We start from the raw sequence: 57,671 nt of genomic DNA on the forward strand, positions 1-57,671 counted from the left end.
AGAGCGTCTACACCGCGCAGTGGGGCTACCTGATGGCCGCATCCGCGGCGGTGATCGCACCCATCATCGCCCTGTTCTTCTTCCTCCAACGCTACTTCATCGAAGGCGTCACGCTGACCGGTATCAAAGGCTGACACTCTCTCGATGACGACGGCATTCGCGGGCGCACGGGAGCGGTCACCCCCGGCGGTTGAGAACAGTGCAGATCAGCAACTTGGCGTGGTAGCGGGCCGGAGTGAGGAGAGACGATGGTTGTGATGACGCCGCATGAACGGCGGCGAGACCGCGCCACGGGGGTCCTTGAACGCCCCTCGTTCGCGGACGTGACGCTGGGCGAGGGCGTGCTGCACGAGCGTTGTGCTCTCAATCTGACTTACCTGGAGAGCCTCCGGCCGGAGAACCTGCTGCGTCCGTACCTTTTCGAGGCGGGCCTCTGGAGTTGGTCTGGAGCACTTGAGCCGACGGCCGGATCGGCCGCCCCTGCGGGTCCCCAGACATGGCATTGGGGTTGGGAGGCGCCGACGTCGGAGCTGCGCGGCCACATCCTGGGCCATTGGCTGTCGGCGGCTGCCCAGCTCCGCCGTCAGCGCCCGCGCCTCGATGCCACCGCCGACCTGATCGTGGCGGAGCTGGCAAGGTGCCAGCACTCCAACGGTGGTGGGTGGATCGCGCCGTTCCCCGAGAAGTACCTGGAGCGGATCGCTGCCGGCCATCGGGTGTGGGCGGCGCAGTACGTCATCCACAAGCTGCTTGCCGGGTTGTTGGACATGGCCACCCTTGGCGGCAACGAAACTGCGTTCGAGATTGTCCGTGCCGCGGCGAACTGGTTCGACAGCTGGACCGGTGGTTTCAGTCGTGAGCAGCTCGACGACATTCTGGACTGGGAGACCGGCGGGATGCTGGAGGTCTGGGCGGGCCTTTACGGGCTGACCGGCGAAAGCACGCATCTGGCGTTGATCGAGCGCTATCGGCGCGGACGATTCTTCGAACCCCTCCTGGCTGGCGAAGACGTGCTCACCAACAAGCATGCCAACACCCAGATCGCGGAGATCCTCGGCTGCGCGAGGGCGTACGAGGTCACCGGCGATGTCGAGTGGCGACGCATCGTGGAGGCATTCTGGGATCAGGCGATCATCAGCCGCGGGACGTACATCACTGGCGGTAGCAGTAGCGCCGAGATCTGGCAGCCACCCTTTCAGCAAGCGGCACGGCTCCACGACGTACAGGAGCACTGCACGGTATTCAACATGATGCGGGTCGCCGACTACCTGTATCGCTGGACCGGCGAGTCCGAGTACGCCGCATACTGGGAGCGGAACCTGATCAACGGAGTCCTGGCACAGCAGAACAGGCAGACCGGAATGGTCGCCTACTTCCTCCCTCTCGAGGCCGGAAGCCACAAGCGATGGGGCCATCCCACGCGTGACTTCTGGTGCTGCCACGGCACGTTGATGCAAGCGCACGCCAGCTATCTCGGCGCCGGGATCCACCTCGACGGTGCTGACCTACGTCTTGGACAGTACGTGCCGGCAACGTCGACCTTGACCACCCCGGCAGGGCGTGTGGAGATCACGATCTCCCCCGACCCACGGAGTGGTCTGGTCTTCGGTCAACGGCGCACTGACGAGGGTTACCAAGGCATCCAACACCTGCACGTCCCCCCGGCACCCGCAGAGCGTCCGTCAACGTCGCTGATCCGGATCAGGGTGCGCACCGAGCGGCCCGCCACCTTCGCTGTAAAGCTGAGAGTGCCGGACTGGGCCGTCTCGACGCCAACCCTCACGATCGACGGGCAAGGTGTCGCCGGCAACCAGGACGGCGACTTCCTCATACTCCGCCGCCGATGGTCCGACGAGATGATCGAGGTCGGCTTTACCTCCGAGCTCAAGGCACACCCATTACCCGGCCAGCCCGGTAGTGTCGCCTTCACCGACGGGCCAGTCGTTCTGGCTGGCCTGGTGGAGGAGGACCGAGCCCTCGTCGCGGATGTGCGCAACCCTCAAGCTGTGCTGCGGCCTGACCGCGAACGGGGGCACAGCTGGTGGAGCGCCCACACCTACCGGACGCAAGGGCAGGATCGAGGTTTCCGGTTCATCCCCCTTCATGAGGTCACCGACCAGACCTATTCGATCTACTTTCCCATTCGTCCTGCTTGACGGTGCGTTCGGCTCACCGCAGGCTCCTCGCGCTCGGTGTCGGCTCCTTACGCCCACAGCCACCGTAGCGACTCGGGCAGGATCGCCCCGCCGTGCTTGCCGTCGTGGGCGCCCGTGCCACCAACGAACGTGTAGTCGTATCCCCGGAACTTCAGCGCGGCCGCCATCTGCTGGTTGGCGAGCCACCAGTTCCCGGATGGTGTGTCGAGATCGTTCTCGCCGTCCTGCAGGAATACTTTGATGTCGCGCTTGGCCCATTTCCGGATGTAGGTGGGATATTCGTGGCCGCCGCGGATGTCGGTGAAGCTGCCGATGTGGCTGAGCACCCGGTGGAAAGCGTCCGGCCGCTGCCAGGCCACGGTGAACGAGCAGATGCCGCCGGAGGACAGCCCGCAAATGGCGCGCTGTTTGGGATCCGGCGAGATCCGGCAGGTCTTCTCGATTTCGGGAATCATCTCCTCGATCAGGAAGCGCGCGTAGGTCTCCGACATCGAGTCGTACTCGAGGCTTCGATTGGTGCTCTGCCACGGTGTCGCGGGCGGTGCCTCGCCGGCGTGGCCGGGGTTGATGAAGAGGCCGATCGTGACCGGCATGTCCCCCTGGTGGATGAGGTTGTCGAACACGACGGGGACGCGGAACTGGCCGTCCTCGGCCAGATAGGCATGACCGTCCTGGAACACCATGAGAGCGGCCGGAGTGTCCGCACGATACTGCGCGGGCACGTAGAGCCAGTAGTCACGGACGGTTCCGGCGAAAATTTCGCTCTGCCACTCATGGTGGGTCACTTCGCCCCGCGGCACGTCCGCCTGAGGCTCAGAATCCTTCGTGTACGCGTACTCCATCAGCGCGACTTCCTTTTCCAACCTGTCGGAACGACACTCGACGTCTCCGCCGACGCCAGCCTGACCTCAGGCGCGGAGTCTATCCAGGGCGCCACGTGAAGTCCGCGTCCGAAGCTGGGCCGACGTCAGCCGGCGCCAATGACACCATCGGATTCGAATGTTTCGGTCGCGTCCGCGGACGGAAGATTCCTTGACACGTTCAGATTGCGGATCTCATACTCCAAGCCGACCTCCGACGTCATGGGGCTCTGGGCGCGTGACACACATCGGTGTCCTCGTCCAGATGGGGAGAGCCGGTCGTCGCGACGATCCGCGAGGTCGAGTCGCCCAGCAACCCGCTGCCGAACGACGTCGTCAAGCCCGCCTTGCCCCAGAGGAGGTCGCGGTGCTCAGGTCGCCCGCTCGAATGACAAAGACCCTCGTCACCGTCGTCAGTGTTTCGGCCCTGGCTCTCGCACCAGCGGTCGTCGCCACGATCGGGACATCCGCCCAGGCCTCCGTCACCGCAGCGACCAGCGGCGACCGGGCAGCAAAACGCGACGGGTTACGCGATGTGGGTCCGCGACGCGTACGCATCGGTAGTGCTGTCGCGGTCGATGCTTTGCGTGATGACTCGTCCTACCGGGAGACGCTGGCGCGGGAGTTCAACTCCGTCACCGCCGAGAATGCCATGAAGTGGCAGAGCCTCGAGCCACAGCAAGGCGTCTTCAACTTCGGACCCGCCGACGAGATCGTCGACTTCGCCGAAGACCACGACCAGGCCGTCTACGGCCACACCCTCCTGTGGCACAACCAACTCCCCACCTGGCTCACCGACGGAGTCGCCTCCGGCGACATCACCGACGACGAACTCCGCGCCATCGTCAAAGACCACATCCAGACCGTGGTCAGCCACTACAAGGGACGCGTCGAAGCCTGGGACGTCGTCAACGAACCCATGGCCGACGACGGCAGCCTGCGCCAATCGATCTTCTACCAACACCTCGGCCCCAACTACATCGCCGACGCCTTCCGCTGGGCACACCAGGCCGACCCCGACGCAAAGCTGTACCTGAACGACTACAACGTCGAATGGTCCGACCCCGCCGACGGTGACTTCGGCCATTACCAACGCCACAGCGGCTACTACCAACTCGTCAAGAACCTCGTCGATGCCGGCGTCCCCATCGACGGCGTAGGAGTCCAGGGCCACTTCTCCATCAACGGCTACATGAGCCGAGTCACCGAGCCGTACGACCTGCCCCACCTGGTCGAGAACCTGCGCCAATTCTCCGACCTCGGACTCAAAACAACGATCACCGAAGCCGACCTCGGCATGCCCATGCCACCAGACTCGGTCAAACTCCACGCCCAGGCCTACGGCTACACCGCCCTGATGCAGATGTGCCTACAAACACCAGGCTGCGAGCGCTACACCGTCTGGGGCTTCACCGACAACTACTCCTGGATCCCCGGCCACCGCGCCGGATGGGGAGCAGCCACCCTCTTCGACACCACCTACCAACCCAAACCCGCCTACCAAGCACTCCACGCCACCCTCACCCTCGCGAGGTACGGCCGTCTCGGGCCGCCGCCGACCGGAGGACTGCGGGATGTCATGCCGCGCGACATGCGGATCGGTAGTGCTGTCGCGGTCGATGCTTTGCGTGATGACTCGTCCTACCGGGAGACGCTGGCGCGGGAGTTCAACTCCGTCACCGCCGAGAATGCCATGAAGTGGCAGAGCCTCGAGCCACAGCAAGGCGTCTTCAACTTCGGACCCGCCGACGAGATCGTCGACTTCGCCGAAGACCACGACCAGGCCGTCTACGGCCACACCCTCCTGTGGCACAACCAACTCCCCACCTGGCTCACCGACGGAGTCGCCTCCGGCGACATCACCGACGACGAACTCCGCGCCATCGTCAAAGACCACATCCAGACCGTGGTCAGCCACTACAAGGGACGCGTCGAAGCCTGGGACGTCGTCAACGAACCCATGGCCGACGACGGCAGCCTGCGCCAATCGATCTTCTACCAACACCTCGGCCCCAACTACATCGCCGACGCCTTCCGCTGGGCACACCAGGCCGACCCCGACGCAAAGCTGTACCTGAACGACTACAACGTCGAATGGTCCGACCCCGCCGACGGTGACTTCGGCCATTACCAACGCCACAGCGGCTACTACCAACTCGTCAAGAACCTCGTCGATGCCGGCGTCCCCATCGACGGCGTAGGAGTCCAGGGCCACTTCTCCATCAACGGCTACATGAGCCGAGTCACCGAGCCGTACGACCTGCCCCACCTGGTCGAGAACCTGCGCCAATTCTCCGACCTCGGACTCAAAACAACGATCACCGAAGCCGACCTCGGCATGCCCATGCCACCAGACTCGGTCAAACTCCACGCCCAGGCCTACGGCTACACCGCCCTGATGCAGATGTGCCTACAAACACCAGGCTGCGAGCGCTACACCGTCTGGGGCTTCACCGACAACTACTCCTGGATCCCCGGCCACCGCGCCGGATGGGGAGCAGCCACCCTCTTCGACACCACCTACCAACCCAAACCCGCCTACCAAGCACTCCACGCCACCCTCACCCTCGCCGGTCCCTGCGTTCACGACGACCTGCGAGAGACAGTGGTGGTCGGCAAGGTCGACAGCCGGGTGCGGAACCGGATGAACGCAGAGGGCTGCACGATCAACGACCTCATCCGCGACGACCGCGACTGGGAGAGCCACGACGCGTTCCTGCAGCACGTTCAGGACGTGACCAGCGCACTGGTCGCGTCGAAGCTCATCAGCCTCGGAGAGCGGGAACTCATCATGGACGCGGCCGGCCGGTCGGACGTGGGGCTCTAGGAAAGGCGGCCCAGTTGACGGTGCGAAAGCGTGCTATCGGACCAGTCGTCTGACTGCGAGTTCGGCGAGCAGCGCGGCTGCGTCAGGGAGCACGGTGTCGTCGAACGCGGCTCGTGGTGAGTGGTTGGCGGGCGCGGTGTCGGGATCGTCGCTGCAGCAGGCGCCGAGGAAGACGTACGCGCCGGGTACGCGTTCCAACACCCTGGAGAAGTCCTCGGCTCCGGTGAGCGGGTTGGCCAGCTCGTCGAACCGCTCCTCTCCAAAGACCTTGCGGATGGTTTCGGCTGCGAACTGGTGCTCGGTGTTGTGGTTGACGGTGGCCGGGTACTCGCGGGTGAAGCGCACGTCGGCGCGCAGTCCGTGTGCGGTCGCGATCTCCTCGCACAGCCTCACGGAGTGTTCGGCTACCTGGTCCAGTGCCTTTGCGGAGAAGGTACGGATGGTGGCCTCGAACGAAGCGTCGTCGGGAATGATGTTGCGGCGCGTACCGGCGTGGAACGACCCGATGGTGACGACTACCGGGTCGAAGACGTCGAACCTGCGGGTGACCATCGTTTGCAGCGCGGTCACCATCTCGCACGCGGCCGGCACCGGGTCGAGCGCGGTGTGCGGGGCGGATCCGTGGCCACCGGATCCGACGACGCGAACGAAGAGACCGTTGGACGCCGCCAGCAAGGTCCCGGGCCGAGACGCGAAGACACCTCGGGGGACGAGCCCCGACAACACGTGCAGGCCGTACGCCGCCTCGACAGGTCTGCCGGCCGCCTCGAGCACGCCTTCCTCGATCATCAGGCCGGCTCCGTCGAAGCCCTCCTCGCCGGGCTGGAACATGAAGACCACATCGCCGGCGAGCTCCTCCCGACGGGCGCAGAGAAGATGGGCGGCGCCGACCAGCCCTGCGGTGTGGAGGTCGTGACCACAGGCGTGCATGACGCCCTCGTGGCGGGACGTGAACTCCTCGCCGGAGAGTTCAGTCACCGGCAGCGCATCCATGTCGCCGCGGAGCAGAACGACCGGTCCGGGCCGGCCGCCACGCAGGACCGCGGTGATCGACGACAGGCCGGTGCCTGTGCTGATCTCGAGCGGCAGGTCCTCCAGTGCGGCCAGCACGTGCGCCTGGGTCTTGGGCAGGTCCAGGCCGATCTCGGGGATCTGGTGCAGCTCGCGGCGCAGCGCGGTCAGCTGGTCGGCAAGCTCGAATGCGTCGTCTCGAAGGCTCATCGGGTCTCCCTGTCGCCGGAGTCGAGCGGTCATCCACGCAGACGGGAACGATCCTACGGCGAACGATGTCGCGATCGTCGGTCCGAGAGAGATGAGCATGCAGAGCACATGAACTGATCGTTCTCGAATGACTCGTGGCGACATCTGTATGGTTTCCACGACCGATGGTCACACCGAGGACCAGACCAGCACGGCATCCCTGCTTGGCGGAGGAGACGAGCCACGTCAGGGCACCGGCCAGGATCGGACGGTGTACAGGGCTTCTGTGGATGCTTGTCCCAGTCGTCCGGCCGCGCGGATCGGTGCTGGTTGCCGGGTCCTCCGGCGCGGGAGGAGGCGAGTGCTAGCTCGAGAATCTCGACCACGTCGCGTCCCTGCTGCGCGGTGACCGGGAGCGGAGGGACGTAGCGTATCGCGGGATGCAGCTGCTCGTAGAAGTCGTCGCAGCCCCGCAGGTTTCCGTTGCCGGTCACGATGCGACCCGGACACCAATGAGACCGTGCATTCCTCAAGGCGGTCGGTACAGCTGCGTTTCTCAGCGGTTGCCAATTCTCAGAAGGGGCGGCTCTCCCGATGAAGATTACTGAAGTGGTTCCTTGGCTCGTCAGTTCGACGGCTTCGTCCTGGGGCGAGTTCTTGTTCGTCGAGGTGCGGACGGACGAGGGTACCAGTGGGTGGGGCGAGATTACGACCACCACGCGCACGGCGAACCGCGGGATCGCTGCAATGGTCCGGCAGACAAACGACCTGCTCGTAGGGGACGATCCTGCCAGGATAGAAGGCGTCTGGAACAAGCTGTTCCGAGCATTCACCTATATGGGTAGCCGCGGCGCTGGCACGAACGTCGTCAGCGCGATCGACATCGCCCTATGGGACATCCGGGGCAAAACACTCGGCCAGCCGGTCTGCGACCTGCTGGGAGGCCCGGTCCGCGACGACCTACTGATCTACACTCACCCAGACCAGAGGCGCTTCGCGACTCGCGACGGCGTGGTCGACGAGATCCGCAGGATCGTCGACTCCGGGCACACCGGCATCAAGGTGGACCCGTTCCCCCACGCACCGGGCGTCCCTCGGGCCAACGACCAATACCTCGACGGCAGTCTCAGCCGCGCCGACGAGCGGCAGGCCATGGAGTTGGTCACATTGATCCAAGAGACCGCCGGTCCCGATGTCGAGATCCTGATCGACGCCCACGGCCGGTTCGACGTTCCCACGGCAATCAGGCTCGGCCAGGCACTCGACCGGATCGGCGGCATCCATTGGTACGAGGAACCGGTGCCGCCGGAGAGCTATCACGCGCTCAAGCAGGTCCGCGAGCGGGTGGGCACACCGATCTCAGTGGGGGAGCGGCTGCACACACGCTGGGACTTCGTACCAGTTCTCGAGAACCAGCTCGCCGACTTTGTGATGCCCGACGTTACCTGGACCGGCGGTATCTCTGAGCTGAAGAAGATTGCGACGCTGGCGGAGGCCTATTACGTGCCGATCTCACCGCACGACGCCGCCGGCCCGGTCAACCTCATTGCAGGTGGCCACGTGATGGCTACAGTGCCAAACTTCTACCGCATAGAGTCCAGTAGGTACGACCTTTCAGGTTACAGCGAATTTCTCGAGACGCCGCTGGACAATGCCAACGGCAGGTTGAAATTGCCCTCCAGCCCAGGGCTGGGAGTGGAGTTCAACCGGGAGTACCTTCGGGCACGCGCTCAGGACGGCTTCCATGGCTGACCTCACGCCCATCTCTAGCCGACTGGGGAGCAGATGAAGATTACCGGCATCACGCCGTACGTCCTCGGAACAAACGGTGGCCGACCGCAGCTGCTCGTGAAAGTGGCTACCGACGAGGGTATCCACGGATGGGGTGAGTCCGGGCTGACCAGCCGTGAGCGGGCAGTGTCCGGCGCCATCGAGCACTACGCGGGTTTCCTTGTCGGTCGCGACCCCATGCAGGCCGGTGCGTTGTGGCAGGAGATGTACCGAAGCCAGTACTTCGAAGGCGGACGGGTGCTTGCGTGTGCGATGTCGGCGATCGACATCGCCCTCTACGACATCAAAGGAAAGGCGCTCGGTGTGCCCGTCTACGAGCTCCTCGGCGGTCGCCAGCGAGATCGAGTCGAAACGTTCGCGTCAGTTGGAGCCAGGGAGCTTCCCGAACTCCTCGAGCGCGCGCAGGCGCTGATCGAACAGGGATGGCGATGCTTGCGGCTGCCGATGAGCGGAGGTGACAGCGACGACCGTAGCGTCTACGACCCGCGCGCTTGCATACCACGCACGGCAGCCCGGCTTACGACAGCACGGGAGGCACTTGGCCCCGAGCCGGTGCTGGGAATCGACTACCACCACCGGCTGAGCGTGGCCGAGGCAGCATCCTTCTGCCAGCGAATGCCCGAAGGCACCCTGGACTTCCTCGAGGAGCCGATCCGAGATGAGTCGCCAGAGGCTTACGAGAGCTTGCGGACCCTCACGAATGTCCCCTTCGCCATCGGCGAGGAGTTCGCATCGAAGTGGCAGTTCCTGCCTTACGTCGAGCGCGGCATCGCACAGTACGCACGGCTCGACATCTGCAACGTGGGTGGATTCACCGAGGCGGTGAAGGTTGCCGGATGGTGCGAAGCGCACTATGTGGATCTCATGCCCCACAACCCTCTGGGCCCGATATGCACAGCCGCGATCGTCCAGTTGTGCGCAGCGATACCCAACCACTCCTGGCTAGAGTGCAGAGAGACTTCCGGCGAACGAAATACCTCTCAAGAATCTCCCGTTTTCATCGACCGGCTGCACCTTGACGGAGCTGCATACCCCGTACCCGACCGGCCGGGCCTCGGGATCGACGTCGATGAGGCTCAGCTCAAGCTGGCCGTCACGGATCCGACCTATGAGGTACCCCACCTTCGAAGGCCCGACGGCTCTCACACCAACTGGTGAGGCGGCACTCCGCAACAGTGAACTGTGACCCGCGGCATGTTGGCTCGTTCGATCGGCGTCTCTCCAGACGAGTACGGTGCCCAGAGCGATGCTGCCGGTGGTCTCAACTTCCAGGACTGATGGTCTCAGTTACTCGACCCCGACGGGCACCTGCTCCTCCCGCTCATCTGACGGCAGCAGTGTCGACATCAGCTGAGGTTGGACCAAACGCGACCAGTCAGGCCTGTCCGCGGTAGCGGGTGTGCGTTGTCAGGGCAGCAGGCCAGCGTGCGCGAGCCGGTGGGCGACCGCGTCCCATGTCGGCTCGACGGCCTGCAGTTGGGTGTGGCAGGCGTCGTGGTTCTTGAATCCGCTGGATGTCGAGACACACACGATCGGCCCGTAGTGCTCTGGCATGCTGTGCGCAATCTGGCGTAGACCGGCAAGGCCGGCTGCCGCGGATGTCTCGGGCCACACGCCGGTCTTCGCCATGGCTCGGGCCGCCTGCGCGATCTCGGATTCGGTGACAAGGAGCACCTCACCGCCGCTTCCTGTCACGGCGAGGACTCCGCGGTAACCGCTGGTTGTGCAGCCGATGGAGTACGCCGTTGTCGGTCGGGCCTCGACGTGGGCGGCAGGGACGCCGGAACGCAGTGCGGCAGCGAGCGGGCCTCGCTGTTCGGGTTCGCAGGCGTACATCCGGGGCACGTTGCCCGAGAGGCCCAGGTCGCTAAGCTCGACAAAGCCCTTCCACACGCCGTAGAGCAGTTCGCCGTACCCAGTCGGAACGAACACCGCGCCCGGCGCTCGGCGGCCCAGCTGGAGAAAGACTTCGTAGGCGATGGTCTTGTAGCCTTCGGGTCCGAACGGGTGACCGGTGTGCGTGACGGTGCGGTTGCTGACCGGGTGGTAGCCGAGCCGTTCGACGATCATGCGTACGACGTCCCAACGTGCTTCTCGTGGGACGGGGAGTACGGTCGCGCCGTACGCGGACACGAAGGTCTGCACGGCGGGCGGGCCGTTGGCGGTGGTGACGAGGACGCACGGCAGACCGGCCGCAGCGGCGTAGGCCGACGCTGATGCACCATGGTTGCCGGCCGAGGCCACGACGACACCGGGAGAGTCGGAGAGGGCGGCGGCGCTGACCGCACACAGGTTGAGCCGGTCCTTGTGGCTCCAGGTGGGATTACGGCTCTCGTCCTTGACCATGACCTCGGCGTCGGTGCCGGCGTACGCGGCGAGCGACGGCAGGGACAGCAGCGGTGTGCCGCCTTCACCGAGGTCGAGCCCGGGCGCTAGTGGTGGTAGCAGCGGTGCCCAGCGGACGAGGCCTGGCGCCACCGGCTGTGTGAACAGGTCGGCTGGCACCCGTTCGTAGGCATAGGTGACCTCGAGGGGGTAGGCGACATCCGTGGAGCTGGTCTTCGGACAGCCGGCCGTCTGTGGCGGCCAGAGCGGATAGCTGACAGCTGTGTCGCCAAGGGAGCGTTGACCGGTCGCAAGCGAGTCGGTGTGGTGCATCGGTCACCGACCCCGGAGCCCGACGTAGAAGGTGGTGACGGGTTCGGTGGAGGTGGACCAGATGCTGTGTGCGGTGCCGGCTTCGATGATGAACGCATCGCCGGCCCGGATCGGCGATATCGTGCCGGTTGAGGCGACGACTCCTTCTCCGCTTATGACGTAGTAGAACTCGGCGAAGTCGTGTGTGCCACCGAGTTGGGCGTCTGGGGGCCGTTGTTGGTACGAGATGACGCTGGCTGACGCGGTGTCAAGGCCGGGCACCGTCGAGGAGTTGAGGAGTCGCCAGATGCTCCGCCTATCGTTGGTGTCGGCCGCGATGTTGTCAGTGCGGGTCACGTGGACGGTCATGCGGTGGATCCCTTCTGTGTCTGGCCGTTGCCCTGCGTCTGGCCGTGCTGTGGCTGTCCGTTGGGTTGGGTCGCGCCGTCGTTGGGGTGCCAGCAGGCGACCTGGTGGTCGGTGCCGTGCAGTTGCGGCACCGCTGTTCGGCAGGGTCCCGCGTCGGCGCGTTTGCAGCGTGGGTGGAACGCGCATCCGTCCGGTCGGCTGAGGGCTGATGGCAGCTCGCCGGGCAGCAGGAGGTGTGGCCGGGTGGTTGTGGGGTCCTGTGACGGTACGGCTTGGACGAGGGCGCGGGTGTAGGGGTGGCGGGGCTGCTGGAGGACCTCGTGGGTCGGCCCGACCTCGACCAGGCGGCCGAGGTACATCACGCCGAGCCGGTCGCAGGCGCGCGCGAGTACGGACAGGTCGTGAGAGATCAGCAGGATGGCGACCCCGAGGTCGGTGGCGAGCCGGCGGAGCAGGTCGATGACGCCTCGCCCGATCGAGCGGTCGAGCATCGACACCGGCTCGTCGGCGAGCAGCACCTGTGGGCGTACGACGAGGGCACGTGCGATCGCGACCCGCTGCCGTTCACCGCCGCTGAGTTGGTGGGGCCGGCGGGTCAGGTAGCGCTCGACCGGTTTGAGCTCGGCGGACTCCAGCGCCCAGAGGACGCGTTCGTGTAACTCGGTGGTATCGAGGCGGGTTTGGGCTAGCAGCGGCTCGGCGACGGCCCGCTCCACTGTGAAGCGGGGGTTCAACGACTGGAACGGGTCCTGGAAGATCATCTGGATCTTGCTCCGGACGGTCCGCCATTCGCGCGAGGACAATGCGGTGAGGTCGGTTTCCGCCAACCTTGCTCCACCCGCCGCAAGGGGTGCCAGGCCGACCAGCGCCGATGCGAGAGAACTCTTGCCGCAGCCGCTTTCCCCTGCCAGGCCGAAGACCTCGCCCGTGCCGATGCTCAGGTTGACGTCTTCGACTGCCGCCACCTCGTGCCGGCGGGCCAGGGCCGCGACTCCTCGCCCGGTCGCGTACCGGATCGCTGCGCTGTCGACGACAACTGCCGGCTCCGGCCTGGCTTCTCCAGCCGGCCGTTCCGAGGCCGGCAGTGCGGTGTCGAGCAGCTCTCGCGTGTACGGGTGTTCCGGCCGACCGAAGACCTTCCGTACCGCGCCGGCTTCGACCGTCTGGCCTTCGCGCAGCACGTACACCCGATCACACAGTTCGGCGGCGACACCCAGGTCATGGGTGATCAGCAGCAGGCCCAGCCCGAGTTCGCGTTTGGTGGTCTCCAGCACCTGCAGGATCCGGTCCTGTACGACGACGTCGAGTCCGGTGGTGGGTTCGTCCGCGATCAAGAGTGCGGGCTTGAGCATCGTCGCCATTGCGATCAGTGCCCGCTGACGCATGCCACCGGAGAACTGGTGCGGATAGTCGGAGGCGCGGTCGGCGTTGATCCCCACGCCTTCCAGCGCCTCGCGGGCCGCGGTGGCCGCTTGTCGCCGGGACATCGACGTGTGTGTACGCAGCACCTCCATCAACTGCCGGTCGACGCGGTGCACCGGGTCGAGGGAGTTCATCGCCGCCTGCGGGACGAAGGCGAGCTCGTGCCAGCGCAGCCGTCGCAGGTCCGCCGGCCGCGCGGTCGCGAGGTCCTGTCCCTGGAACCGGACGCTACCGGTCGTCTGCGCACTCGACGGCAGCAGCTGCAGGATCGCCTTACCGGCGGTGGTCTTTCCCGACCCGGACTCGCCGATGAGTCCGACGGTCTCGCCGCGTTCGAGTGTCAAGGAGAGCGTGTCGAGCGCGCGCACCGAGCCGTCAGTGGTCACGAAGTCGACCGTGAGGTCGCGGACGTCCAACAGTGGTGCGTTCATCCGAGCCTCATCTCTCTCCGGCCGCTCTGGACGGCGTCGTAGGCCCGACCGAGCAGGGATACGGCAAGGACAAACAGCATGATGGCGAGCCCGGGAAACAGCGCCCACCACCAGGCGGTCCGCATCTGCTGGGAGGTGAAGGCGTCGAACATCACGGTGCCCCACGACACCGAATCGGTGGGAGCGAGCCCGAGGAAGCTCAGACTGGCCTCGGCGAGCACTGCTTCGGCGACCAGCAGCATGCCGTAGAGCAATGCGAGAGACACGACATTCGGCGCGAGGTGGGTGTAGACGACGCGCCGGCCGGTCGCGCCGCCGACGACCGCCGCCTTGACGAATGGTCGTTCCTTCAAGGTGAGTACCTGCGAGCGCACCACTCGCGCCGTCGTACGCCAGAACAGCGAGGCGACAGCAAGGACCAGCACGACGTCGGAGCGTCCGAGAACCCCCACCAATACGATCGCGAACGGGAGAAAGGGGATCGCGTAGGCGCTGTCGGTCAGCCGCATGAGAAAGGCATCGACCTTGCCGCCGAAGTAGCCGGCGATCAAGCCCACGTTGACACCGATGACCACCGTGACAAGGGCGGCAACACCACCGACCGACAGAGTTCGCCGCGTCCCCCAGATCACCTGGCTGAAGATGTCCCGCCCGAAGTTCGTGGTGCCGAACGGATGCTCCAGACTCGGCGCGAGCAGCCGATCCAGTCGTCCGTCGACACCGCGGATCCGGTCGAGCGGGCCGTACGGCGCAAGCACGGGGGCGAGCGCCGCGACCACGACGAAACCCACCAGCAAGACGATGGCCGCCTTGCCCCCCGGCGCCCGCCACAGATCACCAAGAACAGTGAGCGCCGCACTGCCGAGCCGCCCCGGTCGCAGCCGGCCTCTTCGCACCGGTGCCGGCGGTGCGGCTGGCGGCGTCGGCACGGTCTGCGTGGTCATGCCAGCCTCACTCTCGGATCCAGGTAGGCGTAGAGAATGTCGACTGTCGTGTTGACAGTGACCGCCAACAGGCCGGTGAGCAGGAAGACGCCCTGCATCATCGGATAGTCGTAGGTGTTGACGGCATTGACGATCTCTCGACCCATCCCGGGCCAGGAGAAGACCGTCTCCACGATCACCTGCCCGCCGATGAGCACACCCGTCAACGCCGGCATCAACGTCACCACCGGCAGGAGCGCGTTCCGCGCCGCGTGCCGGTAGATGATGCTCCGCTTCGAGAGTCCTTGTGCTCGAGCGAGTTCGATGAAGTCCTCGTGAAGGTTCTCCTTCATCGCCGTACGCATCGTCAATAGCGGCTCCGGCATGAAGAACAGCGTCATCACTGCCAGCGGAAGCGCCAGGTGCCACAGGAAGTCTGTGGACATGACGGCGGCTAAACCGGTGGCGCCTCCCTGTCCGGGCGTCCGCATTCCCACCGATGGCAGCCAGCCAAGGTGTAGGGAGAACAGCAGCACCGCAAGCGAGGCGGTCCAGAAGATCGGCGCCGCCTTCACAGAGAAGGCAAAGTTACGCACCAGCCGGTCGATCCAACCGTGCCGCGACGCCGCGATCAGCGCACCGATCGCGGTGCCAAGCAGCAGGGCGAACACGATCGCCGGCACCACCAGCACCGCGGTGTTGAAGAGCTTGCCTGTCAGGATTTCGGCGACCGGTTGTTTGTACTGGAACGAAACCCCCAGGTCGGCCCGCGCCAGCCGGCCGACGTACTTGACGAGCTGCGCGGCAACCGGCTCGTCGACGCCATACCGCTCCCGGAGCACATCCTGCACCGACGGGTCGAGATTCGGCCCGATGACGGCGGCGCTCGGATCACCCGGAACCGCCCGGAAGAGCAGGAACGTCGCCGGTACGAGCACCGCGATCGTCACGGCCATCAAAGCCAGTCTGGACAACGCGTATCGAGCCAGTGCCATTCAGCACTCCTCGCTCTTAGGAGCCGGCCTGCTTGGAGTCGTAGATCCGCCGGTCGGTCGAAGACGACGGGAAGTAGAGGCGGTCGTCTTCCCCGAAGGCGTATCCGCCTTTGCGCAGTTCAGCCATGGCCGTCTTCTGGCTTGTCGGGAAGGCCTTGAGAGGCTTGTCGTACCACTTAGTACTGGGTGCGATCACCGAGCCGGCCGAATTGCCTTCACCTTCGAACACGACGTCGATGATGTCCTGCGACGGCACCAGGAACGACAGAGCACGCCGGAAGTGCCGGTCGTCGAACGGTTTGCGGCTCACGTTGTAGTGAAGGCCCACCCAGCCATGGCTCTCGACAGACATGACCTCAACGCCGTCTGTTGCCGCCAGTTTCTTGAGCAGGGTTGCACTCATGAAGTCACCCAGCATGTCGATCTCGCCGCTTTCCAGCGCGCCGATCTCCGCTTCGAGGCTTCCCAGTACCGCGAAGGTCACGCTGTCGACCTTGGGGGCAGCGAAGTGCTGGCGGTTGGCGGTGTACACCAACTGGTCACCGAGCCGCCGGGAGCCGAAGCTGAGCGGACCCGATCCCACCGGCTCATCGTTGGCGTACCGCGCCGCATCGCTCACCTTCTCCCACACGTGACGGGGAAGGATCGGCAGCTGAGTCAGCACGACGGGGACGAACGACGCTGACGGTGCGGTCAGCGTGATCACGACCGCGTCCCCGTCCACCTCGACCGAAGAGACGATCTCCAGCTTGCTCGCGAAGAGCGGAGACTCCTGCTTTTTCAGGTAGTCGATGGTGAACGCGACATCACCAGGCATCACCGGGTTGCCGTCACTGAATCGCATGCCGGTCCGGATCTTTGCCGTGATCCGTGCGCCGTCCACGGCCACCTTGGTCGCCGCCCACGGCTCGACTGCGCCGGTCCGCCCGATCCTGACCAGGCTGTCATAGATGTACGACAGCGGAATCTGAGCCTCGCTAACCTCGACGCTGACTGGGTTCAACGAGGGTGGTTCGAACGTCGTACCGAGGACCAACCCGCGGCGGGGGGTCTTCGGTGTAGCGGACAGCAGGTTCCAGATGTTCGCGACCGGGCTGCCGGCGGCTTTGGTCACGCGGTCCCAGCGGTCTGAGCGGTAGGCACCGCCGATGAGCATGTGGACGATGGGTCGGGCAGGCTGTTGCTGATAGAGCATCTGTTGTGCCTGTGCGACCAGACGCATCCGCTCCGACTCGTCGATCGCCCCACGCTGAGCCTCGTAGAGCTTGTCGTAATCCTCGTTCGCGTACTGGCTGAGGTTCGAGCCCTCAGCGGTCGCGTTCGCAGAGTAGAAGCGGCTCAAGAAGTTGTCGGGGTCAAGCCGCTCCGCCGTCGGGTCGTATGTGGTCACCGAGACGTCGAAGTCCTTGCCGGTGAAGGTTCTCGCGGTCAGCTCCGCACCGCGTATCGCCGTCAGCTCGACCGGGATGCCCGCGTCCTGCCAGGCTTCGACGATCAATCGGCTCTGTTCGTACCGGCTCGGATCCTCAGAGGCGACCTTGGTCAACAGCTGGAACGAAGGGACGGGCCTTCGACCGGCGAGGTCTTCGGCGATCGGTCGCGCCACATTAGCGGCGGATCCCGTGGTCTCCTTAGGCGTCGCACAACCGGTGAGCAACGCACCGGCAGAAAGCACTCCCGCTCGAAGTGCCACTCGTCGCGTTAGTGTCATCACGCCTTCCTTCCATCACGTGATCACAGAAGTGGATTTGGAGTCCGCGACGTCGGATGTCGCCATCTCCTTCTTGCGCGCCAGGTAGCGTGCCCGCGCCTCCTGGCTCGCATGGTGCGCACTGAGCTCGTGGAGCTCGGGTGGTTCATGGCCGTCCACAACCGGATTCACGTGTACGGTCACATGCTCCAGGTGGCGGATGCTGTGCAGGAGTTCATGCTGTACCTCCTCCGCGACCCGGTGTCCGTCGAGAATGCTGAGCGTTGCGTCGACGGAAATCTCGACGTCACCCTCCAACCGGTGACCGCTCCAGCGGGCCCGAGCCCGACCGACCCGCACAACCTTGGTCACCGAGGCCGCGGTGTTGCGGATGGCGGAGACGATGCCCGGCTCGACGCCATCCATCAGGCGGCGAACGATACTGCGCAGCGAGTTGACGAGGATCCACAGAATCGCGCCGGCAATCAGGAGCCCGATCAGCGCATCGGCCTGGGGGAACCCGAGCCATACCCCGATGACGCCGACCACCACCGCGATCGAGGTAAGGCCATCCGCCCGAGCATGCTGACCCTCGGCAATCAGCGCAGCCGAACCGATGCGCCGTCCCGACCGGATCCGGTAGATCGCCACGATCTCATTACCCGCGGCACCCACCAACCCGGCAGCGAACACCCAGCCCAGGTTGGACAACGGACGCGGCTCCATCAACCCTCGTACTGATTCCCAGATGATCAGCGCGGCGGATGCGGCGATCACGAGGGAGATGAAGACCCCGGCGAGATCCTCCGCTCGCCGATAGCCGTAGCTATATCTCTCGGTTGGCTTCCGGCGACCGAGCCTGAACGCCAGGACCAACGGAATCGTGGTCACGGCGTGCCCGAGGTTGTGCAGGGTGTCGGCAAGGAGGGCCAGTGACCCGGAGGCAGCGAAGATCACGATCTGCAAGATCGCGGTCGCCATCATCCCTGCCAGACCGATCCACGCGGTGCGGATGCCCTCCCCTCTCGCCTCCTCCGCGGACTGGATCGACTCGTTGGCGTCGTGGGAGTGCGGGATCAGCGCATCCTTCAGCCGTGCCTTCCAACCAGTCCCGTGATCGTGCCCATGCCCGTGGCCGTCCCCGTGCCCATCCCCGTGGCCGTGTCCATGCCCGTGGCCGTGCCCATGCCCGTGGCCGTGCCCATGCCCATCCGCGTGGCCGTGCCCGCCTCCATGCCCGTGACGGTGATGTGGCGCTGATGCGGCCGGGATATCACTGACCGACGTTCCTCCGGCACTCTCTGCCGCTGGATCTGGGTGCTCATGGCTCACGTCGCGCTCCGCCATCTGTGTGAACTCTCCTGATGTGGTTTGTAATGTATCAGCGCGTACATTACGCTGATGTAGTGGCAAGTCAAGACTTGGTTAAGCCGCGCGACGGGCGCACCGTGACCGATCAGGCGTACGCGCACCTCAGGCACCAGATCCTGATCTGCGATCTCGCGCCCGGAGCCGAACTCCGCGAGGCGAACCTCGCAGAGTCGACCGGCTTCGGACGAACCCCCATTCGTGAGGCCCTCAGGCGGCTGGTGCACGACGGACTCGTCGAGGTGCGGCCGCGGCAGGGATACCGCGTCGCGCCCATCACGCTCGACGACGTGCACCACGTGTTCGAGCTTCGGCTGATACTGGAGCCGGCCGCTGTCGAGCTAGCCATCGCGCGCGCCTCAGATGAAGCCCTTCAGGAGCTCCATCCCCTCGCCCATGCGGCACGGAGGCCGGATGATGCCGCGACCTACGAGCAGTACCTCCTAGACCACCTGGGGTTCCACGCGGCGATCGCCGAGTGCTCCGGCAATCCGCGGCTGGCGCGCTCCGTGCGCGATCTCCTTGCCCAGATGCAGCGGCTGATCTTCCTCAGCGTCAGCGCGCGGGACGCCAACTCACCGCCTGACGAGGAGCATCACGACCTGTTCGACGCGATCGTCAAGCGGGACTCCGCCCGGGCGAGGGAGATCATGATCGCGCAGATCGAGGAGAGCCGCCGACGCGTCGCTGATGCGCTCGTTTCCCGGCTGATGGATCCCCGACACGCCGCGCTCGGAAGCGTCAACATCGCTCAACCGCGATAAGGCCGGGGTAATCCTGAGCCTGACCCGTCTTGAGAGCCGGGGCTACCGATTGGCGTCTTGCCACGGTGACATGCGTAAGCGCGTCGATGAGCTCGGCGCAAGAGCGGAAGCGTGAGCGGATGGTGCCGATCGGGCATCCGCAAACCGTTGCGTCCGCGAGATCCTCCGGGACCACCACGGCATCGCACACGTAACCCTCCAGGTCGAGCCCGCGAGCCACACCGGATGAAGCTCGGCTGGTAATCAACACCCAGAACGGACGACCAACATGGTGGCCTGGCTTGCGCTGACGCTCTACCAGCTCGGGATCCTGACCGCATGGGTGACGCGGACCGGGGTGTGAGGGAGGGGTAGGTCGTTGGCGGCAGGATGGAAGCGCGACCTGTCCGTTCTGCTCGACGCGCTCTGATGCTGTCCGGCTCGTGAGATAGTTTCAAAAACTATTGAAACTTCTGAGTAGCACTGGCTTTGCTTGCTCGCATGGGCGAGTTGCAGGAGTACGTCGAGGAGATCGGGCTCTACTTCGCCGGGGTCGGGCTGCCGCGCATGCCGGGCCGGGTGCTCGGCTGGCTGCTGGTCTGCGATCCACCGCATCAGTCGGCCGATGAGCTGGCGGCCGCGCTGCAGGTCAGCAGCGGGTCGATCAGCATGGCCGTGCAGATGCTGGTCCGGGCCGGTGCGGTCGAGCGGTACGCGAAGCCCGGCTCGCGTCGCACCTACTACCGGCTTCGGCCCGGTTTCTGGTTGCACGAGGCCGAGGAGAAGGCCAAGCAGGCCGCCGAATGGCACAAGCTGGCCGACCGTGGCCTGGAGATGCTCGGCCAACTCGACGAAGACGGTGGCGACGACCGTTCACAACGGCTTCGCCAGATGCGCGACATGTACGCGTTCCTCGAGGTCGAGTACGCCCGGATCGCTGCCAGGTGGCGATCCGGGAAGACAACTTCCAGTTCTGAGGAGTCGGGGTCATGAGCGCTGCCAACCCTGTCGTGGCAGTCGACGGTCTCACGTTCACCTACCCGAAGTCGGCCGAGCCGGCCGTACGCGGGATGAGCTTCTGCGTCGAGGAGGCCGAGGTGTTCGGGTTCCTCGGCCCCAGTGGCGCCGGGAAGTCCACGACACAGAAGATCCTGATCGGCCTGCTGTCCGGCCACGGCGGAGCGGTGAGCGTGTGGGGCAAGCCGCCAGCGGCGTGGAAGTCCGAGTACTACCGGCGCATCGGCGTCTCGTTCGAGCTGCCCAACCACTATCAAAAGCTGACCGGGCTGGAGAATCTGGAGTTCTTCGCCTCGCTGTACCCCGGCGAGAAGGAGGACCCGATGGCGCTGCTGGACCGGGTCGGGCTCGCCGAGCACGCGAACCTCCGGGTCGGCAAGTACTCCAAGGGCATGCAGATGCGCCTGGTGTTCGTCCGCGCCCTGCTGCACAAGCCGCGGCTGCTGTTTCTCGACGAGCCGACCTCGGGCATGGATCCGGCCAACGCCCGCATCGTCAAGGAGATCATCAGGGAGCTGCGCGCCGAGGGCCGCACTGTGTTCCTGACCACGCACGACATGACCACCGCCGACCAGCTGTGTGACCGGGTGGCGTTCGTCGTCGACGGGCAGATCGCCGCGCTCGACACTCCAGAGGAGCACAAGGTACGCCGTAGCCAGCGCACAGTCCGCGTCAGCTACCGCACATCGACCGTCGAAGAGCTGCAGTACAAGGACTTTCCGATCGACACACTCGCCGATGACGACACGTTCGCGACGTTGGTACGCAACCGGCAGGTCCAGGCCATACACAGCCAGGAGGCCAGCCTGGAAGACGTCTTCATCGACCTCACCGGACGGACACTGCAATGATCACCTCGGTTGTCCGGCCTCTCCGCGCTGTGGTCAAGCTGGACCTGCGGCTGCAGTGGCGTTACGGATTCTTCTACGCCACGGCGTTCTCGATCGTGCTGTGGGAGGTCGTCGTCGTTCTCATCCCGGACGGGCTCAAGCTCACGGCCATGCCGTACATCGTGTTCGGCGACTCGGTGCTGATCGGGTTCTTCTTCATCGCCGGCGCGGTGTTCTTCGAGAAGGGTGAACGCACCCTGTTCGCCCTGCTGTCCACGCCGGTGCGGTTCGGGCACTATCTGACCGGCAAGCTTGCCACGTTGAGTCTGCTCAGCCTGGTAGCGGCCGGTGTGGTGAGCGTCAGCGGAGCGGGCGCCGCGTTCGACCCGGGCATGCTGTTCCTGGCCGTCGTGCTGTGCACGTTGCTGTTCCTGCTCTGCGGACTCATCTCCGCGGCACCGTTCCCGTCGATGACCGACTGGCTGATCCCGTCCACGGGTGTGATCGCTGTGCTGAACGTCCCCCTTCTGGCCTACACCGGCATCTGGGACCATCCCGTGTTCTACCTGCTCCCGACCCAGGGATCCCTGCTGATGTTGGGATCCGCGTTCGGCCAGCTCGATCTGAGCGGCTGGCAGGTGGCATACGCGCTCGCGTACCAGCTGCTGTGGATCGTGGGACTGGCCTGGCTCGCGCGGAAAGTCTTCGACCGTTACGTCGTGGCGAAGGAGGGAGGCGCGTGAGCGCAACGCAAGCGGTCCTGGCGTTCGGCCGCAACGACCTGAAGAGCGTTCGGCGTGACACCATCATGATCGGTGTCGGGTTGGGACCGTTCATCTACGCCCTCGCCATGTGGTTCCTGCCGCCGCTGACCAACTTCCTGCAACGGCAGTACGCCTTCGACCTGACGCCGTACCACGTGCTGATCGTGAGCGGGTTCGTCATCGTCGGCCCGATCGCCGTGCTTGGCGCCCTGTGCGGGTTGATGCTGCTCGACGACAAGGATCAGCACACTCTCGCGGCACTGCGGGTCGCGCCCATCCCACCGCTCACCTACCCGCTCTACCGCGCTGCCGTGACCACGCTCGTCTCCGCGGTCTCGATCGTCGCCGCGCTCGCGCTCACCATGCAGGTACCGGCAGACCTCGTGCTGAAGTCGGTCCCGATCGGGCTGGTCTGCGGCACCGGCGCCGCCGTCGTCGGACTGCTCATGCCAGCCGTCGCCAGCAACAAGGTCGAAGGCCTGGCCGTCATGCGCGCGATCGGCATGCTGCTGTTCGGACTGCCGATGATCCCCTGGTGGCTGGACTCGCCCGCGCACCTCCTGTTCGGGCTGCTGCCGACGTACTGGCCCGCCAAGGCTTACTGGCTCGCCGCCGAGGGCGCGACCTACTGGCCGTACATCGTCGGCGGGATCGCCTACAACTCCTTGCTGGCTTACGTTCTGCTCCGCCGGCTCGGCAGATCCGCGCAAGCCTGATGAGCGACGCGTCTCCGAGGCGAACGAGATGATACGAATTACATATCGATACCGTCTCGTAAATGAAAAGAGCGGAGATGGACACCACCCAGGTTCTGGTGGTCGGTGCTGGCCCGACCGGGTTGACGCTGGCCTGCGGTCTACGTCTGCACGGCGTGCGCGTCCGGCTGATCGATCGCGCGCCCGGGCCGGCCGTCACGTCGCGGGCGAACTTCCTGCACGCGCGCGGGTCCGAGGTGCTCGGCCGGCTCGGTGCGCTCGGCCGACTGCCGGAGGAGTCGCTGCGGGCGATGCGCATCACGACGTACCTCGGCGATCGCCCGATCGCGAGGCTGGAGTTCGGGGATCCGGGCCTGCGGACCGCCGCTCCGCCGATGGTCGTGTCCCAGTCCAGGGTCGAGGCCGCACTTCGCGACCGACTCGAACAGCTCGGCGGCGCGCCGGAATGGGGCACCGCGCTCGTCGACGCCCGGCAGGAGCCCGACGGCGTGGTCGCGACCCTGAGCGACGGGCGCACCGTACGGGCCTCCTGGCTGGTCGGCTGCGACGGCACCGGGAGCACGACGCGCAAGCTGGCCGGCATCGGCTTCCCCGGCGTCAAGCTCAGCGAACGGTTCCTGCTGGCCGACCTGCGGCTCGACTGGGATCTCGACCGCAGCGGTACGACCGGCTGGATCCATCCCACCGGCATGCTCGGCGCGATGCCGATGCCCGACCCGGACGGTCGCAACGACCTGTGGCGGCTGATCGCCTACGACCCTGGGTACGACGACAAGCCCAGCGAGCATGAGATTCTCGAGCGATTCCGGAAGATCCTGCCCGAACGTTCCGAACGAGCCGTCCACATCGGCGACGCGGAATGGCTCTCGCTGTTCACCGTGCACCGCCGGCTGGCAGAGCGCTACCGGCAGGGCCGGATCCTGCTCGCGGGCGACGCGGCCCACGCGCACGCTCCGTTCGGTGGGCAGGGCATGCTCACCGGCGTCGGCGACGGGGAGAACCTCGCCTGGAAGCTCGCGCTGATCGTGCGCGAGTTGGCGGACGAGCGACTGCTCGACACCTACGAGGCCGAGCGCCGGCCGCTCGCGACCGACGTGTTGCGCGGCACGAGCACCGTGACCAGGATCAACGTCGCGAGCAACCCGTTCGGCCGGTTCCTGCGCGATCGGGTGGTGGTGAAGTTGTTCAACCTCTCGCTGGTCCAGCGCTGGACCACCTACACCACGTCCCAGCTCTGGGTGAGCTACCGGAAGGGCCCACTCGGTAACCGGGGCGGGCCCAAGCCGCGGCCAGGCGACCGCGTGCCGGATCTGCCGGTCGTACGTCCGGACGGCACCGCGTCCCGGCTACACGCCGAGCTCGGCCGGCGGTGGGCCCTGCTGATGCCACCCGCCGGCGGGGGCGACGACCTCGACGCGATCGCCGGACAGCGGCTCGGCGATCATGTCGGGATGCTTCGCTACGACCGTGACCAGGCCATGCTCGTACGGCCGGACGCCCACCTGGCCTGGCGCGGCAGCGACGCGGCCGGGCTGGACCGCTGGCTGGAGAACGCGTTGCTCCACGGGCGGGCAACCCGATGACGCAGCCGCGTGGCCGCGGCCGCCCGCGCGACCCCGAGGTGGACACCGCCATCCTGCGCGCCGCGCTCGATCTGTTCGTCGAGCGCGGCATCGAGGGCATGAGCATCGAGCAGGTCGCCAAGCGCGCCGGCGTCGGCAAGCTGACCGTGTACCGCCGGTGGTCGTCGAAGGAAACGCTGGCCGCACACGCGATCGAGCAGATGATCGAGGAGCACCGCGACTGGCCCTCGAACGCGGAGCTGGAGCGGGCCGATCCTCAGCAACTCCTGGAGAGCACGTTGGACGCCTCGGCCGAGTTGGCGGCGAGCCACGAGTTCCGTGCGTTGGTGGCGCGCATCCTCGGGTCCAGTGTGAGCCACCCATCGCTGATGGCGACGTACTGGAAGCACTACATCCTGCCCCGGCGCAAGGCCGCGGGCGCAATGCTCGAACAAGGTCAACGGGCGGGTACGGTCCCACCCGACGCCGACCTGGACGTGCTGATCGACATGATGGCCGGCGCCGTGGTCTACCGCGTGCTCCAACCGGACCCGCCCGACGCCACGGAGATGCGACGCTACCTCGAGGAGATCTACCGGCGGATCGGACTGCTCCCCGGCAGCTGAAGCTCCCCTTTCGCACCGTGCCCCGACGGAGCTCCAGGGGTTGGGCCGCCGCTGACACGCAGGCGCCGCTTGGTGCGCGGTCGACTCGCTAACGCAGGTGGTGGGCTCCCACCTGCACGTCGCAACGGTCAGCAGTGTCGGGGATGAGCTGTGACGAGTCCGGACTCGTAGCCGAAGATGACGAGTTGGGCTCGGTCGAGTGCGCGCAGCTATTCCGATCTCCTGAGAGATCACAGGCGCCCCCGGCAGTGTGCCCCGGCAGGATTCGAACCTGCGACACACGGTTGAGGAACCGATCGTCACTTGTCCAGATCAGTCCACGGCTTGCTCGTTCAGGGCTCGGGATCGACCTTTCCGGCCCTCGGTTGTCCAGGCCAGTCCAGGTCCGTCCAGCTGCTTGTTGCACACAGGTTGCGCGCTGGGCCTTGCCCTACGCCCACCTTGCAAAGGACCTTCGGTGCCTCCCGCTGCGCTGAGCGTGGATCGTAGCCGCGCTCGAGTCGGCGCCTTGTGACCGTCATTGACCGCTGCGGACCATGATCGACCCTGGCTTGGGCACGCGGAGGGCAGGCCGACCACGAACCTGTCGGCGTCGCGTGTGCCTCGACGTGGCACCTACATCCGTTGCCGACCGATGAGTTTTGCGCTGGAAGGTGGTCTGTCTCTCAGAGGCCGTTGCGATGGGTGTCCGGGCGCGGTTTCGTACCAGCCGATGAACCAGAAGGTGCGGAATGCGGATCAAGGTCAACGGCGTCGAGTTGTGCGTGGAGACCTTCGGAAACCCGGCGGATCCGCGGGCGCTACTGGTGGGCGTGTCGGAACGAGGCAGGTCGTAGCAGGGGAACGGCCGTCCACGAGGAGCCCAACTCGCCCGAGTCGTGTTCAACACCCTGAAGAACAAGCCCCCACAACCGCAGCCGAGCCACACTTCGCGACCCCCGGCTCGACAGAGGAGGAACCCATGGAGTCCACCGTCCGCCGCCTGAAGCGGCTCGTGGATCCGATCCATCTGGTCGCCTACCAGGCCGACGAGCCCACCGCTGCACTGATGGCGCTCGGTCACCGGAACTACTGGGACGGCTACTTCGCGGGACGGGCGGCACCGCTGGGCCGGGTCTCGGCCGAGGTGGTCCATGCGGTCTTCTACAACTTCGCCGACGGCGAGGTCGCCCGCCACATCCCCCGGGTCTGGGACATCGCCAGTCCCGAGGCGGCGCTCGCCGCTCGCGAGCAGGGCAGCGTCGCGGCGCTGCGGCGGATCCTCGGCGGCCTCGCCGATGGCCCCGGTCTGGTGCGCGCCGCCGACCTCGCGACCAAGGCGGCTACCAGCGCCCCGACCGAGGGCAGGATCCTCTACTCCGGGCTCCGAACGCTCCCGGTACCCGAGGAGCCGGTGGCCCGGCTCTGGCACGCGGCCACCCTGCTCCGCGAATCCCGCGGCGACGGTCACAACGCCGCCCTGGTCATCGCGGGCGTTGGCGGCACCGAGTCTCACGTGTTGCGCGCGCTCTCCGAGGGAATCCCCGCAGCGAAGGACGGCAGGCTGCAGCACCTCCCCGCGGCCCAGCTGGCGGCGGTGATGGACGGGATGCGGGCCCGCGGCCTGATCGACGCCGCCAGCCGGCTCACCGACGCCGGCCGGGAGATCAGGGAGTGGATCGAGTCACTCACCGACGTCGCCGACGCACCGGCGTACGACAGCCTGGAGCCGTGCGAACTCGACCAGCTCCTCGCGGACCTCGAGCCCATCTCCGCAGCGCTCGACGCTGCCGGCTCCCGGTAGGTCCCGCCACGCGGACCACTCTTCCCCGTCGTCCTCGCAACCAGATTGAAGGGCGGAGCGGAGCGGGTCAAGTGTCGAAGATCAACCCCGTCGCGCACAGCGGCGGCAGCCCCCTGGTCACCGAGTTCACGAAGCTGAAGCTGTACGAGAGCCTGGAGCCGAGTGACCTCGACCAAACTGATCGCGGACGTGGAACCCATCTCCGCAGCTCTCGATGCCATTTCCCGCTGGTGACGGCCTCGACAAACCATGGAAGGCGGCCGCCCGCAAGGTGGCCCCCGGATCGGGAACAGGAGAAAATGACGTGACCAATGAGCGCCTCGAACTGCCCGTTTACACCTTCCCCGGGGATCGCCCGGTGCTGCTGATTCACGGCTTCACCCGGAGCGCCGAACTCGACTGGGTTGAGCCCGGCTGGCCGGAAGCGCTGGCCGCGGCGGGACGCGGGGCGATCGCGGTCGACCTGCCCGGTCACGGCTCCGGCCCTATCGTGGCCCGGGGCGCCGTGTCGGTCGGCGCCATTGTCGCGGCCATGGTCGCGACGATCGACGCCATCGGCGAGGAGGTCGATGTGGTCGGCTACTCGCTCGGCGCACGGCTCGCCTGGACCTTGGCTGCCACCGGCCACGTGCGCCGCCTCGTCCTCGGCGGGATGAGCCCGACCAATCCCCACGCCGGCGTCGATGTCGATCTCCTCGCCGCGGTCGCCCGCGGCGAGAACGCGCCACCCGATCCGATGTACGCCCGGCTCGCCGAGTGGGTCTCCATACCCCGACTCGACCGCGACACGTTGCTGTGGCTCATCGAGGCACTCGCCGCCGACTCGTTCGACCCAGCCGTCGACCCACCCAACATCCCGACCCTGATCGTCGCCGGCGCCGAGGACACCCAGGTCGATCACATCGCAGCAACACTCCCCGCAGCAACGTACGTTGTCGTGCCCGGTGATCACTACAGGGCACTCATCTCGGCCGAATTCCGCGCGGCCGCGATCGAGTTCCTCACCTCGCCGTGACCGAATGCACGAGCCGATGGCTGCGTATGCCAAGAATTCCGAAGTCGCCGCCAACCAGATGGCCCAGGCTATCCAGACCGCAACCACCGCCGTGCTCGGACGTGTCATCGCCGAGCACTTCTTCGAGGCCTGGCCCCCAGTGATCGGCATCGAGGGCGCTGACCCAGGCCGCGAGGCCTACGCAAGATGGCTGGACTGCGGTCGAGAAAGTCGTGCTGTCCAGCACGCTCCCGAAGTTCCCATGGCAGGGCAGTCGGATCGTCAACGCCCCAGCGGCCGAAGGGGATCACGGCACCTTCCGCTCTCGCCTGGGTGACCGTTCACCTGGCAGTTTGCATCACGCTGGTGTTGATCGTTTGGCGTCTTCTGGCGGTGCAGTGCGGCCAATTTGTGGCCGCCTAGCCCGACGAGCCGGCCTCGCCGCGTCACGAGACACTAGACACCGGCTGATCCCCGCGATCACGGCTCACCTGATCGATCGCGCTCGCCTTCCCCGTCGTAGAGGTAGCACTTTACGAGCCGGTGCCCGACCGCGAAATCGGGCGGGTTGGCCAGCCGACACCTCTCCATCACGGAAGGGCAGCGGCTGGCAAACCTGCAGCCGGCCTGATTGAACTCGCCGATCTCGGTTGCGCCGAGGGTGATGTGTCGGGTCCAGGACTCCTTGTCCTCCGGCACTGGTTCCGGGATCGACTCCTTGAGCAGCTGGGTGTAGGGGTGTGCGGGCTGATCAAGGACCTCCTCCACCGGACCGGATTCGACCACGAACCCCCGCAGCATGATGGCGATCCGGTCCGAGACGTAATACGCGGTCGCGAGGTCATGGGTGATGTAGATGACCGTGACACCCTCCTCGTCTCGCAGCCGCCTGAAGACGTTGACGATCTCCATTCGCAAGGACGCGTCGACCATCGAGACGGGCTCGTCGGCGACGATGACCTTCGGTTTGGGGATCAACGCCCGAGCTACCGAGACGCGCTGCAACTGCCCACCCGACAGCTCGTGCGGGTAGCGCTGCTGAATCTCGGCAAGACTCAGGCCGACCGTACGCAGCGCTTCATCCACCGCTTCAGCGGCCTGTTTGCGGTCTTTCGCAACCCGGAAGTTCACAGCGGTGTCGATCAGATATTCCTGGACGTGACGCAGCGGGTTGAAGGTCTCGAACGGATTCTGGAAGACCGGCTGCACCTCCTGCATGAAGGCCATGTGACCGCCTGCTTTGATCACCTCCTGCACCCGCCTGCCCTGGAACCTCACCTCACCACTCGACGCCTCCTGATCCCCCAGCAGGACACGGGCCAGCGTCGTCTTCCCGCTACCACTTTCCCCTGCCAGCGTGAAGATCTCGGGCTTCTCGGCCGCAAGACTCAACGACACGTCATTGACCGCGACGAGTCGGCTACTGGTCAGCAGCGAGCCGAGACGGAAGGTGACGACGGCACGGTCCACCTCGTACAGCGGGGACGGCGACTCGGTGGCGGTCACTGGTCGGCCCTCGTCCGGGTCGAATCGAAGACGTCCGTGGCACGTCCAGCGGCTGTCGCTAACTCGGGGTGGGGCAACGGGAGGCCCTCCTCTTGTGCAACGGCGTGACAGGCGACCCGGTGCCGATCGGCGAGTTGGAGCACCTCGGGAACGACCTCCCGGCACACGTCCATGGCCACCGGACAGCGCGGATGGAAACGACACCCGGACGGCGGGTCGGAGAGATTCGGCGGCCTGCCCGGCAGAGATACCCGGTGGGTACGCTCCCCGATCTTCGGCAGAGACCCGATCAGGTGCTTGGTGTAGGGGTGCCGCGGGGCCTGGAAGATGGTTTCGGTGACGCCCTCCTCCATGATGCGACCGGCGTACATGATCATGACGCGGTCGGCCACATTGGCGTGAACCGCCATGTCGTGGGTCACCAGCAGGACCGTGTTGCGACTCTCCGACTGGATCTGCTTGAGCAACTGCAGCACACCGCGCTGCACCACAACATCGAGGGCCGTGGTCGGCTCGTCGGCGATGATCAAGTTCGGCTGGAAGAGCGTCGCCAGCGCGATCGCCACCCGTTGTCGCATGCCACCGGAGAGCTGGTGCGGGAAGGATTGCAGGACCTCAGGCGGCAGGCCGAGCCGCGCCACGTGGGCGCTGATCTCCTCCACGAAGTCCCGACGACTACCGATGCCCCGATGAGTAGCGACGATGTCGGCAAATGTGCGGAGGATCCTGCGTACCGGGTTCAGCACGCTCATCGATCCCTGCATCACATACGAGATCCGCTTCCACCGCATCGTCGTGCGCAGTTCGTCTGGCGTCATCGTCCCGATGTCGCGATCGATGCCGTCGGCGGTGAACTGCACCTGTCCACTGACCACGCGCAGCGGATTCTTGACGTTGCCCGAGATCACCTTGATCAGCGTGGTCTTACCGCAACTCGATTCGCCGGCCAGACCGTAGATCTCGTTGGGATACATATCGAAGGAGACCCCGTCGACAGCCTTCACCGTTCGGGAGACGCCGTAGGCCTCGGTCTTGTAGTACGCCTTGAGGTCTTTGACCCTCAGCAAGGGCTCCATATCAGGCTCCGATGAGACGAAGGCGGGTGCGGGGATCGATGTACTCGTTGACGCTCGACATCAGCATGTACAGACCGACGAAGAGCACCATGGTCACCAGAACGGGGGCTCCGATCCACCACCAGGTCCCGGCAACGAGCGCCCCGTGTTGGTTCGCCCAGTACAACGAGGTGCCGATCGTCGGCCGACTCAGATCCGACAGGCCGAGGACACTCAAGGTGACCTCCATTCCCATGGACCACAACATGTTGTTGATCGAGGTGGCGAAAACGATTGGCAGGACAAAGGGGAGGTGCTCGGTGAGCGTGATCCGCCACGTCTTCGCGCCGGTGTACACCGCGGTCTGGGTGAAGGCGCGTTGTTTCAGACTCAACGTCTGGGCACGGATCAGCCGGGCGTCCCAAGGCCAGCCGAATATCCCCAGTAACAGCGCCAGGAAGTAGACGTTGAGCTGCCCCCGAAACAAGAAACTCAACAAGATCAGGATCGGCAGCAACGGCATCACGACAAAGGAGTCGTTGACCGACATCAGCACTCGGTCGGCCCAGCCACCGCGGTAGCCGGCAGCCAGTCCGACCGCGATGGCGATCACGCGGCTGATCGCGGCGGTCAGGATGCCGAGTAACAACGAGTTTCGTACGGCGAGGGTCATCCACCAGAACAGATCCTGGCCGCGAGAGGTGGTCCCGAACAGGTGTTCCAACGATGGCGGAGCATCCAGCGTCACTACGAAAGTCTGATTGGGCTTGTACGGCGACACGAAGGACAGCAGCACCATGATCGCAGTCAAGCTGAGGAATACGGCGGCCACACGGAACCGGCGGTCGTATTTGACGAGGTCTTTGACGACTTTGATCATGATCGCCTCACTGGTACCGAACGCGCGGGTCGAGGAGCGGATACAGGAGGTCGATGATCAACACCGCCGTGGCGACGCCGATGATCGAGTAGAGCGTGACCCCCATCATCAACGAGTAGTCGTTCCGCTGTACCGCCTGCAGACTCAACGTGCCGATCCCCGGATACCCGAAGACGACCTCCATGATCAAGGCACCAGAGAACACCGACCCCAACTCCATTGCCAGGCCAGTGACCTGCGGCAACATCGCATTCCGGGTGACGTAGTGCGAGAGCACCCGTCGGGGCCGGATTCCCGCCGTCTCGGCGTAGACGACGTGGTCCTCGGAGATGACGTTGCTGGTCAACGCCCTCATCCCGAGGAACCAGCCGCCGAACCCCACCATGATCAACGTCAGCGCTGGGAGTGTGGCGTGATAGAGGTAGTCGGCGATGAAGGCTGGCGTCAACGACGGGGAGACGCCACGGCTATAGGCACCGGCGAAGGGAAAGAACGGCAGCACATGGGCAAAGGCGACCAGTAAGACAATGGCGACCACGTAGTACGGGATCGGGCGGACGGCCTGACTGGTGACGTCGACCACGCCGAGCGCCCGGCTGTTGGGATAGTAGCTCGCCAGCACTCCGAGCATGTTGCCCAGGATCCAGGTGATCAGCGCAGCGGCCACCACGATCCCCAGCGTCCAGGGCATGGCCTGCCCGACGAGCTCACTCACCGGCGTCGGGAAGCTCGACAGCGACGGCCCCAGATCGCCGCTGAACAGTCTGCCCCAGAAGGCGAAGTACTGTTCGATCGGACTGCCCGACAGGCCGTACATCTCGGTGAGCGATTCCCGCAGATGTTCGATCGCCGTTGGATCGACCGACTGGCCACTGCTGGTCATCAATCCGATTTGCGATTCCACCGGATTGGTTGGCGCCAGCCGCGGAATGATAAATGTCACCGTGACGCCGATGAAGATCACGGCGACATACTGCACAAGCCGCGGAACCAAATAGCGCAACAAAAATGACCGCATCCGCCCTCCTTATGGCGTAGTCGCCCCCCTGGTGCGACGATTCTTGCTGCCGCACCAGGAGGACGGTGGTTCAACCATCAGCCCTTGGGCTTCACCCGGGTGAACATGTACTTCGTATTCGCCCAGTTCGGCACAGGGTTCGTGTAAGGATCCTCCGAGGTTGGGAAGCCCTCAAAGAATGTCGTATCGCAGACGGTGAACACGTTGTAACTCATCAAGGGGATGATCGGCATCTCTTCGGCAGCCAGCTTGAGGAACTCAATTCCTAGCTCGACACCTACCTCGTCATCGAAGTCGGAGTTCTGGATTTCGATGATGATCCGATCAAGTTCAGGATTCTTCCAGCGCATCGAGTTCTTGCCGACGACCCGTTTCCCGGATTCGATGTAGAACTGCGAATGCCACGATTGGAGGAAGTAGAACAGATCGGGGTGACCGCCCCAGGTTTCGATCGTCCAGCCGATCGCTGCTGAGAAGTCGCCCAACGCGACCAGATCACCCGAGTCGTCGGTGGCGACGTGGCGGGTCTTGATGCCGAATTCATTCCAGCATTCCACCACCATGGATGCCGCCCGGTTCATCGTCGGATTACTCTCGGCGGCGCTCAGTACCGGAACCTCGAACGGCGAACCGTCCGGCAGCGCCCAGGTGTCCCCGTCGCGCTGCATCCCGGCCGCCAGCATGAGTTGTTCGGCTGTCTCCAGGTCGTGCTTCCACCACCCGCTGCCAAGTGCGGTCTTGATCTCTCCCGGATCGGTCGGCACAAGGTCACCAAGTGTCTTGCGCGCCTCTTCGGCGATCCGGTTGCCTGCCTCAGCATCGAAGGGCCTGTAGGCGCTCCCACCGACATCGATCGAGAACTCGTTGAGCCAACTCTCCAACGGATCGAAGTAGTACTTCGGGTACAGCCCGGTCGGCGGGACGTGAATGGCCGAGATGGTCGCCGCGCCACGATAGGAGGCCATGGAGACGCGGACAATATCGATCGCCAGTGTGAGCGCCCACCGGACTTCCTTCTTGTCCAAGCCCGGTTTCTCGTTGTTGAGGAGCACCGCAGGCAGGGTGGGGTCGGGATGTGCCCACGGGAAGTCGCTGAACCAGCCCACCGATGTCGGATTGTCCTCGGCCAGCTGGATCCGGCCCTCGGGGGTGATGTCGTGGATCACGTCGAGGTTCTTCTGCATCTGCGAGATGACGCGCTTGTCGCTGGGTCCGGGCGCGATGTACATCGCGTACGGCGGGCCCGGTTCGCCGATGAGGCCCATCGACGTCTTGTCCCAGTCCTCGCGCTTCTCCCACAGGTACCAGTCCCCGTTGGGATCGAAATCCTTGAGCGTGTACGCGCTCAGGCTGACCGGCGGATTGAACCGGAACTCCAACGGATTTGATTCGGCTTCAAAGATGTGCTTGGGCATCATGAAGCAGGCGGCCCAGCGCACCGTGAAGTAGGTATGAAACCGCGAGTTCGGGGCCTTGAGATTGAAGACCACCGTGTACTTGTCGGGCATGTCCATGCTCTCGACATTTTCCTTGAACTGCCCGGTGTAGGACCACCCGTCGTTCTTCATCTGCACGTCGACGGTGTAATGCAGGTCCTCGGCGGTGAATTCGACGCCGTCGCTCCACATCAACCCTTCCCGCAGCTTGACGGTCATCTGGGTGAAGTCGCTGTTGTAGATCGGCTTGTCGGCAGCGCAGGCGTTGTCCCAGACGCCGTTCACACCAGCGTCGGGATCGATGTACCACAGGGCGTCGAGGCCGATCTGCTGGAGCCCGGTCGATGCCCCGGTCATTCCGGGCCGCCACCGGTTGAAGTCGTCCGCGGGTGCAATCCGGCCGCCGGGGTTCTCCAAGATCAGGCAGTCTTTGCGTTGCACGCCGGGGGCGACTTCCTTCGAGCCGTTGGCCGCTGGAGCATTGTCCGCCGGCGCCTCGCCGGGACCCTTCGTCGGGTCGCCGCGGTCGATTCCACAGGCGGCTAGTCCGGAGGCCGCTGCTGCGGCGGATGCCGCTGCCAGGAAGCCGCGTCGGGTAATCGGATACGTCATTGTTGTTCCTCCGATTCGGATGGGTTGCTGCGTCCGGTCGCCAACCGGACCGTCACAAATGAATGTGCCGGGATGGTGACTGTCAGCGTGTTCTGCGAGAGGTTTGCGCCGTCAAATGTGGTGGGTGCCACGGCATCGGGGCGTTCCGGCGTGTTGTGGCTCTGCAGGGAGTCGGCGTGAAGGATCCGCGCGGAGACGCCGGACGGGTCACCGCCGCGCAGGTTGTAGGTGATGGTGTGGTCAGCCTCGGCATCGAGGTTGGTCAGCGAGATCAGTGCGTGGTCCTCCTTCGCTGTCGCCGTCGTGGTGACCAACGGCACCGTCCTGTCGTTGTACTGCTCGGTCGGCGTGGCATCGAGCAGGTGGACGTCGAGCCGGGCGGCGTCGTGATGTCCCTTGTTCATCTCGAAGACGTGGTAGGTCGGGGTCTTGACCAGCACGTCGTCGAAGGTCAACAACATGGCCTGCAGCACGTTCACGGTCTGGGCGATGTTCGCCATGATCAACCGCTGCGCGTTGCGGTGGAAGGCATCGAAGTGCAGGCCGGCGATCAGCGCGTCGCGAAGGGCGTTCTGTTGGTAGAGGAAACGCGGGTTGGTGCCCGGTTCGACCGCCCACCACGTTCCCCACTCGTCGAGCACAAGGCCGATCCGGCCATCGGGGTCGTAGACATCCATGACGTTGCTATGCCGCTCGATCATGGTCTCGACACGCCAGGCGTTGGCCAACGACTCAAGGTACTCGTCGGTGGTGAAGTCGGTAGCGCTTCCGTGCTTGCGGTTCGTGAGGCCCGTGTAGTAGTGGAACGAGACGGCGTCGAAGTAGTGCTTGGGGTTGCAGCCGCAGCCATAGTCCCCCATGGTCTGCATCAGGGACTGCGTCCACGAGTAATCGTCGCTCCGCGCACCGGAGGCGATCTTGTACAAGACGTTGCCGTCGTGGTTGCGGCAGTAGGTGGAGTACTGACGGGCGAGATCAGCGAAGTAGTCACCTCGCATGTTGCCGCCGCAGCCCCACGTCTCGTTGCCGATGCCCCAGAACTTCACGCGCCATGGATCGGGCCGACCGTTCTCGCGGCGCAGTTTCGACATCGGGGCCTCGCCGCTGCGGGTCAGATACTCGACCCACTCGGCCATCTCCCGAACGGTCCCGGACCCGACGTTGCCGCTGATGTAGGGTTCGGTGCCGAGTTGCGCGCACAAATCCATGAACTCGTGAGTTCCGAAGTGGTTGTTCTCGACCACATTTCCCCAATGGGTGTTCACCATCGACGGACGGCTCTCGCGTGGCCCGACGCCATCGTGCCAGTGATATTCGTCGGCGAAACATCCGCCGGGCCACCGCAGGTTCGGAGTCGCAATTCCCCGCAGTGCTTCGACGATGTCGGTGCGGATTCCCCGAACGTTCGGGATGCCCGAGCCTTCCCCGACCCAGATGCCGCCGTAGATGCACCGCCCGAGGTGCTCAGCGAAGTGGCCGTACAGGTGCCGGCTCACGGTGGGGCCGGCCACATCGAGATTGATGACGGCGCGTAGGTGCGACACAGGCTCTCCTGGGGGTGGACGTGACGAACTGGACTGGGGCTGGGCTTCGTATACTCGTGTGGTGGCAGGGATGGCGGACGTGGCTCGCCTTGCCGGCGTGTCGCCGATGACGGTCTCGCACGTCGTCAACGGGCATCGGTACGTGCGCGACGAGACGAAGGCGCGCGTGTTGGCCGCGATGGCCGAGCTCGACTACCAGCCGAACCTGGCCGCTCGGGCGCTCCGTCGCGGACGCGTGGGGGCGATCGGGCTCGCCGTCGGCCACATCCACTACGCATACAACGCCAACCTTGCCCGCACGGTCACGGCCCAGGCGGCGGCGCTCGGTTACCACGTGGCGATCGAAGCGACGGGCGGCGACCGGAACGGCGAGGCCGCGACCTGGCAGCGGTCGCCACTGTTCTACGACGGCTTGCTGATCAACGCCAACCAACTCGAGCGGCTGCCGGATGGCGTGCGCGCCGATTTTCCCGTTGTGTTTCTCGGCGAGAGCATGTCCGACCCCGCCGTCGATCACGTGGCGATGGCGAACGTCGAGGGCACGCGCCTCGCCACCCAACACCTGCTCGACAGCGGTTGCCGAAGGATCGCGATGGCGGGTGGGAGCCTGACGACCGCGAAGCGCATGGTCACGCTGCGCACCCAGGGGTATGTCGACGCCCTGACCCGGGCCGGACGGCCCATCGACCCGGCGCTCGTCGTCGGGGCGTCCGACGCCCCTCCGCTGCGCACGGGGGCGGTCGCAATCGCCACGATGGTGGCGGCCGGTACCTCGTTCGACGGTGTCGTCTGCACAACCGACAGCGTCGCGTACGGTGTGCTTCGGGGCCTTGCCGAGGCAGGTCTCAACTGCCCGCGCGACGTGCGGGTGGTCGGTTTCGACAACCTCCCCGACTCCTGCTACACCGTACCCAGCCTGACGTCCATCGATCCCCACGACGAGGACCTCGTGGCAGCGGCGCTCGGCATGCTGGTCGAGCGCATGAAGGGATTCACCGGGCCCGGCAGAAGCATCGTGGGGGCGTGCTCTGTCGTTGAGCGAGAGTCCACGCGCTAACTCCGTCCGCTGCGGCATCGTTGCCACCGGCATCCTTCTTGTATCGATATACACGGGAGGTGCATAGAGTACGCGTTGACTCATCCAAAGTGCGCGTGTAGAGGGTTAGTTGCCTCATCTGGACATGCGCGGAAGGCTCTGACGCCACAGGTGCGTGCGCCCGCGCCCCGCGGCCTCGGCGGGAGCCTGTCGACGGCGAGGAGGTGATCGAGGCGCTGCGGAAGGTGTGGGGCCGTGATGGATGCGGCCACTCTGGCTGCCGCACGGGTGGGGGCGTCACGTCGCGGCGTTCGTCGATTCGAATTCATCGCGCCGCATGAGGCGAGCGAACTTCGGGCAACTCTCTGCGGTTACGACCGGCACGAGGCCGGCCAGGCACTCACCGCCAGCGCCAAGATCTACAGCCGATGGCTCGACGACACCGGAGCGGCGATCGAGCGCCACCACGAGGCCCAAAACTCGCCCTGCAGTACCTTCGCGACATCATCGATCAGGCCAGCTACCCTTGGCCTGCACATCGTCGGCCAGGCCGTTGGTGAGCCGAACGACCGCTACCCCGACACATGCAACAGTGGATCAACCGCTGACTCGCTGAGGCGCGAGCCTGCACGACACACACCGCTCACCCTGGCAGTGCCTGGCGGTTCCGAGGCGTACGTGTCGTTCCAGAACTTCACCTCCACCTCCGGGTTCGTCACGTGGCGACTGGCTCGGCGAGTCGTCTTCGTCTACACCCGACCCGGCGAGAAGGTCATCGACTTCGACGCCGACCTACAACTTCGTGACGCCGCGTCAGTTGGACGCGGCTACCTGCCGATCACTGAACCGGCTGAAGGGGGTCAGCTCGTTCTTTCCACCTGCGCGGATGCCGGTTGAACTGGGTGTTTGCCTGGCCTGCGGAAATTCAAGCGCCCCCGGCAGGATTCGAACCTGCGACACACGGTTGAGGAAGATCCTGGATGACGTATCCCAGGCGTTCTACCAGCGACGTTGCGACCACTCCTGCGTTCAGGAGTGCACTGAAGGTGCCTGGTCGGACGCCAGTTCGCACCACAAGTGATTCCACGAGCGCCGGTGGGTCGACGAGGCGGAGGCTGATTCTTTGGAGCGGGATCGCTGGGTAAACCAAGGTCCTGACTCCGGTTGGCCGAGCGTCGACAGTCACGTAGTTCCACCCGGCTATGGCGGTGGTCGCCCACACGGACGACGTCGCCCCCGATCGCGGTCGCCGTGTGGAAGAGCGTTACCGTGATCATGGCCTCGGCGCTGTCCGGATACCCCCCAGGTTGAGATTTTCACCGGACTACCTATCTGAGACGATGCTGGTCGCGGTCGCAGGCGCACCGCGCCTCTCCGCCCGTCGTGTCCGGGCCCCCTTCGGATCCCACTGCTCGAGGCTAGCGTCTTCCAGCCGCTGGCTCGGTGGCTCGGCTGCAGTGGACCTGGCGTCGTACCACGAAGGCTGCATGGGAGAGCTGCCGTCAGGCGCGCGGCAGCCGGATAGGCTGCCCATCCGGATCGCAGCGGGAACGACGAGGCGGGCCGTGTCGGCGCGTGATCGGTATCCGGCGCTGCCGCTGGGCTCGAGTTCGAGGCGGAGCTCCCCGTCAGGCGCTGCGTCTGATCGTGAGGGTGTGGGGGATCACGACCTGACGCGGACCTCGCGTCCTGTCGGCGATCCGATCGAGGAGCAGCTCAAGGGCGGTCCGGGCGATGGCCGCCTTGTCCGGCGCAATCGTGGTTAGTGTTGGCGTGCTGTACCGGCCGTCGTCGATGTCGTCGATGCCGATGACGGCCACGTCCTCGGGTACGCGAAGGCCGCGCTCGTGCAGGGTGTGGATCGCGCCGAGTGCGAGCAGGTCGTTGTAGCAGAAGATCGCGTCGGGCTGGACTCCGCGGTCAAGTATCTCGGCCATGGCCTGTGCCCCGTCGTGTCGGTGGTACTTGGTTGTGTGAATGACGAGGGCGGGGTCGTACGGCATCCCGGCGGCCTCGAGGGCCTGACGGTATCCCTCGGTCCGTTGTGGTGCCGTGCCGCCTCCGCGTGGGTCCTGGTGCCCGATCGCAGCGATGCGTCGGCAGCCACGTTCAATCAGGTATCCGGTGGCATCGGCGGCGGCGGTCACGTTGTCGATGGCGACGTGGTCGATGCCGCTCCCGGTGATGCGCTCGCCCAGAAGCACCAGTGGGGTGGTGTCGCGACGGCTCTCGTACTCGGAGCGTTCGATGCCGAGGGGGCTGAAGAGGATGCCGTCCACCATGCCCGGGTTCATGCCGCTGAGCACAAAGCGCTCGGCCTCGAGACGCCCCTCGGTCTGGTCGATCAGCACGGTGTACCCGCGTTCGCGGGCGGCCTGGACGACGTTCCGGATCAGCTCTGCGAAGTAGGGCACGTCGATCTCGGGCACGGCGACAGCGATCAATGCGGCGCGGCGCAGACGCAGATTGCGGGCGGACAGGTTGGGGCGGTACCCCAGCGTTTCGATCGCCCAGCGGACCCGTTCGCGGGTCGCCTCCCTGACCGGACGATTGCCCGACAGCACGTTCGACACCGTGGTGGGTGACACCTGCGCCAGCGCCGCAACCTCACGGACGCCGATGTCAGGTCGCTGCGTCGATGGTCCGGGATTCGGCATGCAGGCATCCTCCCAGAAGCCTTCAACGGTTCCGGTGGCTGGCCTTGTAACGTTGTACGCACTAGAGCAGCCCCAGCGCTATATCCTAGGAGCTGCATGGCTCTAGCCATGGTCCATCATGGTTACAACGTCAAAATTGCCTCTTGTACGTCGGTGTTGACGTCGCTACTGTCCGGGGCATGTTGACCCCTCTCGCAACGAAGCGTCGGAAGTTCGCCATCGCGTTGATCGGCGTTTGGGCTTTGCTGTCCGCCACGGCCCCGGCCGCCGCCGAGCCTGCAGGCGGGACGGGGATCGATACCTCGGCCGCGACCCCGCCCTTGAGTGCAGACCCTCCCGGGAAGACGCTTGAAGTTCGAGGCCTGGTGGTGGACGCCGACAGCGGCGCACCGATCGAAGGGGCCAGCGTGCACGCCTCGAGGAGCGAGGTCTTCGCCACGACGGCGAAGAACGGAACCTTCGTCCTGACCGGTGTGCCGGACAGCAGCGCCCTCGTGATCGCGGGCAGAGAGGGGTACGCCTTCGCGGCGACGACGGTAGGAGGTTCGGTCACGCTCAAGCTGCACCGTGACACCGATCCGGCCCGGGCGGAGTATCCGCGTCCGGATGCCGATCGACGCCCCTTCACGGACGACACCTGGATGTCCCTGAATGGCACCTGGTCGTTCGACTTCGATCCCGACAACGTCGGAGAGGACGAGCGGTGGTTCGATCCCGACCACGAGTTCGGCAAGGCGATCCGGGTCCCGTTCGGCTACCAGTCGCTAGCCGCCTGGGGGGAAGAGGAGCTGGCGACCAAGGAGATCTTCCGCAGTGCCTTCTCCAGCTACCGCGGAACCGTCTGGTACCGGCGCTCCTTCACCGTCCCCGAAGACTTCTCCGGCCAGAAGGTGAGGCTCCGGATCGGGGCCGCCGACTGGGGCGCGGCGGTCTGGCTCGACGGAGAGCCGGTGCTGCCGTACTCCGGGGACGGCTACACCGAGATCAGCGCCGGACTGGGATCACTGACTCCGGGCTCGACCCACACGGTGACAATCAGGGCTGTTGCGCCACCGACGACGCCCGATTCCCCGTACCCAATGGGCAAGCAAACGGGACTTCCCGACGGGGAGAACACCGGCTGGTTCAGCGACATTGGCGGCATCTGGCAGTCGGTGTGGATCGAGCCCTATGCCGACGCACGACTGACGCAGACGCAGGTGACCCCCGAGTTGACCTTCGAGGGGAACGCGCGGAACCCGTCCGCAGCGGCCGCGAAGATTGACGTCACCGCTGTCGGCGGGACTACCGCCACGGTGAAGGTGAAGGACCCCGACGGAGAGGTTGTCGATACCGTCAACATGCCGCTGAGCGAGGGTCAAGGTACGGCGCGGATCCCGATCAAGAACCCGCACCTGTGGGAGCCGGACGACCCAGCTCTGTATACCGCCGACATCCGACTGGATGACGACGACGGTATCCGGACCACCTTTGGGATGCGCAAGGTCGAACGCAAGTGGGCACCTGGCCACACCGACGAATACCAGTACGTCTATCTCAACAACCGCCCGATCTATGTGCGTGGCGTTCTCGACCAGGGCTACAACCCGTGGGGCATCTACACCTATACCGGGGTTACCGCCGGTCCCGATCTGCAGACCGGGACCGAGGCCGATCCGGGCCGCGGATCGATCCTGCGCGACTTGAAGAGCGCCAAGGAACTCGGGTTCAACGTGGTCCGGCACCACCTCAAGGTCAACGAACCGGCCTACTACCACTGGGCAGACAAGCTCGGTCTGATGATCTGGTACGACCTTCCCAACGCGGGCTGGCACTCCCTGGGCGAGGAGGCGGAGCAACTGTTCGAGGAATTGCTGCGTAACACGCTCCAGCGTGATCACAATCATCCATCCATCGTGATCTGGAACATATTCAACGAATCCTGGGGGATCAACGAGATGCCGTTCCAGGAGCCGATTCCAGCAGAAGCGTTCCCGTACGTCCGCCGCATGGTCGACATCACGCGCAGCCTCGATCCGTCCCGGCTGGTCGTCGACAACTCCGCCTGCTGCCAGAACGGCCACCTGGACACTGATCTCAACGACTTCCACTACTACCTGAACACCTACGACCAGTGGAAGAACCTCCTGGACGGGTTCAACGCTCAGGTCAAACCGGGCTCCACCTGGAACTTCAACGATGGCGCTCAGAGCGGGCAGCCCTGGCTCAACTCCGAGTTCTCCACCAGGGGCGGCCAGTTTCCCCACCAGGTGAGCCTCTTCCGCGCCTATCCCAAACTCAACGGCTATGTCGGCGTGCAGCTGGCCGAGACCGAGCAGGAGATCCACAGCCCGTTCCGCTTCGACCGGCAGCCGAATGAGCCAGAGTTCGTGGACCACCGCGGCAGAACCCGCACTATCGACATGTTCCAGGGCGACGACGCCGTCTCCCTGATGAGCAAGTCGACGCGCACCGTCGACCGAGGAGACTCGATCGACGTCCCGGTCAAGATCAGCCACTTCAGCGATGACGACCTCTCCGGGGCCGAGCTGCGGTGGAAGATCGGCGGATACGATGACGAGGGTCGCTGGGTCGCCGACGCCGGCGGCGGCTCGCGGTCGATCGACCCAGCGCTGTACACCGTCTCCGACGCCGGCACCGTGTCGGTCACCGCCCCCGACGAGCTGCGGGTCGGATACCTCTGGGTCTGGCTCGAAGTCGACGGCAAGACCGTCGCCGAGAACTACCTCACCTTCGACACCCCGGGCCCGGACGGCGAGTCCGACTTCTCACCCAGCCACGTGACCGCCCAGGCGTGGACCGGCGGCGCCCAAGCCCAGACCACCGGTGGGTCGGACTGGGTCACCGGCTACGGTCGTGGCTACTTCGAGTACAAGGTTCAGGTGCCGGAGGAAGTCCGCACGGGTCGGGCCTACACAGCGACCCTGATCGCGGAGGTCGCGTCCGCCCAAGCACCGGGCTGGTACGACCCCAATAACGTGACCAGCGCGCGCCGCTACCCCACCCGCCTCACCGTGTCCGTCAACGGCAGGTCGCTGCCAGCGATCACGCTGCCCGACGATCCCCACGGTCCAATGGCGCTGGCCGGACGATCGCGCGGCTCCGTCGGGGGTGACTTCGGCAACCGCTACGGCTACCGCATCGCCATCCCAATCACCTCGAAACAACTCGGCGACGCCGACACCATGACGCTACGCCTCACCTCCGACGGCGGCGGCCTGTCAATCCTCGGGGCCAGCTCGGGCCGCCATGGCATACCGCCCACGCTGGTCAGCGGTCGTGTCTCGGTACCCGAGGAACGTCCACAAGTCCGACCTGTGGACTCCCGGCTGTCGGTGTACCAAGCCCCCGCGGCGGTCTCACTGACGACTGGCTCCGGGACGGCGATCGTCTCGGTCGTCAACGACACAGCCAAGACTGTGCGGAACATCGGGGTGCGACTGGCGGCTCCGGACGGATGGACCGCCACTGGCACCGAGTTGACCACGATCCGCTCCCTGGAGCCTGGCGAGGCCCGGCACATCGCGTTCACTGTGCAGGCGGAGTCGGAGGTGTCGGCCGGCCAGACCGCAGACTTCACCGCCACCGCGAGCTGGGGCGACCACGCGATCCAGGCCATCAGCACCTCTACGGTGGACTTCGACCCCGAGGCATATTCCGAGGTCGGGGTGGACGACACCTTCGACACCGACTCCAGCGCCGACTACACGGTCTACAAGCCGTCGGCGGGCGAGGCGTTGCCGCAGTTGACCTTCGGCGCGGGAAGCCTGCAGGCGGAAGGGCCGGGCGCCTACTACGCACTGGTCGCCCATGGCTCCGGACCGAAGAGCTCCCGGGCAGCGGTGATCGTCGACCATGGCAAGTGGGCTGGCACTGGACAGGGGCAGGATGCGCTGTTCAACGGGCTGGTCAAGGACGAGCGCAACTACGTCATGGCCTGGACCGGTATCAGGGGAAATCATGGCATCGACTTCAGGATCGACGGCCAGCTCACCAGCGCCTGCTGCTCCCCGGCACCCCTCGACTCCGGTGATCGCTGGGCTTTCGTGCTCGACGGCAACTCGATCACCATTTGGATCGACCGTGGGCTGGGATGGTCCCGGATCATGACGAGCACGACCCAGGGCCGGATCGACTTCACCCAGCCGGGCGCGTTGGACGGCTGGCACTACGCGGCAGGCCTGCGCAGCAACGCTGGAACCCAGGCAATCGGCCGCCTCGAAGGACGCAGCGACTCCGACTGAGGCCGAGCTCCGGTTGATGGACCTCCACCGAGGAGGCAGCGGAAGTCCATCGGGACCGCAGGCGCCGCTCACCGACGACCTATCCATGCACCTGTGAAAGGAGACGGTCATGGATACGACGGTCCAGCGGATCCGTGCGGCGGTTGTCGCTGAGCTGCGCGCGGCCGACTACATGAGGTCGACGATCGGCCAGTACCAGAAGACGATCAGAGCGCTCACAACTTTCGTCGAGGAGCGTGGAGGTGTCTACACGCCGACGTTGGGGGCTGTGTTCGCGTCGATGACGGTCAGCCCTCGTACTGGCCGGGTCAGTGCACAGCGACGGTTCGACAACGGGCGGATGGTCGGCGTGTTCGATGCGTACGTGCGTACCGGACGCGTGGACCTTTCTGAGGGTGGGGCGCGAGCTGCCCGAGCTGGTGGCTGCCGGATGCGAGGCACGCATCGTGCACGGTCTCGCCGAAGACGAAGGGCGCGGCAACGCTCGACACCGCCGGTCTGGAGCGTCGGGAGCTCCACGGCTCGCCCTCGGCCGGCCACGTCCAGTCCAAGTACATGGTCGTCACCAAGCCGACCGGCATTGGCTCAGGCAAGGGCACCGGCAGCCACAACTCTGAGCAAGCCAGGGATTGGCAGGAGAGCTCACCCATGACGACAAGCATCGGGCGGAACGTCCTTGATGACTACGGGAACACCGTGGTTTGGCGGGGCGACCAAACGAGTTTGGCGAACGGCTCGCCGAGTGGCTCCGGGTCAGCCCTTGATGGCGCCGGTCAGGACGCCCTTGGTGAAGTACCGCTGCAGGAACGGGTAGACGATCAGGATCGGCACGGTGGCGAGCACGATCACGGCCATCTGTAGGGTGATGCCCGGCGGCGGTGGCGGCTGATCGGCCACCGGCACCGAACCGGGAATGGTCACACCCGCCAGCACGTACTGCTGGAGGACCACCTGGATCGGCCATCTCTCGGCGTCGTTGATGTATAGCAGCGCGTTGAAGTAGGTGTTCCAGTAGCCGACGGCGTAGAACAGCGCCATGACCGCCAGGACGGGCTTGGACAGCGGCAGGACGATTTGCAGGAAGATTCGCCATTCGCCGGCGCCGTCGATGCGGGCGGCCTCGATGAGCTCTGCGGGCAGGTTCATGAAGAAGTTGCGGATGACGATCATGTTGAACGCCGAGATCAGGCCCGGGATGATCAGGCTCCACAGCGAATCGATCAGCCCGAACGCCTTGATCAGCAGGTAGTTCGGGATGATGCCTGCACTGAAGAACATGGTCGCCAGCACCATGATCAGCACGGCCTTGGCGCCCGGGACCTCCTTGGTCCGGCTCAGTCCCCACGCGAGCATCGAGGTGAAGGCGAGTGACAGGGCCGTGCCGACCACGGTCAGCCACAAGGAGTTCCGCAGCCCTTGGGTGACCGTGCCGCCCTCGAAGATGACTCGGTAGGAATCCAGCGAATACTCGGTCGGGAAGACGACACCGGACCGGGCCTGCGCCGGCGAGGCGAAGCTCATCGCGATCACGTACACCAGCGGATAGAGCATGGTGATCACGATGAGCGTGATCACCAGGGCCTTCAGTGCCCGCACCCACAGCGACGGCGGGTTCAGCCATGGCGGCAGGTCGGCCTTCCTGCGGCGCCGCACGGTTTGCGGCAGCGCTTTCGTCCCCGCTGTCACCGTCGACATCAGAAGATCCCCTCTCCGCCGAGCTTCTTGGCGACCTTGTTGGCGCCGAGCACCAGGATCGTGCCGACGACTCCTTTGAGGAGCCCGGCCGCCGTGGCGATGCCCCACTGGCCGCCGAGCACGCCGCGGAAGTACACGAACGTGTCGAGCACCTGGGCGGCGTCGGCGCCGACCTTCGGCTGCTGCAGCAGGAGTTGCTCGAAGCCGACGGCCAGGATGTTGCCGAGATTGAGAATGAGCAGAAGTGTCGCCACCGGAATGAGCCCCGGCAGGGTCACGTGCCAGATGCGCTGCCAGCCGTTCGCACCGTCGATGGCTGCGGCCTCGTAGCGGTCCGGCGGGATGCCGGCGATCGCGGCGAAGAAGATGATCGTGCCCCAGCCGATGTCCTTCCAGATGCTCTGGGCGACCACCAAGAGCTTGAAAGTGTCGGGGTTGGTCATCGCGTCGAAGCCGCCCACGCCGAAGTCCGACAGAACGTCGGAGACCAGGCCGCCTCCGCCGAGGACCTGCTGCCACACCGAGATCACGATGACCCACGACAGGAAGTGCGGCAGGTACACCACGGTCTGGACCATGCGCTTGAGACGATTCGACAGCAGCGAGTCCAGCAGCAGCGCCAGCGCGATCGGCGCCGGGAACGCGAACACCAGTTGCAGGAACGCGATGATCAGCGTGTTCCGCAGCGCCGTGAGGACCTCGGGATCGTAGAAGATCGCCTGGAAGTTGGCCAGGCCCACCCACTCCGATCCGCCGATGCCGCGGAACGGCGAGTACTGCTGGAACGCCACGATATTGCCGAGCATCGGCACGTACGCGAACACCAGGAAGAACAGCGCACCCGGGACGATGAACGTGTACACCCAGCGCTCGCGCCAGATCCGCTGCCGCAGGGTGAATCCGGAGCGTTTAGGCGGGGTCGGATGCGGCCCAGGGCGCACTTCCTGCGCCTCGGGGCCGCTGTCGGTCCGCGTGCTCACTGCGCGTCCAGGACCTCGGTGTACTCAGTGCGGATCTGCTCGCCGCCCTGCGACATGTAGCGAGAGACGAACGAATCCAGGTCGTCGACGCTTTCGCGGCCGGAGATGACGCCGCGCTCGAAGTCGTCCCACTGCGTCTGGAGCTGCGCGCCCTTGGTCACGAAGGTCGCGGACTCCGTTTCGAAGCCTTCCAGGTCGCGGACGATCGAGTTCTTGGCCATGTTCTCCAGCACGGTCGAGAAGCGCTTGGCGCGGTCGACGGTGGAGACGTGGGCGCGGTAGGAGTTGTCGCCGCTGGTAACCCCGACGTAGTTGACACCGAGCTCGATGCGGGTCTCCTCGTTGATCACAGGGTTGCCGTCCGCGTCGAATTCGAAGTTGTGACCCTCGATGCCGTTGACTATGAACAGGAGTTCCTCCGAGCCGTAGGGGGCCGAGAGGTAGTCGAGCACGTTGAGGATCTCGGTGAGGCGGTCCTCGTCCTTGGCGGCCTCGGCGGAGATGCACGTGGACTTTCCGTAGGGGACGTTGCGGGTGATGACCGGCCCGTCGCCGTCGAAGCCGGGGATGTCGAGCCAGTCCCACTTCGAGCCGGGCACGTCGGCTTCGCGCGTTGAGTATTCAGGGGCGCTGAAGGTGCCCCCGACTGGGTCGTACTTGAGCGCCGTGCCGGAGACGATCTCGGCACCGTTGGTGGTCATGGCGGCCGGGTCGAAGATGCCCTCGTTCCAGGCGTTGGAGAGCCAGGTGAGCATCTCCTTGTAGTTCTCGGTCTCGGAGACGTGGACGAGCTTCCCGGAGGAGTCGAGCTGCCAGTCGGGGCCGGTCTTGAAGATCCAGCGCCACATGGGGAACTCATAGAAGTTGATGCCGTAGACCTTCTGGCCGCCGGGGCCCTGCCCGAGGTCGGAGACCTCCTTGAGAGCGGTGAACAGCTCGTCGGCGTCCCTGGGCGCGGTGCCGATGCTGGTCTGCTCCAGCAGGTCGGTGCGCATGGAGATCACGTTGGAGATGTTCCAGACGATCGAAGGGATCTGGAAGATGCGCCCGTCCTTGAGGCTGGCCTTCCAGACGTTCTCCTTTCGGGCGGCCAGGTTGGGCCACTTGAGGATGTTGTCGCCGGAGAGGACCTCGGACAGATCGGCGAATGCGCCGTCGCGGACGCCCTGAAGGTTGACCGCGCTCTGATCGTTCAGGAAGACCAGATCGGGGACCTCGCCGGAGGCGAGCATCGTGGAGAACTTCTCGTCAAAGACCGGCTGTGGAACGAACTGGGGTTTGAAGCTTACGCCGAGGCGCTTGTTGAGCTCCTCCCAATACGGGTTCATCTTAAGCGGTTTGGGCGGGTCACCCCAGGTGAGCTGGAAGGTGGTGATGGTTCCGCCGGAGGCGGGCCCGCGCTCGACCGACTTGAAGAGGTTCTGAGGGTTCTCGGTGTAGACGTTCTCCATGCCCGGAGTCTCGGAGACATGGAACGGCTGGACGTCGAGGTCCGGGGCCGGCTGGTAGGTCGGCAGGTCGAAGTTGCCACCGCCGCCTTTGGTTCCGCCGCTCTTGGTTCGGCCGCTGTCGGTGCATCCGGTGAGCGCCGCGCCAGCGAGCATGCCGCCGGCGCCGACGCCGACCGCGCCGAGGAAGGTGCGACGTGAGAATCGAGCCATGAGAGGGGTCCTCCTAGTGGTGTCCTTGAGATGGGTGTCACTGGCATGACTGGTGGGGGAGGCCCCAAGCCCTTTCTTGGGACCTCGGTATCGCGAGTTACGCCTTTGTCAGGCCGGCGATCGCTTCGGCGAGATCGTCAGCGGCGGTGTCCACTTCCTCCTGGGTTGCACCTTTGTCGTCGGCCACGGTCTGGGCGGCGTCGCGCGCGGTCACCAGGTCGCTCCAGGTGTCGGCGGTCCAGTCGTTCTCGTTCAGCGCCTCGACCTCGTCCAGGTAGAGGTCGAGGCCGGTGGTGTCCACGACATTGCCGACCAGTTCGACCTCGGCGAGGTTGGCGTTCCCGCTTGGCGCGTACACACGTAGGGCCCCGTATTCGGCGGTCTCGCTCAAGGTGATCTCGTTCCAGCCGTCGGCGACCTCGCTGATGGTCGCGAATGTCTCCCAGGTCGCGCCGCCGCCGTTCGATCCCTGGAGCTGGATGCCCATGGCCCGGGATGTGTAGCCGGAGCGCGGAAGGAACCGGATCCTGTCGGCGGTGAAGGCGGTTGGCTCGGTCGGGACGACCTGCACCCAGCCGGTGGACTGCTTGGTGTCGGTGAAGGTCGACTCGTCGCCGTCGAACATCGCCCAGCCGTTGGCCGCTGCGTCCCGCTTGCCGTCCCACGATTCGCTGCTGGCCGTCACCCACGACTGCTCGATCGACGCGGTCGCCGAGGGCGGCGGCTCGAGCAGGTCCCAGGCGGCGAGCAGCCGCTCGAACAGGGCGTCTCGATCGGCGTCCGGCTCCTCGGCCGCCGTCCGGACGGCCTCCACCTCGCGGGTGAAGAGGATGCCCGAAGCCCGCGAGTATTGATCCAGGTCGACGGCGTCGGCCTGCGCCAGCACGGTGTCTAGGTCGCCTTCGATCTCACCGAAGAGCCTGAGCTCGGCGATCGAGACGGCGAGGCGGTTCCGCACCCGCAGGTACCGGTACGGGGTGGAGTCGGACGATTCCAGGTTCTGCCAGTCCCAGCCTCTGAACGTCGGCTCGGTCAGCGTCGTCCAGTGCTCCAGGTCGCTGGAGCCCTGGAAGACCAGGTTGTCCACGCGGCCCAGGTCTCTGTCGTCTTGGCGGGCCAGGAAGTCGATCCGGTTCAGCGCGAGGCCGCGGCCTTCGCCGAAGTCCCAGGTCAGGTGGTACTCGTCGTCCGCCTCGATCAACTCGCCGACGGTGTCGGTCTTCCCGTCGAGCGTGAGCGCGGCCTGCGTCGCGCCCGCCGGGTAGGGTGCGCCGGTGTCGTCGACGACCTCGGCGAACCGGGCGGGGTCGACGATGTGGCGTTCATCGGAGAAGTACAGCCCGGTGAAGTCGGTCGTCGCGAGGACGGTGGGGGCGGCCTCGCCGTCGGCGGTGGTGTAGTCGATGCTGATCGGTACGTTGCCGATCGGCTGGTCCTCGCCGAACTCGATGTCGGCTGTCCAGGACAGTCCGTCCTCGCTGGCCGCCTCGACTTTGTGGCCGCCGATGGTGACGGCCACGTCGCTGATCGGCTCGGTGCTGGTGAACGCCAGTGCGGCCGTGTCGCCGGCGGTCACCCGCTCCCGCAGCGCGCCCGGTGACGTGAGGGAGGCTTCCTCGATGGTGCCCGGCACTTCGCTGCGGTCGCCCATGATGTGGAACTCGTCGACGATCCAGAGGCCCGGGTAGGCCGGGTCGTTCGGCGCCGCGGGTTTGTCGACCTGGAGCTTGAGGAACCGGAACTGCTCCCCGCGGTGCTCTGCGACGACCGGGATGTGCTCCCAGAGGTTCGTCTCGGTGGTGGGCCGCTCCGACAGCAGCTCCCAGTTCGCGCCGTCGTTCGAGCCGTACACGTTGGTGCCGGCCGAGCGCATCGCGAAGGCGTACGGGCCTTGGAACGCGAACTCCTCGGCCGCGACCCGGTACCGGGTGCCGAAGTCGAGGACGAAGGAGACGTGGAGGATGTTGCCGGTGTGGCCCTCGCGGACCATGGTGTCGGCCTGGGCGGCGGTGATGTCATGGGTCGTGACCATGCCGCCGGAGATGTCGAGCCCGCCGTCCTCCAGACGCGGGTTGAGCAGTTCCATCGTCTCGACCACGTCCCGCAGCGCCTCGAAGGCGGCGACGAACTCCTCGTCCGTGCCGGATTCGGAGGCCTCCCGGGCCTCGCGCAGCGCCGCTTCGAACAGCTCGCGGCTGTCCGACGTGTACACGGCGTCCGGATCGTAGAGGTCTTCGAGCAGGGTGTCGATCGTCTTGGGACGGTTCTTCGCGACGACGAGCTCGAAGGTCCGGGCCGCGATGGTCTGGCCGTCGTCGGCGACGATCTGCACTTCGTGGCGGCCCCGGTCGGCGTCCCCTGGCTTCCAAGTGAACTGGCCGGTCGCGGCGTCGAACGAGGCGCCGTCGGGGAGGCCGTTGACCGAGTAGGCCACGTTCCCTCCGGTGTCGACCGCCGCGAGGTCGATCTCCCGCTCCATGTTCGCGGCCAGGTATAGGGTGCCGTCGGCCTGCTTGAACTGCGGCGGCGTCAGGTCCTTCGCTCCGGAGAGGATGACACTGTGCATGTCCACAGTGGTCCCCTCGGCGCCGCTGAGCCGGAAGTAGTTGATCGGGTTCCCGGCCATGGCGTAGGCGACGTAGCGCCACTTGCCTCCGGTGTCGGGGAGCTCGCGCACCGCCAGTGTTCTCGCGGGCTGCTCGTTGGGATTGACCCCCGAAGGCTCGATGTTGTTGAACACCTGCAGATTCGCCGGACCGTCACTGCGGTACTTCAGGCCGATCACGGCGCCATGGGCATACTCCATGCGGGCCATGGCACTGGTCGTGCCTTCCCTGCTGAGGCTCGCGCGGGCGAAGGTCTCGCCGTTCTCGGTGACCAGCTCGGTCCTGTCGTCGAGCAGGAGCCCGGCGCTGTCGAACTTCAGCGCCGCGTTCTGGGGCGGGGGAGGCGGTTCGGTTCCGGCCAGCTCCTCGGGGAACGCGACCCAGTACTCGGGGTTCTTGTCGCCCGAGCCCCAGAAGTTCGCCACAGACGTGCTGCGGTAGTAGATCGGACCATCCATCCGGGACGCCAGCCGGGCCAGCCACGGCGCTTCGGTCTCGACGTCCACACCGCGTTCGATCTTGTACTCGTAGTAGAGCTCCGCGACCGAGATCATGTTGTAGATGCGGCCCCGGTAGGACTGTGAGACGGTGCCGGGCCAGTCGTCGCCCCGCTCGTCCACCCACGGCATCCAGGCGCCCTGCATGAACCGGTAGAACTGGTCGGCGCCCTTCAGTAGCCGCCGCCCGAGGAAGTCGTAGGCGCTGACCGCGTCGTTGGCCGTGGAGACGGTTCCGGAGGTCGGGTCGACCTTGGTGCCTTGCACTTCCAGCATCCGCGCCAGCCCGGCGAAGTTGTCGATGTTGCATTCGCCGTGGGCCTGGTCGCGGCCCATCTCCCGGACCTGCACGAAGTCGTACCCGTAGGGGTTGATCGGGTTGTCCGCCTCGATGAGCGGCATCTGCTCGGCCATGGAGCCGTTGTCGTAGGCGTCGTCGCCCGAGTTCACGGTGAACCACTCGACGCCCGTGGCGTAGCCCTCCGCGTCGTCGGAGTAGATCGCGGTCGCGATGCGCCCGAACAGGCCGAAGTTGTGCTGGTTCATCCAGGTGTGGTTGGAGTACAGGAAGGTCTTGACCACGGGGTTCGCGAAGTTGCCGAGCAGGCGCTCGTCGTCCTCGGCGCTCCACACGACGTTGTAGCCGTCCTGGGTCCCGGGGGTGTCGTCGTCAAGCGGCTCGGTGGCGCGGATGATCTCGGCGGCCATGAGGAACTGGTACAGCGGGTGTCCGGTGTGGATATGCGCGTCGGGGAAGTACCGGTAGCCGTTCGGGTCCATGTCGGCCCAGACGCGCAGCGCCTGGATCGCGTTCTTGCGGTAGACCTCGTCGCCGGTGGTGACCCACATGAGGGACTGCGTGAGCGCGCCGAAGGAGTCGTTCGTCTCCCGGCCGCGCATCCCGGCGTTGTCGAAGATCCTGGTCTTCGCCTTGTCGGGTTCTTCCGCCGACAGGGCGTTGGACGCCCGCCACGTCGTGGACGCGAAGCCGGTCTTCGTCATCGCGTTGAAGTAGGAGGCCCACGGCTCCTCGCCTGAGCGGACCCTCTCCTGGGTGGTCCGCAGATTCTCGGCCGAGAGACCGATCCCGGGGTGGACGAACCCGGCGTCGCTCACGGTCTCGTTGATCACGACCACGTTGTCGGTGATCAGCCCCTCATTCTCGGCGGCCTGGGTCGGGGATGCCGTCACGAGCAGGCTCGCCGCGACCGCCAGCACGGCGGCCACGACTATCGGCCGTGATCGTTCACTGTGTCTGACCTTCATCGCTAGGTTCCTTCCATAGCTCGGCGCGGGTCGAGGGGCAGATCTGTCGAACGCGGCGACTGCTTCATGGGCTCGAATGAGAGGCGGGACGGGGGTCGGGCGGAGGACGGCTGGAGTGAGGCCGGGGTCGGGGCGGAGACCGGAGTGAGCCGGGACGGAGCGGCGGGCGCTTGCAGGCAGGACTCGACCACTCCGGGCCGCGCTCGCGATCGTAGAAAACGGTTTCATGGAAACTAGTCTTCGCCGATCGGTCTCGCAAGGCGGGCGGTGGCCATGTTTCCGAATCCGGCCACCCTGTGGGCGTTCGGAGGCGAGCCCGTGTTCCCCGGTGTCCGTCTGCGGGTAGATAATGTTTTCTACCGAGGTCCATTTCCACCATGGAACAGCTGGTGGGGGTCCGCAGCAGAAGGGGTCTGACGTGGCACGAAGACCGTCCGCCGATGGGCGTAGGCGTACCACCATCAAGGACGTGGCGACCCGGGCTGGTGTGTCGGTGCCCACGGTGTCGCGGGTACTCGCCGGCAACTACCCCGTCGCCACCGCCACCCGGACCAAGGTGCTGCGCGCGATACGGGAGCTCGACTACGTCGTGAACGCGCACGCCCGTGCGCTGGCCGGAGCTACCACGAAGACAATCGCGCTCGTGCTCCACGACATCATCTCGCCGTTCTTCAGCCATATCGCCCAGGGGGTTGAGGAGCAGGCGGCCGCCGAGGGGCGGGTCTGCCTGGTCCGCACGACGCACGGTGATGCCGACCGCGAGCTGGCGGTTGTCGAGATGATGCGCGAACAGCACGGCGACGCCGTCATCCTCGTCGGCGGTGCCTCCCAGAGGGATGAGTACCGCGAGCGGATGACCCGCTTCGCCCACGCCCTCGACGACGCCGGTTCCCGGCTGGTCCTGTGTGGGCGGCCATCACTCGGTCCCGATGTACCCGCCACCGTCGTGGAGTACGACAACGAGGGTGGAGCGTTCGCGATGACGAGCTACCTGCTGTCCGCAGGGCACAGGCGCATCGCCTTCGTGGGGGCCTCCGACATGGCCTCCACTCCTACCGAGCGGGTGGGCGGTTATGTGCGGGCACACGAGTCGTTCGGTGTACCGGTCGATCCCGCCCTCATCGTTCCCGGCGAGTTCGCCCGGTCGTCCGGCCACCACGCCACCCGACGCCTGCTCGAGCACGGTCCGGAGTTCACGGCCGTCTTCGCGGTCACCGACATCGTCGCGACCGGTGTCCTTCACGCCCTGCGGGAGGCCGGCCGTCGAGTTCCTGAGGACGTTTCAGTCGTCGGGTACGACGACATTCCGGTGGCCGCCGAGCTCACCCCGACGCTGACCACGGTGCGCGTGCCGCAGCTCGAGCTGGGCCGGACGGCGGTCCGCCTGGCGCTCCACCGGCACGAGCCCGGTACCGGGCAACACGTGGTGCTCGGCACGCACATCGTCGTCCGCGACTCCGTGGCACCGCGCTGATCGCGAGCCCCAGCGGTCTCCGCGTTGCCGGGCGATCTCTGGGCGTCCACCCGGGCCGCGTCAGCTCCACCTGCCCGATGCCGTGTGGCTCGATGGTGTGGCTGATGTAAACGTTCGACATCGTATAGTTCACTGACAGGGATCGGGTTACCGCCGCGAGGCGGTAGCCCACGGTCAGGAGGGGTGTGCATTGAGGCCGGTGCCAGATAGGGCTGCGGGCGCCTCGGCGTCCACCGGCACCATCGGTGCCGGGTCCATGGGTGGCGGCTCTTCCGGCGGCAGTCCGGGACGTGGTAGCCGGGCGAATATCCGGGATGTGGCTCGGGTGGCTGAGGTTTCCGTCGCGACGGCCTCTCGGGTGTTCTCCGACAGCAGTCTGGTGCGGCCGGCTACGCGTGAGAAGGTGCTCCGGGCCGCCGAGTCTCTGGGTTACCTGCCGAATGCCCATGCCCGCGCGCTGGTCGGCGGCGGGGGGCATACGGTGGCGTTTCTTACCGCGGAGATGGTGGGCCCGTCCTTCGCCGATCTGGCGAGCGGAGTGGAGCAGGTGACGGCGGAGTACGGCCACCTGTTCATGCTGTGCACGACGCACGATGACGTCGAGCGTGAGCAGCGGTATGTACGCCTGATGGGTGAGCAACGGGCGGCTGCCGTGCTGCTCGTCGGGGCGACCGAGGCCGGACCGGACTACCAGCGCCGGGTGCTCGGCTATGTCAAGGAGCTGGGTGCCGTGGGCACCCAGCTCATCCTTTGTGGGCGACCGCCTGTCAGTCCGGGCGCGGATGTGCCGAGCATCGAGTACGACAACCTCGGCGGCGGCTATTCCGCCACCCGGCACCTGCTCGAGCTCGGCCATCGCCGGATTCTGGCGGTCGGCTTCTCGCCCCTGCAGACCACGACCGGGCCGCGCCTGACAGGTGCGCGGCAGGCGTACGGGGATGCCGGATTGCCGGTTGACGACCTCCTGCTGGCGGAGAGCTGCTTCAGCATCGAGGAAGGTGACCGGGCGGTGACGCAGGCCTTGGCAGAAGACACCGGCTTCACCGCGGTGGTCGCGGCCGCCGACCATGTGGCGATCGGCTGCCTGCGTGCGATCCGCCGCGCCGGCCTTCGGGTGCCCGAGGACATCTCGTTGACCGGTTTCGACGACATCCCGGTGGTCAGCGACCTGACGCCGGCCTTGACGACCGTGCGGGTCCCGTTCGGTGAGCTCGGCCGGGTCAGCGCCCGGGTGGCCCTGGACGAGGTGGAGCGTCGGCGGTATCGACACGTCGTACTCCCGACGGAGTTGGTGGTCCGCGCGTCGACGGCACCACCACCACCGGCGTAGGGCCGCCCGGAGTCACCGCCGTCCGGAACCGGAATGTAACCGGTTCCAAAAATCTCTTGTCCGCGGCGTGGCCTGCTTGTAACGTGCCGGAAAGCGCATTCCTGCACGTGTCTCTCCGGCCCGCACCGCGGCTGCCGCATCACGTTATTCCTACGCGTACTTAAATCCTCCACTTCAACCGAAGAGGGTGCCTTCTGTGGATCAGGCTGCTGCCGCCGCGGGCGGCCATGTCCGACGATTCGGTGCGTTTGCCGCAGTGCTTCTGCTCGTCACCGGACTCCTCTTTGCGGTAGCCGGGCCAGCCCCCGCGCAGGATCTGGGCACGTGTGACGTGACGTTCCAGTCCACGGTCAGCGAGCAAGGGTTCGTCCACCCCGGCATCGGGCTCACCGAGCCCATCATCAAGAACGTGCGCGACCAGATCGCGGCCGGAGCCGAGCCGTGGACGTCCGGGTTCGAGGCTTTGAAGCAGGCCCGTTACGCCGGCGAGAACGTCGGCCCGTCCAACGTCGGGTCCGATCCGACCAAGCCGCGCACGGTCGCCTTCAACGGGGGCACGAGAGGTCTGTTCGAGGCCGACGGCCTGAAGTCCTACACGCAGGCGGTCATGTACCTGCTCACAGGCAAGGAGGTCCACCGCGCGAACGCCCTGCGCATCATCCGCCTCTGGGAGCAGATGGACCCCGAGCAATACGAGTACTACGTCGACTCGCACATCCATAACGGCGTCCCGCTCTTCCGCATGGCCTCCGCCGCCGAAATCCTGCGCTATACCAGCTGCGGCGAGGACGACTCCCTTGCGTGGACCGACGCCGACACGCAGGCGTTCAGCGAGAACCTCATCAGGCCGACCATAGCGACGTTCATGTCCTCCCAGGACCACTTCATGAACCAGCACAACTACCCGCTGCTGGGCTCCATGGCCGGGGCGATCTTCATGGACGACACCGCGCTGTACGCCGAGAAGGTCGAGTGGTTCACCGTCAACTCGACCGCCAAGGACCGGGGCTTCAACGGCTCCATCAAGTGGCTGGCCCGCTGGGTCGACAAGAACGACAAGAGCGGCGAGCCCATCGACAACCCGCACGTGCAGCTCACCGAGATGGGACGCGACCAGGCGCACGGCGGCGGCAACCTCACCAACTTCGCGGCGCTGTCCCGCATGATGATGGCCCAGGACACTCTGGTGGATCCGGTCGACGGCACGGTCTCGACCGCCGAAGACGCCGTCGGGCCCTACGAGTTCCTCGACGACCGCATCCTGAAGGCCGCCGACTACTTCTGGCAGTTCATGCTCGGCTACGACACCGAGTGGACGCCGATCGCCTACGCGATCTCGCCCGACGGGACGATCCGCGACACCTACAACCACATCGCCGATGGCTACCGCGGCCGGTACGCCACCGCGAGCTTCTGGGAGATCTACTACTACTACAAGTTCACGCTCGGCAAGGACGTCGAGGAGATGGCCCCCTTCTTCGCCGAGGCGTACGCCAAACGCCCCGGACCCGCCTTCATCGGCTGGGACGGCCACGACGGCGGCGGCGACTCGTGGCTGTTCGCGCCCGCCGAGGCGGAAGGGGAGACGACCCCGCCGCTGGAAGAGCCCGGTATCCGCGAGGTCGAGCAGCGCTACACGCACCTGGCCGGCGACGTCGAGACCGGCGACGGCTACGTGCGCATGGCCGACGGTTCAAAGATCGCCTACCTCAGCGGCGCGACGAATCACCCGCAGCTCGGCTTCCTCGTCCGCACCCAAGGCGACGCCGTGCTTCACCTGCGCACGCTCAGAAACGGCCAGTCCATAAAGCGCAAGTACCCGATGATCGTGCCGGACACCGGCGGCGAATGGCGCTATGTCACGAACGACGGCACCATGGACAACATCCTGTTCATCGAGGCCGAGGGCGCGACCGTCGACATCGACCACATCAACGTCGGCGCCGCGACCGAGCTCGACGGGCCGGTCTTCCCCAAGGACGCGGCCGACCGGATCATCGCCTGGACCGGGGCGGACCTCAGCGTCGATCTCGCGGCGACCGCCGCCGAGGGCACGACCTACACCGCGACCGGGCTTCCTGAGAGCGCCGCTCTCGACCCTGACACGGGCACGTTGACCTGGACGCCTGACGAGGCCGGTACCTGGACGGTCACTGTCGCCGCCAATGACGGCACCAACGCCGCAGCCCGTCGTGTGACGTTCGACATCGCTGACGACCGTCGCGACGCCATCGCACTCGCCGTGGACGGCATCGATCTTGAAGACGGATACGAGTCGGCGACCGAGGCCGCCTACATCGACGCCGAGGACACCGCCGAGGATGTGCGCAAGCACGGCTCGGACGCGGAATACCTGGCCGCGCTGGCCGATCTCGTCACCGCGGTCGACGGGCTGAGCCTGCTCTCGCCCAAGTCCGAGGTGGACGGCAGCCTCGACTATCCGGGACTCGTCGCCTCCTCCACCACCGGG

Annotated in this window: 39 protein-coding genes (1 of these 39 running past the window's edge); 19 read left to right on the top strand and 20 right to left on the bottom strand. The window is 65.9% G+C overall.

Features of this window, described 5'->3' with window-relative positions; translation table 11 throughout:
- Positions 1-257: 257 nt before the first annotated feature.
- Positions 258-2,156 (top strand): beta-L-arabinofuranosidase domain-containing protein, encoded by a 1,899-nt coding sequence (locus ABNF93_RS29000; protein WP_349331399.1) that lies wholly within the window; start codon positions 258-260, stop codon positions 2,154-2,156.
- A 47-nt stretch (positions 2,157-2,203) separates the two neighbouring features.
- Here the strand turns inward: ABNF93_RS29000 and ABNF93_RS29005 are convergent, their stop codons facing one another.
- Positions 2,204-2,998 carry an alpha/beta hydrolase gene (locus ABNF93_RS29005; protein WP_349331400.1) on the bottom strand — a complete coding sequence of 265 codons (795 nt, stop codon included), beginning with the start codon at positions 2,996-2,998 and terminating at the stop codon, positions 2,204-2,206.
- 406 nt (positions 2,999-3,404) lie between these two features.
- Here ABNF93_RS29005 and ABNF93_RS29010 point away from each other — a divergent pair, with 406 nt between their 5' ends.
- Positions 3,405-5,843, top strand: coding sequence for an endo-1,4-beta-xylanase (locus tag ABNF93_RS29010; RefSeq protein WP_349331401.1), 2,439 nt, complete (start codon positions 3,405-3,407; stop codon positions 5,841-5,843).
- Positions 5,844-5,876: 33 nt separating this feature from the next.
- Here ABNF93_RS29010 and ABNF93_RS29015 read toward each other — a convergent pair whose 3' ends face one another.
- Positions 5,877-7,064 carry a M20 metallopeptidase family protein gene (locus ABNF93_RS29015; RefSeq protein WP_349331402.1) on the bottom strand — a complete coding sequence of 396 codons (1,188 nt, stop codon included), beginning with the start codon at positions 7,062-7,064 and terminating at the stop codon, positions 5,877-5,879.
- A 573-nt stretch (positions 7,065-7,637) separates the two neighbouring features.
- Here ABNF93_RS29015 and ABNF93_RS29020 point away from each other — a divergent pair.
- Complete coding sequence (locus ABNF93_RS29020) at positions 7,638-8,795, top strand: mandelate racemase/muconate lactonizing enzyme family protein (RefSeq protein ID WP_349331403.1); 1,158 nt, start codon at positions 7,638-7,640, stop codon at positions 8,793-8,795.
- Between the two features lie 33 nt (positions 8,796-8,828).
- Complete coding sequence (locus ABNF93_RS29025; RefSeq protein ID WP_349331404.1) at positions 8,829-9,992, top strand: mandelate racemase/muconate lactonizing enzyme family protein; 1,164 nt, start codon at positions 8,829-8,831, stop codon at positions 9,990-9,992.
- 249 nt (positions 9,993-10,241) lie between these two features.
- Here ABNF93_RS29025 and ABNF93_RS29030 read toward each other — a convergent pair whose 3' ends face one another.
- From ABNF93_RS29030 to ABNF93_RS29060, 7 genes are read right to left on the bottom strand one after another with little or no spacing between them, the layout of a single operon-like run.
- Complete coding sequence (locus ABNF93_RS29030; protein WP_349331405.1) at positions 10,242-11,492, bottom strand: threonine synthase; 1,251 nt, start codon at positions 11,490-11,492, stop codon at positions 10,242-10,244.
- 3 nt (positions 11,493-11,495) lie between these two features.
- Positions 11,496-11,840 (bottom strand): cupin domain-containing protein, encoded by a 345-nt coding sequence (locus tag ABNF93_RS29035; RefSeq protein WP_349331406.1) that lies wholly within the window; start codon positions 11,838-11,840, stop codon positions 11,496-11,498.
- Positions 11,837-13,693: a dipeptide ABC transporter ATP-binding protein gene (locus ABNF93_RS29040; protein WP_349331407.1), complete on the bottom strand. Its 1,857-nt coding sequence runs from the start codon at positions 13,691-13,693 to the stop codon at positions 11,837-11,839. The genes ABNF93_RS29035 and ABNF93_RS29040 overlap by 4 nt, the downstream gene beginning before the upstream one ends.
- Positions 13,690-14,637 carry an ABC transporter permease gene (locus tag ABNF93_RS29045; protein ID WP_349331408.1) on the bottom strand — a complete coding sequence of 316 codons (948 nt, stop codon included), beginning with the start codon at positions 14,635-14,637 and terminating at the stop codon, positions 13,690-13,692. The genes ABNF93_RS29040 and ABNF93_RS29045 overlap by 4 nt, the downstream gene beginning before the upstream one ends.
- Entirely contained in the window at positions 14,634-15,611 is a 978-nt protein-coding gene (locus ABNF93_RS29050; protein ID WP_349331409.1) for an ABC transporter permease, read from the bottom strand. Before ABNF93_RS29050 ends, ABNF93_RS29045 begins: the two co-directional genes overlap by 4 nt.
- Positions 15,612-15,627: 16 nt before the next feature.
- The gene (locus tag ABNF93_RS29055) at positions 15,628-17,322 is read right to left on the bottom strand and encodes an ABC transporter substrate-binding protein (RefSeq protein ID WP_349331410.1); all 1,695 of its coding nucleotides are present in this window, start codon (positions 17,320-17,322) and stop codon (positions 15,628-15,630) included.
- A 15-nt stretch (positions 17,323-17,337) separates the two neighbouring features.
- Positions 17,338-18,714: a cation diffusion facilitator family transporter gene (locus ABNF93_RS29060; protein ID WP_349331411.1), complete on the bottom strand. Its 1,377-nt coding sequence runs from the start codon at positions 18,712-18,714 to the stop codon at positions 17,338-17,340.
- Here ABNF93_RS29060 and ABNF93_RS29065 point away from each other — a divergent pair.
- The 9 genes from ABNF93_RS29065 (at position 18,708) to ABNF93_RS29105 (ending at position 27,725) form a co-directional block, all read left to right on the top strand.
- Entirely contained in the window at positions 18,708-19,433 is a 726-nt protein-coding gene (locus ABNF93_RS29065; RefSeq protein WP_349331412.1) for a GntR family transcriptional regulator, read from the top strand. The two genes, ABNF93_RS29060 and ABNF93_RS29065, sit on opposite strands and share 7 nt — an antisense overlap.
- Positions 19,434-19,913: 480 nt before the next feature.
- Positions 19,914-20,405 carry a GbsR/MarR family transcriptional regulator gene (locus ABNF93_RS29070; RefSeq protein WP_349331413.1) on the top strand — a complete coding sequence of 164 codons (492 nt, stop codon included), beginning with the start codon at positions 19,914-19,916 and terminating at the stop codon, positions 20,403-20,405.
- Positions 20,402-21,280: an ABC transporter ATP-binding protein gene (locus ABNF93_RS29075; protein WP_349331414.1), complete on the top strand. Its 879-nt coding sequence runs from the start codon at positions 20,402-20,404 to the stop codon at positions 21,278-21,280. The genes ABNF93_RS29070 and ABNF93_RS29075 overlap by 4 nt, the downstream gene beginning before the upstream one ends.
- Positions 21,277-22,002, top strand: a complete 726-nt coding sequence (locus ABNF93_RS29080) for a fluoroquinolone export ABC transporter permease subunit (protein ID WP_349331415.1) — start codon at positions 21,277-21,279, stop codon at positions 22,000-22,002. The genes ABNF93_RS29075 and ABNF93_RS29080 overlap by 4 nt, the downstream gene beginning before the upstream one ends.
- Positions 21,999-22,739 (top strand): Rv2686c family ABC transporter permease subunit, encoded by a 741-nt coding sequence (locus ABNF93_RS29085; RefSeq protein WP_349331416.1) that lies wholly within the window; start codon positions 21,999-22,001, stop codon positions 22,737-22,739. The genes ABNF93_RS29080 and ABNF93_RS29085 overlap by 4 nt, the downstream gene beginning before the upstream one ends.
- A gap of 77 nt (positions 22,740-22,816) precedes the next feature.
- Positions 22,817-24,322, top strand: a complete 1,506-nt coding sequence (locus ABNF93_RS29090) for an FAD-dependent monooxygenase (protein WP_349331417.1) — start codon at positions 22,817-22,819, stop codon at positions 24,320-24,322.
- Positions 24,319-24,927, top strand: a complete 609-nt coding sequence (locus ABNF93_RS29095) for a TetR/AcrR family transcriptional regulator (protein WP_349331418.1) — start codon at positions 24,319-24,321, stop codon at positions 24,925-24,927. The genes ABNF93_RS29090 and ABNF93_RS29095 overlap by 4 nt, the downstream gene beginning before the upstream one ends.
- A gap of 961 nt (positions 24,928-25,888) precedes the next feature.
- Positions 25,889-26,710 carry an SCO6745 family protein gene (locus ABNF93_RS29100; RefSeq protein WP_349331419.1) on the top strand — a complete coding sequence of 274 codons (822 nt, stop codon included), beginning with the start codon at positions 25,889-25,891 and terminating at the stop codon, positions 26,708-26,710.
- Positions 26,711-27,014: 304 nt separating this feature from the next.
- Positions 27,015-27,725, top strand: coding sequence for an alpha/beta fold hydrolase (locus tag ABNF93_RS29105; RefSeq protein WP_349331420.1), 711 nt, complete (start codon positions 27,015-27,017; stop codon positions 27,723-27,725).
- Between the two features lie 459 nt (positions 27,726-28,184).
- On the opposite strand, the gene ABNF93_RS29110 is transcribed toward ABNF93_RS29105, so the two are convergent.
- From ABNF93_RS29110 to ABNF93_RS29135, 6 genes are all read right to left on the bottom strand, one after another.
- Positions 28,185-29,210, bottom strand: coding sequence for an ABC transporter ATP-binding protein (locus ABNF93_RS29110; protein ID WP_349331421.1), 1,026 nt, complete (start codon positions 29,208-29,210; stop codon positions 28,185-28,187).
- Positions 29,207-30,286, bottom strand: a complete 1,080-nt coding sequence (locus tag ABNF93_RS29115) for an ABC transporter ATP-binding protein (RefSeq protein WP_349331422.1) — start codon at positions 30,284-30,286, stop codon at positions 29,207-29,209. Before ABNF93_RS29115 ends, ABNF93_RS29110 begins: the two co-directional genes overlap by 4 nt.
- Before the next feature lies 1 nt (position 30,287).
- Entirely contained in the window at positions 30,288-31,145 is an 858-nt protein-coding gene (locus ABNF93_RS29120) for an ABC transporter permease (RefSeq protein ID WP_349331423.1), read from the bottom strand.
- 7 nt (positions 31,146-31,152) lie between these two features.
- Complete coding sequence (locus tag ABNF93_RS29125) at positions 31,153-32,109, bottom strand: ABC transporter permease (protein WP_349331424.1); 957 nt, start codon at positions 32,107-32,109, stop codon at positions 31,153-31,155.
- A 131-nt stretch (positions 32,110-32,240) separates the two neighbouring features.
- Positions 32,241-34,211 carry an ABC transporter substrate-binding protein gene (locus ABNF93_RS29130; RefSeq protein ID WP_349331425.1) on the bottom strand — a complete coding sequence of 657 codons (1,971 nt, stop codon included), beginning with the start codon at positions 34,209-34,211 and terminating at the stop codon, positions 32,241-32,243.
- Complete coding sequence (locus tag ABNF93_RS29135) at positions 34,208-35,755, bottom strand: alpha-N-arabinofuranosidase (protein WP_349331426.1); 1,548 nt, start codon at positions 35,753-35,755, stop codon at positions 34,208-34,210. The genes ABNF93_RS29130 and ABNF93_RS29135 overlap by 4 nt, the downstream gene beginning before the upstream one ends.
- Positions 35,756-35,825: 70 nt before the next feature.
- On the opposite strand from ABNF93_RS29135, the gene ABNF93_RS29140 reads away from it, so the two are divergent.
- Together ABNF93_RS29140 and ABNF93_RS29145 are read left to right on the top strand one after the other, a co-directional pair.
- Positions 35,826-36,812, top strand: a complete 987-nt coding sequence (locus ABNF93_RS29140; RefSeq protein ID WP_349331464.1) for a LacI family DNA-binding transcriptional regulator — start codon at positions 35,826-35,828, stop codon at positions 36,810-36,812.
- A gap of 237 nt (positions 36,813-37,049) precedes the next feature.
- On the top strand, positions 37,050-37,688 hold the full coding sequence (locus ABNF93_RS29145; protein ID WP_349331427.1) for a hypothetical protein: 639 nt from the start codon (positions 37,050-37,052) through the stop codon (positions 37,686-37,688).
- Between the two features lie 731 nt (positions 37,689-38,419).
- Here ABNF93_RS29145 and ABNF93_RS29150 read toward each other — a convergent pair.
- The gene (locus tag ABNF93_RS29150; protein WP_349331428.1) at positions 38,420-39,448 is read right to left on the bottom strand and encodes a LacI family DNA-binding transcriptional regulator; all 1,029 of its coding nucleotides are present in this window, start codon (positions 39,446-39,448) and stop codon (positions 38,420-38,422) included.
- 179 nt (positions 39,449-39,627) lie between these two features.
- On the opposite strand from ABNF93_RS29150, the gene ABNF93_RS29155 reads away from it, so the two are divergent.
- Positions 39,628-43,692: a glycoside hydrolase family 2 TIM barrel-domain containing protein gene (locus ABNF93_RS29155; RefSeq protein WP_349331429.1), complete on the top strand. Its 4,065-nt coding sequence runs from the start codon at positions 39,628-39,630 to the stop codon at positions 43,690-43,692.
- A gap of 753 nt (positions 43,693-44,445) precedes the next feature.
- On the opposite strand, the gene ABNF93_RS29160 is transcribed toward ABNF93_RS29155, so the two are convergent.
- From ABNF93_RS29160 to ABNF93_RS29175, 4 genes are all read right to left on the bottom strand, one after another.
- On the bottom strand, positions 44,446-45,387 hold the full coding sequence (locus ABNF93_RS29160; protein ID WP_349331430.1) for a carbohydrate ABC transporter permease: 942 nt from the start codon (positions 45,385-45,387) through the stop codon (positions 44,446-44,448).
- Positions 45,387-46,367 (bottom strand): ABC transporter permease, encoded by a 981-nt coding sequence (locus ABNF93_RS29165; protein WP_349331431.1) that lies wholly within the window; start codon positions 46,365-46,367, stop codon positions 45,387-45,389. Before ABNF93_RS29165 ends, ABNF93_RS29160 begins: the two co-directional genes overlap by 1 nt.
- A complete protein-coding gene (locus ABNF93_RS29170; protein ID WP_349331432.1) occupies positions 46,364-48,028 on the bottom strand; it encodes a type 2 periplasmic-binding domain-containing protein in 1,665 nt (554 codons plus the stop codon). Before ABNF93_RS29170 ends, ABNF93_RS29165 begins: the two co-directional genes overlap by 4 nt.
- A 97-nt stretch (positions 48,029-48,125) precedes the next feature.
- Positions 48,126-52,397, bottom strand: coding sequence for a putative Ig domain-containing protein (locus ABNF93_RS29175; RefSeq protein WP_349331433.1), 4,272 nt, complete (start codon positions 52,395-52,397; stop codon positions 48,126-48,128).
- A gap of 418 nt (positions 52,398-52,815) precedes the next feature.
- Here ABNF93_RS29175 and ABNF93_RS29180 point away from each other — a divergent pair, with 418 nt between their 5' ends.
- The 3 genes from ABNF93_RS29180 to ABNF93_RS29190 all read left to right on the top strand — a co-directional run.
- Positions 52,816-53,871 (top strand): LacI family DNA-binding transcriptional regulator, encoded by a 1,056-nt coding sequence (locus ABNF93_RS29180; RefSeq protein ID WP_349331434.1) that lies wholly within the window; start codon positions 52,816-52,818, stop codon positions 53,869-53,871.
- A 256-nt stretch (positions 53,872-54,127) separates the two neighbouring features.
- Positions 54,128-55,201, top strand: a complete 1,074-nt coding sequence (locus ABNF93_RS29185) for a LacI family DNA-binding transcriptional regulator (RefSeq protein WP_349331465.1) — start codon at positions 54,128-54,130, stop codon at positions 55,199-55,201.
- Positions 55,202-55,397: 196 nt separating this feature from the next.
- Positions 55,398-57,671, top strand: partial view of a putative Ig domain-containing protein gene (locus tag ABNF93_RS29190; RefSeq protein ID WP_349331435.1) — the 5' portion only. 1,143 nt of this gene lie beyond the right edge of the window; 2,274 of the gene's 3,417 nt are visible here — the first part of the coding sequence; the start codon lies at positions 55,398-55,400; its stop codon lies off the right edge, out of view.

This window comes from Actinopolymorpha sp. B9G3, assembly GCF_040120725.1.
GTDB lineage: Bacteria > Actinomycetota > Actinomycetes > Propionibacteriales > Actinopolymorphaceae > Thermasporomyces.

Excerpts from the sequence above, each read along its gene's own strand:
- ABNF93_RS29045 (WP_349331408.1), bottom strand. The coding sequence starts at position 14,637 with ATGACCACGCAGACCGTGCCGACGCCGCCAGCCGCACCGCCGGCACCG.
- ABNF93_RS29025 (WP_349331404.1), top strand. The coding sequence starts at position 8,829 with ATGAAGATTACCGGCATCACGCCGTACGTCCTCGGAACAAACGGTGGC.
- ABNF93_RS29030 (WP_349331405.1), bottom strand. The coding sequence starts at position 11,492 with ATGCACCACACCGACTCGCTTGCGACCGGTCAACGCTCCCTTGGCGAC.
- ABNF93_RS29150 (WP_349331428.1), bottom strand. The coding sequence starts at position 39,448 with ATGCCGAATCCCGGACCATCGACGCAGCGACCTGACATCGGCGTCCGT.
- ABNF93_RS29040 (WP_349331407.1), bottom strand. The coding sequence starts at position 13,693 with ATGAACGCACCACTGTTGGACGTCCGCGACCTCACGGTCGACTTCGTG.
- ABNF93_RS29185 (WP_349331465.1), top strand. The coding sequence starts at position 54,128 with ATGGGTGGCGGCTCTTCCGGCGGCAGTCCGGGACGTGGTAGCCGGGCG.
- ABNF93_RS29175 (WP_349331433.1), bottom strand. The coding sequence starts at position 52,397 with ATGAAGGTCAGACACAGTGAACGATCACGGCCGATAGTCGTGGCCGCC.
- ABNF93_RS29120 (WP_349331423.1), bottom strand. The coding sequence starts at position 31,145 with ATGATCAAAGTCGTCAAAGACCTCGTCAAATACGACCGCCGGTTCCGT.
- ABNF93_RS29000 (WP_349331399.1), top strand. The coding sequence starts at position 258 with ATGACGCCGCATGAACGGCGGCGAGACCGCGCCACGGGGGTCCTTGAA.
- ABNF93_RS29005 (WP_349331400.1), bottom strand. The coding sequence starts at position 2,998 with ATGGAGTACGCGTACACGAAGGATTCTGAGCCTCAGGCGGACGTGCCG.
- ABNF93_RS29160 (WP_349331430.1), bottom strand. The coding sequence starts at position 45,387 with ATGTCGACGGTGACAGCGGGGACGAAAGCGCTGCCGCAAACCGTGCGG.
- ABNF93_RS29115 (WP_349331422.1), bottom strand. The coding sequence starts at position 30,286 with ATGGAGCCCTTGCTGAGGGTCAAAGACCTCAAGGCGTACTACAAGACC.
- ABNF93_RS29075 (WP_349331414.1), top strand. The coding sequence starts at position 20,402 with ATGAGCGCTGCCAACCCTGTCGTGGCAGTCGACGGTCTCACGTTCACC.
- ABNF93_RS29055 (WP_349331410.1), bottom strand. The coding sequence starts at position 17,322 with ATGACACTAACGCGACGAGTGGCACTTCGAGCGGGAGTGCTTTCTGCC.
- ABNF93_RS29035 (WP_349331406.1), bottom strand. The coding sequence starts at position 11,840 with ATGACCGTCCACGTGACCCGCACTGACAACATCGCGGCCGACACCAAC.
- ABNF93_RS29070 (WP_349331413.1), top strand. The coding sequence starts at position 19,914 with ATGGGCGAGTTGCAGGAGTACGTCGAGGAGATCGGGCTCTACTTCGCC.
- ABNF93_RS29015 (WP_349331402.1), bottom strand. The coding sequence starts at position 7,064 with ATGAGCCTTCGAGACGACGCATTCGAGCTTGCCGACCAGCTGACCGCG.
- ABNF93_RS29050 (WP_349331409.1), bottom strand. The coding sequence starts at position 15,611 with ATGGCACTGGCTCGATACGCGTTGTCCAGACTGGCTTTGATGGCCGTG.
- ABNF93_RS29155 (WP_349331429.1), top strand. The coding sequence starts at position 39,628 with ATGTTGACCCCTCTCGCAACGAAGCGTCGGAAGTTCGCCATCGCGTTG.
- ABNF93_RS29095 (WP_349331418.1), top strand. The coding sequence starts at position 24,319 with ATGACGCAGCCGCGTGGCCGCGGCCGCCCGCGCGACCCCGAGGTGGAC.
- ABNF93_RS29100 (WP_349331419.1), top strand. The coding sequence starts at position 25,889 with ATGGAGTCCACCGTCCGCCGCCTGAAGCGGCTCGTGGATCCGATCCAT.
- ABNF93_RS29090 (WP_349331417.1), top strand. The coding sequence starts at position 22,817 with ATGGACACCACCCAGGTTCTGGTGGTCGGTGCTGGCCCGACCGGGTTG.
- ABNF93_RS29020 (WP_349331403.1), top strand. The coding sequence starts at position 7,638 with ATGAAGATTACTGAAGTGGTTCCTTGGCTCGTCAGTTCGACGGCTTCG.
- ABNF93_RS29140 (WP_349331464.1), top strand. The coding sequence starts at position 35,826 with ATGGCGGACGTGGCTCGCCTTGCCGGCGTGTCGCCGATGACGGTCTCG.
- ABNF93_RS29170 (WP_349331432.1), bottom strand. The coding sequence starts at position 48,028 with ATGGCTCGATTCTCACGTCGCACCTTCCTCGGCGCGGTCGGCGTCGGC.
- ABNF93_RS29145 (WP_349331427.1), top strand. The coding sequence starts at position 37,050 with ATGGATGCGGCCACTCTGGCTGCCGCACGGGTGGGGGCGTCACGTCGC.
- ABNF93_RS29080 (WP_349331415.1), top strand. The coding sequence starts at position 21,277 with ATGATCACCTCGGTTGTCCGGCCTCTCCGCGCTGTGGTCAAGCTGGAC.
- ABNF93_RS29010 (WP_349331401.1), top strand. The coding sequence starts at position 3,405 with ATGACAAAGACCCTCGTCACCGTCGTCAGTGTTTCGGCCCTGGCTCTC.
- ABNF93_RS29130 (WP_349331425.1), bottom strand. The coding sequence starts at position 34,211 with ATGACGTATCCGATTACCCGACGCGGCTTCCTGGCAGCGGCATCCGCC.